We start from the raw sequence: 55,785 nt of genomic DNA, 5'->3' as shown, positions 1-55,785 counted from the left end.
CGGGGACCTTCATGCCGCCGGCGAAGCCGTCGTGGCGGTGCTCGTAATAGGCCATGGCCTCGCCGCGGGGATATCCGCTGTGGCCGAGGTACATGCCGAAGGCCATGCGTGGCGTGAGCAGATCGTTCGCCTCGACCCCGATGCCAGGGTAACGATGCGCGGCATACGCGAATCCGAGGCCGAGCTCCGCAAAGGAGCCGCGCAGCGTGGGGCCGACGCGGGCGAGATCGAGCCGGCCGAGGAGGTTCAGCTCGCCGGTCGTGACGGAAAAACCCTCGGTGCCGTAGCTGTGGTTCGTCAGGGCGAACTCGACGTCGAGGTACGAGCCGTCACGCGCGCGCTCGCTGGTGGAGGTGCGGGGGCCGAAGAAGCGGTAGGCGGCGGAGAGGCGGGTGCGGGCGTTCGTGTCGTCGAGCGCGAAGAAGCCGAGCGCCGAGAGGCGGACCGAGCCCGCGCGGAGATCGGCGCCAGGCGTGAGGAAGGCGTTGTAGGCGAAGTTCGGGTCGTGGACGAAGGTGAGGCCGAGCTGGGTCTCGACCGAGGGCAAAAAGACCGGGGGGCTGCCCGTGCCGCCCTCGGGGGCGAGGACGCCGTAGATGTCTGCGAGGGTCGAGAGGAAAAAAAACGCAGCGCCTGTGACGGTGCCGAGGATGATCGGGCCGATGAACCTGCGGGTCGCGCCGGTCACGGCCGCGCCGCCGAGCCCCGCGACGATGAGGCCGACGCCGACGCCCTCGGTGCCGAGGAGCACGAGGCCGGTGCGGGTATGGCCGAGGACGAGGTGCCCGGTGCCATGCACGAGCGCGCCGGGGACGAAGGAGCCCGCAACGGCGAGGGCCTTGCGGCCGCTGCTCGGAGGGGGATTCGGCGGGGCCTCGGGTTCGGCGGCGGGGGCATTCGTCGCCACGGGCGCGGCGCTTCGCGGGTCTTCGTCGGCGGCCGCAGGGAGCGCCGCGAGGAGGAGGAAGGCGGCGGTGGCGAGGGTCGGACCGGATATCGAAGGCCGCCTCGGAGGAGCGATGAACCCTGTCACGATCGCGGAGCTTAGCCGAAAATCGAACTTGTCTTTCCAGCCTGAACGGCTGTTTAATGCTTCCCGGAGGGCTACCTCCGCGAGGCCATCCATGAACCGGATGAAACACGGGTCTCTCTATCTCTCGGCGCTGCTCCTTTTGGGGATGGTCGCCGCGTGCGGCGACGAGGGGTCGTCCACCACGCCGCCCGGATCCACGGCCGGCACGGGCGGCGGCGGCGGCGCTGGCGGCGGCGACGGCGGCAGCGGCGGTACCGGCGGAAGGCCGCCCGTCCCGCCAGGGCCTCCTGGCATGGAGATCGTGAGCTCCGGCGACGTGATGAAGAGCCCGAGGTACAAGATGGTCTTCACGCTCGGGCAGCCCACGCAAAACCAGACGAAGACGACATCGCCCAGCTATCGGATGCAGGGCGGACTCATTGGAGCGAACGGGAGCTTGCCATGAGCAACGGGATGATCACGCGCCTGATCTCGGCTTCGGCCGTCGCTTTCGCGCTCTCGGCCGGCGCCGCCTCCGCAGAGGCCGCGGTGCCGCAGACCATCACCCACCAGGGCCGGCTCTACGACACCGAGAACGCCCCGGTGAATGGCACGCTCAAGGTGACGTTCTCCCTCTATGCCGACCCCGCGGCGGTCGATCCTATCTGGACCGAGTCGCACGACATCACGTTCGAGGAGGGGTACTTCTCGGCGAGCCTCGGGACGGTGACCGCGTTCGAAAAGAACGTTTTTGACGGCTCCGTGCGGTATCTCGGCGTCAAGGTCGGCGACGATCCCGAGATGACGCCGCGCGCCCCGGTGCAAAGCGTGCCCTACGCGATGGTCGCGGGCGACGCGATCGGCGACATCCACCCGACGTCGGTCTGGGTCGACGGGACCATCGTGATCGACGGCACGGGCAAGTGGGTCGGCGATCCGACGGGGCTCGTGGGGCCCGAGGGGCCGGTGGGTCCGACAGGCGCAACAGGCGCGACGGGCGCGACGGGCGCGACCGGTGCCAAGGGCGCGACGGGCGCGACGGGCGCGACGGGCGCGACGGGCGCGATCGGCCCCGAGGGGCCGAAGGGCGAGACGGGCGCGACCGGTGCCAAGGGCGCGACGGGCGCGACGGGCGCGACAGGTCCGACGGGGCCCACAGGTGCGACGGGCGCGACGGGCGCGACGGGCGCGACCGGTGCCAAGGGCGCGACGGGCGCGACGGGCATCGTGTCGACGGTGAGCCTCGACGGGCCGGGCATCACTGTGAACGGGAGCTCGCTCTCGTTCGTGTGGGCGGCGACGCCGGTCGCCGTGACCGTCGCCGCCGGGCAGCGAATCACGGGCTCGGCGGTGGCGATCCTCGGGACGAGCGCGGGCTCGGCCACGTCGGTCAGCTTCGGTCTTTGCTACCAGGCCGCAGGGGGCTCGATCGTCGCGTTTTACCCGGCCACGTACACGACCACCGCGAGCATCTCGGCGCGCGCGCCATTCGCCGCCGCCGGCACGGTCTCGGGCCTCGCGGCAGGGACGTACAACGTCGGGTTCTGCGTGCGAAACGTGTCGCCGACGGCGCTGAACTCGAACGACGCGATCAACGGCTGGGTCATGGTGACCAACTGAACGACGGGCGTCCTCGTTCGTCGTGGCCAGCCCCTCGCTCCTCGTAGACACCGTCACGCGCGCGGCGCACGCGTTCGCTCTGTCGATCGCGCCGCCGCTCTTCGCGCCCGAGCCCGGACCCGGCTCGATCGCAGGCGCCCTGGTCGCGGCCATCGTGCTCGCGGCCGTGGTGCTCGGCGCGATCCGCCTCGCCGCGCGCGTCCGCTCGCCCGAAGCGCGCTTCGCCGCCGCCGCGCTCGTCCTCTCGGTCGTCGCGTCCCTCGTCGTCGGCGCGTACTTCCGCGGCCCGCGCGCGCCGCTCGGCCGCGGCGTGCTCTTCGTCGCCGTGCCGCTGTGGACAGGCCTCGCCGCCTGCGCCGCGATCGTGGCCCCGCGAAGGAACGCGCGCCTCGTCGCGTCCGCCGTCGTGGCGCTCGGCCTCGTGCTGTTCGGCGCCTCGGCCGCGTGGCTCTTCTCGACGCCGCAGATGTGGTGGCAGACCGTGCTCCGCGACGGCGACGCGCGGCGCGCCCTCGACGTGATCACCGAGCCGCAGACGCGGGCGCGTGATCACGCAGCGGCGCTCGCCGTCGCCGATCGGTGCCTCACGCTGAAGCCCGCGAGCTGCGCCTGCGCCTCGCGCCGCGCGTTCGTCGTGCTGCACCTGCGAGATACGCCGCGCGCGCTCGACGCCGCGCACGCCGCCGTGGGCATGTGCTCCGCCGATCCGCTCGCGCAGGCCGCGCTCGCCGCCGCGCTCGCCGCGAACGGCGAGGGGAAGCGGGCCGAGGAGGTCGCGCGCGCGGCGCTCGTGGACGCGGACGAACCGCTGCTCGACTACGCGCTGGCGCTCGCGCTCGATCAGCAGGGTCGGACGACGGATGCGGCCGCGTCCGCTCGGCGAGCGTACGAGGGCGGGGCCGGTCGCGACGCGGCCGTGCTGCTTGGCGCGCTGCTCATCCGCGAGAACGACCTCGACGGCGCGGAGAAGGTCCTCGCGCCGATCGCCAAGGAAGCGCCGAACGACGCGGAGGCGCTCTTCGATCTCGGGATCATCGCGGACAAGAAGAACGACTACAACCACGCGCGGGAGCGCTACCTCGCCGCGCTGCGCGCCGATCCCAGCCTCACGGCCGCGCGCCGGAACGTCGCGCTTTTGACGCTGCGCTTCGGCGTCGTCGAGGAGGCGAAGCACCACGCGCGCAAGCTCGTCGAGGCCACGCCCGGGGATGCGCGGAGCGTGGAGCTCTTGCGGCGCATCGAGCTCGGCGCCCTCGAACGGTCCGCGCCGCCGCCCGCGCCCGCGCCCACGAAGTGACGCGTGGCCGCGCTCAGCGGTACGGCCCGAGGCTCGTCGCGCCCGCGAGCGTGGCGACCGCGGCGGCGAACGCGTCGGCCGTGGCGAGCAGCTCTTCGGGGTCCTGCACGAGGGGCAAACGAACGCCGAGGCGCGCCTCTTCGAGCAGGGTCTCGCGCCCCGTGGCCTTCGTGAGCGTCTCGCTCCACGAGGCCGGAAGCTCGCGCTCGGGCCGCGGCGACCAGAGCCGGCTCTCGGCCGGGCGCTCGTCCTCCCAGCGGTGATCGAGCGACAGCGGGATGCCCGCGCGGGAGAAGCCGTCGATCGCGAGATCACCGACCCGGAGGCGCGCGCCGCGCTGCTCGGCGAAGCGCTGGAAGGCAGGGAGGGCCTGCGCGAGCGCGGCGGGCGGGGGCACCGTGGAGATCGCCTTCGCCAGGCGATGCGCGAGCATCTGCGCACGCGCGAGGAACCGCTCGAGGCCCGAGACCTGGTAGACGCCGCCTTTCTGCACGACCACCACGTGCTCGTCGTCGAGCGCAGCCTCGTCGAAGACCTCGAGCGCGTCGCGCACCTCGGCGCCGAGCAGGCTCGTCGCCTGCATGGGCTCGCGCGCCCGCACCGTGAAGCGTTTGGCGAGGCGTTTGTCCAGGCCGGGCAGCTTCTCGCCGAAATCGGTCCAGCGTCGCTCGGCGAGGCGCACATCGAGGCCAAGCGCGGGGAACGCGAGCTCGGCGACGAGGCAGGGCCCCATGCCCTCGCGGTGCTCCTCGGTGACCTCGACGCGGATGCCCCGCACGTCGAGCGTGAGCATGGCTTGCTCGGGATCGAAGTCGACCACGGTGTATCCCGCGGCGCGGACCGCGTCTGCGCCTGCGCGCCAGACCGACAGGTGGCGCTGTTTGCCGACGAGCGGCAGACCCTTGACGGCCTTGCGCGCGCCGCGCTGGCGCTCGACGACGACGGGCACGCGCAGGGAGATGTCGCGGCCGAAGGCCACGACGGCGACGACCTCGAGCGCGTGGTCGACGCGGATGAAGGGCGACTGGAAGGTGGGCACGAGATCGGGCGGGATGCTGATCCGGAACGGGATCGATGCGCCCTCCTCGGGGGTGCCTTCGAAGAGCTGCCACGTGCGCCTGTCGACCTCGGCGGGGCCGGCGGTGCTGGGGACGAGCGCGGTCTCGACGTGGCTCGTCGACAGCTCGATGCGCCGGAGCCTGCGATCGCCGAGGCCCGTGAGCGCGATGGCGCCCGCGAGGGTGCCCGCGACGGGCAGGCGTTGGTCCTCGACGGAGAGCTCGATCACCGGGTCCTCGCCGCGGTGCTCGCCGGCCTGGTTCGTGAACACGCGCGGCTCCGGGGGCGTGGCGGGCGCGGTGGGGACGCGGATCGGCAGGACGTAGGTCTCGTGGCGATCGGGCCACCACGGGATGTTCACGTGGACGGAGAGCTCGTACGCGATCGAGCTGTATCCGCTGCGGTAGGTGGGCGGGAGGCCGTGCGGCAGCGGGAAATCGATCGCCTGCTCCCAGGTCCCGGGCTCGAGCACGCCCGCGGGAAAACGCTTCCCGAGCCGCAAGATCTCGCGGCGATGGTACTTGCGGGTGGAGGTCTTGCCGTTGGAGGACGTGCGCCGATAGCGCGACTCGCGACCCACGAGCTCGACGTCGATCGCGTCGAAGGGCGTTTGCGTCGTGGACTTCAGGTGGACATGAACGCGGACCCTGTCGCCGGGGCTCGGCTCGGCCGGGTCGAGATACACGGTGACGTCGGGGCGGCTGCGCATCGGGGCGAGCCATCATCCCCGAGGATACGGCCGGGGCACAAGCTCGAGGCGGCGGGACCGTGGAGACGAGCCTCAGTGCCCCGCGCCGGATCCGCCTTGCAAATCGAGCACGCCCATCATGCCGGCGTCGGCGTGATCGAGGATGTGGCAGTGGTACAAGCGAGGGGCCTTCGCCGGAGGGGTTCACGCCGGTTTCCACGGACATCGAGGCGAGCAACGTGCCGGCATCGACGACGAGCCCGCCACGCGCGGACGCTTCCGAGGCCCTGGCGGACGCTTCCGCGCCATCGACGAGCACGCCGACGAGCAACCACCGCGAGGCGCTCTTGCAGTCGTTGCTCGATGCCGCGCGCGCGGCCGTCGCAGCCGGAGACCTCGAGGCCGCGCGCATCGCGCACGAGGCCGCGGGGAAGCTCCTCGGCGAGGGGGAGGGGAAGGGCGCCGCGCCGGTAGTCGATCTCGGGCGGGAGCGCAAGAGGCGGAGGTGAGGCGCGACGGGCGCCCCCCTGTGATGGTATGAGCTTGAAGAAGAGCGGCCCCGGGGGCTGGCACCCCCGGGGCCGCGGACAGGAACGTGAGGGGTTCCCGTGACGAAAACGGTAAGACGCAAGCAAGGCGCTGGCAAGTCGGCTACTGCGACACCCGAGGCCGAACAACGAATAGCCCGCAGTGTGCTCGGTCGTGTTGAGGATGATCCTCCCTATCAGTACGGGGAGGATTGGACGGAAGACGCCAGGGCCGATGCCATGCGTCAATTTCGGCGGCTCGCTCACTGGTATACGCGATCCGTCCGGTCTTATGCCCAGGCGCCGCCAGAAGTGCGTCGGCACCGCGCCCGCATGATGACAATCGCACGCATTCTTAGCGCAACACTTGCCGCCCATGCGACCAATGATGAGACGTTGCTTCGCCAGCTAGAGCAGCTGTCACGCCCTTATCTCAGGCGCCTTGATTGCGATCCTGGTGCGAAGGGAGTTGCGGACACACTTGGGCACGATAATCCCAAGGACGCCCTTCTTGAATCCGTCTTGGTCAGTATGCACGCAATCCTTACGAGCGATGAGGTGATGGGGCGCAAGATTGAAGGAATTGCCGACGCAGTTGCCAACGACCTCATCGCTAACTTCTATGACGTCTTTATCGACGGTCTGAAGGACGACGCTCAACTACATGCATACGATGAGGCGCAGTGGAATGCGGTTGGTGACGCGATAAGGCGGACTCTGCAGCAACTACCTCTCGGCCAGTGGCCCAAAGACGGCGTCGAGATTGGGGAGCGGGTGATCCGCGCTGGGCTCCGCGCCCTCGGGCACGCTCGTGCTGACGACTTTTTCGACTACCGCCGCCATCGCTGCGAGGACGACTAGCACCGAGTCAAGCCTCTCCGGAGCCTGTAGGCAGGTTACGGATCGAGCCCTCCGGAACCTGGGGGACGGTTCCGGAGTTAGATGCCCATCGCCGTGCGTCGTGGTTGGTTCCGCGCACTGTGAGACGCGAACTATCAGCTGGACAGAAGGTGCTCATCATCGCGGGGCTCTCGGGCACGGATCCGCGAACGGTCGAGAAGTGCCTGTCGGGTAACCCCGTGCGCGGCGTGCTTGCACGAGAGCGGATCGAGACCGCGCTTCGCACGTGGGATGCGATGGTTGCCGCCTACGAACTCGCGCGGCGCGAGGCAGCGGCCTGAAAACGGTTGCGGCGCCGTGGGAGGGGTGCCCGCCGGCGCCGCGCTGGGAACGAAAAGACGAAGCATGCGGAACCTAACAGCATTGCCCAGCCTGGGCAAGGCCGGCGGCGTGGTCGAGGTGGTTTTGCCCATTCCCCTCGATCGCGTGACGGTGATCCAGCAGCAGCCGGCGCTCCTGCACCGGCGCAACTGCGAGCCCGTGACGGGCCTTCGGTGGCGCCGCCTCGCCGCCCTGCTCCACAAGCCCGGGTGCCCCGTGCGCGCCGTCGTGATCGGGGGCGAGGAGCACTTCGACACCGCGCTCGTGCTCGCGTACCTGCGCACGCTGGCGGCCCGGCCCGAGGGCGAGCCCAGCGAGGGGGAAGTGGGGGCCAGCCCTGCCGCCGAGAAGAGCACCGAGGAGCTCCAGGGCGAGATGCTCCGCGGCCTCGGCTACCAGACACCGCCGCAACCCCCTCCCTCGCCGAGGCCCCGTACGCGGAAGGCGGCACGATGAACCGCGCCGCACGGAGAGCTGCGCGCGCGAGCCAACGCCAGCGGACACGCGCGCGGCGAGGTGCTGAGGGCTCGATCGGCTACGTCATGCTCGACGCCGGCCGAAGCACGTTCGGGATGTCCCCGGGCGAGCTGACGGGGCCCATCGAGCGCTCGATCGACGCCGGGCAATTCGCTCGGTTCGGCACGGGGCGTCTCCTCTTGAAGGCCGTCCCGTTGTCCTGCCATCCGCCGCCCGCCGACTTCGCAGGCGATCCGCTCTACATGCAGACGATCGGCGTCTTCGTCTTCCGGCTCGAGGACGAGCTCGCGAGGCTTCGCACCGAGGGCGCGGGCGGCGAGGAGCTCGCGGCCCTCATCGAGAAGGAGACGATCGGGCGGCTCGTCGCCCTCGTGTACGAGGGACACCCGCAAGGCGGCTATGGGATCTTCGAGCGCTTCGACCTTTCGCCCGGGGGCGACGCGTGAACGAGGGCAGCGTGGCGACGCACGACAGCCCGGGCGACCCCGAGATCGCCGGGAGTGCCCCCGCAGGCGTCACCGGCAGTGCGCGCACCATGCGCGACCAGCGGTCGCCTCGGCGTGGCACGGGACGATCACCGGGCCGCCCCCGGACGCGCGTGCCGCCGCCGTCGCCTGGCGTCGCCGAGCTCTCTGGGGCAGGCGACGAGAGGCCGCGGGTCAAGATCTTCGCTGGGGAAGGCCCGCGCGTGATCGATCGCGTCGTGGAAGCCCTCGCCGCCGATCCGGACCTGTACCAGCGGTGTCCGCCTGGCGAATTGATCCGGGTCATCCGCGCCGCCGATAACGAGGCCCATTTCGACGGAGGCGGCGTCGAGCGCGAGGCTTCGCGGGTGCGTGCCCCGATGCGCGCGCGCCAGCCCTTTGTGCAGGTGCTTCCGCTGCCCGCGCTATGGGAGCACGTGTCCAACGCGGTGGTGCTCCTGAAGTATTCTAAGCAGGAAGCCGACTGGCTCCCGACGGATCCGCCAAAGGCCCACCTCGAGGCCATCATGTCGCGGCAGCGGTGGAATGGTATTCGGGACTTCGCCGGGATCGTCGAAACCCCGACGATGCGGCCGGACGGGAGCATCATCGACACGCCCGGTCACGACGCAAGAACGGGGTTTGTCTACATTCCAGCCGCGGACTATGCGCCGATTCCCGAGCGCCCCTCACGCGACGACGCCCGCGCCGCTCTCGCCGAGCTGCAGGACTACTTCTGCGATTTCCCCTTCGCCCGACCCGAGCACCTCTCCGTGGTGCTCGCCGCTGCGATGTCGATCATCGTGCGTCCAGCAATCGACGGGCCTGTCCCCGCGTTCGTCTTCGACGCGGCGACGCCAGGCACAGGAAAAACCCTGCTCCTCGATGCCGTGTCCGTCATTGCGTGCGGCAGGCCGGCGAGCCGTACGACCTTCCCGCGCGACGAGGAGGAGCTCGAGAAGGTGCTCGCGGGGTATGCGATCAAGGCGCCTCCCCTGGTGCCGTTCGATAACCTCGGCGTGCAGCCGGGTGGTCACCCGATCGCCTTCGGAGGCGGGCCGCTGGACAAGGTGCTGACCGCCCATGGCGCCGTGGATCTTCGAGTTCTGGGCAAGACGGGGCAGCCCACGCTGCAATGGTATTCCGTGATCATCGCTACCGGCAACAACGTCGATGTCCTCGGAGACACCGTGCGCCGGACGCTGATGGCGCGCGTCGAAGCCAAGGAGGAGCGGCCCGACGAGCGGGACCCCAGGGCGTTCAAGCATCACCCGTTGCTGGATATCCTGCGCACGCAACATCCACGGCTCGTGTGGTGCGTGCTCGTTATCGTGCGAGCGTACATCGCCGCCGAGCGGCCAGACATGAGCACGGGGACCATCGGCGGCTATGACAAGTGGGCCGAGCTCATCCCTCCGGCTCTCGTGCACGCGGGCGCGCCAAACCCGCTCCTTGCCCGCGCGGAACCAGATGACGGCGCTTCCGATGGGCGCGAGCACATGGGCGTCATTCTGCAGCAGTGGAAGGAGCTCGATCCGGAACACAAGGGCCTGCTTGCGCAGCAGGTGAAAGAGCTCCTCTGGCCCGCCGACCGCACGCCGAAAGAGTACGACAAGCGCTACGACGGGCTTCGCTCGGCTTTCGCCGCCCTCATCCCGCGCTTCCAGGCGGGCACGCCGCCGACAACAGACCAGGTAGGGAAGGTTTTTCGCCGGTGGAAAGGGCGCGTCGTGGGCGCGCTGAAGATCGCACAGGTGGGAGAGCAGCGTGGAGTGAAACTTTGGGCCCCCGTTGCCAAGGCTGCCAGACCGATCTCGGTCGACGCCGATGAAGACGTAGAGCGCGAGGCGATCCAGGCCGAAGCAAGCGGCGCGGGCTGAAAGTTCCGGGCCCTCGTTGGGCCATCGACCATTGACGCAGGAAGAGCCGGCCGAGGGCCGGACGGGAGAGGTGTATGCTTTCGGACGAACAAGAGCGATTCAAGCAGTCGATGATAATCGCGTTTGCCGTGCTGCTGATATTGCGCGGCGTCATTGGTGAGCGGCGCTCGTTTGCCGTGCGGTCACACGCGTGTGGCTTCTGCAAGCTGTGGCGCGATATGGTGCGGGCGCATGGGCTGAAGTGGGATGCCGAAGCGCCCTTGGCCATCGACACGCCTGCGCCGCACCCGATAAAGAGCACGCACGGGCCCCTGTGCGAGTCGTGCGTCGGCGAGATGCGCACGATCTCGGACGTCATCGACGAGGCGGATCTCGGCCCGCTGACGCTGCAGGCCTACACGTTCGCGCTCTCCCGAGCGCCTCTCAAGGAGATGATAGCGGTCGCGAGGACCCGAGGCCTGACCCCCGAGGCATACGCCGAAGAATTCGCGGCGGACACGCTCCGCCCTTTCGCGCACGTGCTCCACACCACCATGACGGAAGCGCCCAACGTATTGCATTGAACCGGCCACGAGCCGGAGAAGGAAGAGACGGACCATGGCCACGAAGACGAACGCCCGCACCACGAAGACCTCGAAGCTGTGCGCCATTCCAGCGAACGACACCGCACCCGAACGTGGAGCGGACGATTTCGAGTATCGGTTCTCGCGGCTCCTGGCGAACATGGGCAGCCGCTTTGGGCGGACGGCGAAGACCAGGGCGCCCCTGTTGAAGGAGGCGCGCGCCAGGGTGGCGGCCTGGCGCAAGTCCTTCGTCGTGCAGCTCGATCCGACGGTGCTCGCGATGATCGCCGCGCAGCTCGACAGAATCGACGGCATCCTGCTCGCTGCGCAGGCCCTCGACGAGCGATTCCCGGACACGTCGAATGGGACCATTCAGGTGCTCATGGGGGCCGCGTTTCATGCGTTCCACGCTCTGCCTGGCGAATGGCGCCTGGCCGCTGCCCGCGCCCCGAAAGCGGGTGCAGCGTGATGGCCGTCGAGCAGGCCCGGGAGGCGGTTGTCGCAATGACCCTCATTTCCAGAGGGCTCACAGGCGAGCGGATGCATTACGCCGTACGCTCGCACGCGTGCCATTTGTGTGCCTTGTGGGCGCTTGCTCTTGAGGAGAACGGGATCACGGGCGAGCGGGTTGCGCCGAACGCTGCCGAGGTCCCAGCGACCCATGAGGGCATGCTCTGCGAGGGATGCGCGTCGGAGCACCTTGCAAACGCGGAGATGATGCGGGCCCTCCAGCTCGCGCACGTGCCGCTTGGGGAATTCATCCACCACACCCATCCACGCTTCTTGCTGCCGCGTCTCGTTGAGGGGACGCGAGAGCTTGGCCGCTCCCTGGAAGAGCTCGCCAAGATCGTCTCGGCCCCAGGAGCTTCGCGGTATGCTCGCGTAGTGGTCGAGCCGAAGCTCGCCGCCCTCCTCGCCTCGTAGCCCCTCCGCTCACCACCCGCGGAACTCGCCTTGCGTCCAGTCAGGGACGGCCGTGGCGGACGGCTGGGGTGTCCTGCCGCGCCCAGGCGGGCCTCTCGCGGGCGCTCTGCTCCGCGAGACTCGCCGATCGCTTGGCGACGACGCCCGACGAGCTCCTCGCGTGGCCCTGGCATCAGCTCGTGATTCCCTGGCGGGACGAGCACGGCCGGATCACGACGATCCAGCGACGGGACATCCGCCGCGACGAGGCCCGAGGCGATCGGCCGAAATACGTGGGGACGCGAGGGAGACCGCCCGGCGCGCCATACGGCGTCGTCGATCGGCTCGCCGGACCTCCGCGTCCGCTGCTCTACGTGGAAGGCGCCGTCGATGTCCTCGCGGCTCGGGTGCTCGCCCGAGGCCCCGTCGACGTGCTGGGGATCCCTGGCGTCGGGACCTGGGAAGAGAAGCTCGCCGTGTATGGGGAAGGCCGGCGCGTGCTTGTCGGCTTCGACCGCGACGAGGCCAAGCGGCCCGGGGAGCTGCCCGCAGGCGAGGCCACCGCGAGGCTCGCGGCCGTGGCGCTCTCGGCGAGGGGCGCGAGCGTCGAGCGCGTGCTGCCGCCCCGCGGGGCGAAGGACTGGGGCGCCGCTCTCGAGGCGCAGCTCGCCAAGCGGCGGCGGTAGGTGGGCTCGACCTCGTGCCGATGACGTGCCATCGGACGGCTGCGGAGTTGTGCCTTACATCGCACAGGGTTTTCGCGGCGCATCTCGAGTGTCAAAAACCCTGTCGAATGTAAGCGTAAAATCTGTCGTGCGAGCACGTCGCCGGGCTGCTCGTGTGTGAGCTGTAATGCAGGAACGGAACGGCGAGAGCAAGGAACGCCAATGGTTCCGCTGTGCTGCAAGTTCTGTGAGTGTGCTTGCGCCTGCGGGGATGCGGGGATAGGCGGGGATAGTTGCAGCCCTACGCGAGCGAAACGTGAAAACCCCGTCTGCATAGTTTACGCGTTTTCGTATGAGACAGCCGGAAACATCCCCGCTCATCCCCGCATCCCCGCAGTGAGACCTCCCCCTCGCAGCCCCTCGTGTGCAATGGTGCTGTAAATCGTGGCGGTTCGAGGCCCCGAAAACAGTTCCAGGGGGTTGCCGGGCGCAAGGGAGGCGAAATTCCCGCGAAGCTCCTCACGCCGCGCAATCGTTGTTCACAAGGACACGAATTCACTCCGGCCGACCGACTCCCGCCACCTCGAGTGAACGGCGGCGGACACGGGTTACAAATGGCAGAATGAACACGGACAACCCCGGTGAACGCAGCGCGGACACGCATTGCAACGTGTGAAGCCCGAGCGAGCGTGTCCGCCGTGTAACCGCTGCTCGCTCGTGAACGTGAACGGAGGTCCGGCCCCATGGCCGACGTGATTCCCCTTCCATCGCCGCTCTCGCTGCTCGTCCCGTCGCCCGCGCCTCGCCGCCGGCCGCGAGGAGGGACGATTGAGGTCCCCTCCTGGCCGGGCCCGCTCCCAGCGGCGCCGGTGCTCGCGGCGTACCGCGGCACCTACAAGCCCGACCCGGGCGCGCGCTACCAGCTCGCGGCGGCTCGCCCCCGCGGGTGCGCCCCGCTGCCCCTCGGCGCGGTCATGCTCGACGCGAGCGCCGAGAAGGCCCGGATCGCCGAGCGGTGCCGCTGCGCGCCGGCCCTCGTGACCATGGTGGCCAAGGGCTCGCGGCCGGCCTCGCCCCGCATGCGGGAAGAGCTCGAGGAGCACGCAGGCATTCCAGCCCTGGCCTGGTTCCTCTGGGAGCGCCCCACGTGGCGCGCCGCGGCGGCTGGCTCGGCGGTGGATCGTCGGATCGCGAGGAGGCCGCTCGCGAGCGCCGCCCGACGCGCGGAGGTCCTCCTTCGTCGAGCTCTCGATGGGCGCTTCGCCGGTTCGGCGGCGGAGGTGACGGAGCTCTTGAAGGACGCCCGCGTCGCCGTCGCCGAGCTGCAGGCCGCGCTCGCCCACCTGGACGGCAAGCCCCCTCCTCGCTGGCCTGCCCCCGCTGCCCTGCGCCCGTAGCGTCGCATCAAGCGGCACGGTGCGCGCTTTGCGCATAATGCGCGCAATGCCCATTGCGATCATTTCGACGCCACCGCCGAAATGCCCTGTACGAATACGCCCGCCGCGCGTATCATAGCCTCCGACGCTATGAGCAAGGGACACGGCCGACCCGTGACGGTGTACCTCGACGAGGATACCGAGCAGCGGGTGAACCAGCACCGCATTCCCCAAACGCCCGGCGCGCGCATCCCCTCGTTTTCCGAGGTGCTCCGCGCGGCGGCCAATCGCGGGCTCGACGAATCGGAGCGGCAGCGCGCCTCGAGCGCAAGTGCCGCGTGATGATCGCGACCCCATAAGGACGGACGAACCTATGCAGAAAAACAGCACCCGCATCACGCCGAGCGGTAACTCGGCGACCATGCGGCTTTTCAAGCTCGCGCCGGGCGTGAAGCCGATCGACGGTGCGAGCGGTGGCGTGACGGCGGACGACCCGAGGAAGACGGGTCGGCTCGTCACGTTCTCGGTTGTGGACGCCTTCGACGAGATCCGCAAGTCGACCAATGAGCGTCGGGAAGCCGCGCAGAGGATTCGATGAAAACCACGAAGCACGACGACGAGGACAGCGTCTTCTACCCCTCGGGTAACAAGAGCACGCAGGCGGCCTTCCGCGTGATGGCGCGGAAGAAGGACGGCGTGTCGGCGCGTGGGGTCCACAAGTGCTCGCAGCAGGAGATGCGCGAGACGGGTTGCCTGATGCGCTTCTCGCTGACCGATGCGCTGCCCATGCTGCGCGAAGTCGCCGAGGAAAACGCCCGGCGTGATCGCAAGGCGGCCATGAACCGCATCGGGGGCGCGTGATGGCGCAAAAGCAAAACCCCTTGGCTCGTGCGATCGCCGAAGCGGAGAACGACCCCGTGTTCCGGCAGGCGCTCGGAATCGGCTCCGCGAAGCACGACGGGATCCACTACGACATCCCGGGCCACGTCGTTTACATCGACGGCTCCGAGCGTCTGCGGCATCAGCGCGAGACGTTCAGGAACAGGATGGCGGCGCAATGACGCAGCTCCTTGCGAAAAAGGCGGATCGCCTGCAGGTCGCGAAGGCGATGGGGCAACCGACGGAGGCGCCCCGCGGTCCGGCGATCACCAAGATTCCCGGCGCCAGCACGGTCTTCGACCTCGGCACCATGACCCCCAAGCAGTGGCGCGCCAAGCGCGCGGCCGGCTGGGATCCCACCAAGGAATTCCCCCTCGCAAGTGAGGCCTGAATCTCATGAAAAACCCTCTCGGACGTCTGTTCTCTGCCCTCGCGGGGGGCTCTTTCGCCGCCCCCACCGCTACCGACCAGCCGCCCACTTCCCCCTCGCCGCCCTCTGTCGAGGTCCAGCGCGCCGAGGAAGACGTCCGCGCGCGCGAAGCGGTCGCGCGAGAGGCGGCCGCTCGCGAGGCGGAAGCGCTCGCGGCCCTCGCCGCGCCGCGAAAGGCCTCCGAGGACGCCGCGCGCGCTCTCGAGGCAGCCGAGGACGCGGCGGCGGAAGCTCCCGACGACGAGGCAACGGCGGAACGGCTGGTCGCCGCTCAGCGCGCCGTGGGGCTCGCCTCGGGTGTCCTGCGGTCCGCGCAGCGGCGGCACGCGGCCACCCAAGCCGAGACGGCCAAGGCGAACGCAGCCATGCACGCCGCGCGCGTACGGCTCGACGCCGCGCGTGCGGACGTCGCGCGCGCCGAGGCCGACGCGTGGCTGCAAGGGACGGCCCGGGAGGCGGACGCGGCCCGGCGCGCCCTCGTCGCCGATCACCCGGCCGCGCAGATCGCCGCGGAGCTGCCCCGGATGCGGGATGGCGTGTCCGCCGCTCGCGCCGTGCTCGGCTCCCTCGTGACGGACGTGCTCGGCGCGCTCCAGGCCGGGGAGGATGCCGATCGGCGCGCGCTCGCCGCCGACCCGGGCCGACGTGCCGACATCGAGGCGGCCGCGGAAGCACGGCGCACGATGGCCCGGGAGACGCTCGAAGCAGCCGCCGACGTCGAGACGTGGAACGCTCTCCTCGCCGGCCCGCTCGCCATGTTCGAGCTCTGCGGCGAGCTCGCCCGGGAGGCGGAAGCGGAGATCCGTCTCCTCGCGGACGAAGCGCACGGCGCCGGAATCGAGGCCCGGAAGCTCGGGAGTTCGTACGAGCCGATTGCGCCGAAGCTCGTCGATGCGGCGATCATCTTCGGGCGCTTCCTCGGCAACGATCCCAAGACGCGCGAGAAAACGGACATCACGGCGACCATGAAGGCGGTCCTCGAGGGCGTACCCGTGTTCTCTGGGTATGGTCGCCAGGGAGTCATGAGTTACGAGGAAGTGGGTCGCCTGATTTTGCGTGATCCGCGCGGCCGTCTGACGCACGTGGAGACCGAGTTCCACCGGCGTCTGGTCGAGCGCGGCGAGCGCGGCGCCCTCGAGAATGAGGAAAAGGAAGGCCGAGGGACGGACCCCCGCCTCGTTGCAATGCGCGAGGCAAGCGCGCGGCGAACGGCCGAATGGCGCGACGAGCACGAGAAGCGGGCGCACTCGTGAGCCGGACGGCAAAGAGGTGAAACCATGACCTTCTGGAGCGAAGCAGAGCTCAAGGCGATGTCCGTCGTCGAATTCGAGACGACGGACGCGAAGGGCAAGAAGGTCACGTTCCGCACGCCTCCGTGCGCGAAAGTCTCCTGCCCCGATGGGACGCCGCTCGTGTGGAACACGCAGCAGGGCCTCGGCCTTTCGGGCGCGGTGTCGCGCTTCGGCGGTATCGGCCTCGCGAAGGGCTCGATCACCTTGCCGATGGGTACGGCCGCGCACCGGCAGCTCTTTGACGAGGGGTGTAGGAAGTACCTCGCGGCGCCCGCACAGGGCCAGCCAGCGAAGATCCTCACGGTGAAGCATCCGCGGCTCGCGCGCATTGGCGTGACGCAGATCAAGCTGATGGGCGAGCCCGCGGGTGATTGGGACGAGCAGAAGCAGATCGAAACGGTCGTCTACCAATGGGAGGCGTACCGCAAGCCACTCCCGACGCTCTCCAGCGCAACGACGGCGGGCCAGACCAAGGACGGCCCGAAGGCGAAGAATGACGTGAATGCGGGGTACCGGGCCGTGATCATCTCGGGAATGGAGACGCTAAACGACGATTATTTCCGCCTCACCGGCAAGCGGATCTTTACGCAACCGCCGGCCGTAGCGGAGGGCTCGGTGAGGCAATGACCGCCAATGCGACGAGCGCGGCGCCCCACCCGGACCCCGCCGAGGCCTGGCAAAGCATGGCGGACCTCCTCGGCGCATTCTTGAACCACACGCCCCGCGAGGACCTCGGGACGCTTCTCCTGTGCGCGTACACGGCCGAGCATGGTGTGCTGCCTGGGGCGCTCGCATCAATGGTGGCCGGTCAATGGGTCGTGCTGGCGTTCGACAAGGCTCCTTTTCTTCGAGACCTCCGAATGAGCAGGCGACCCGAGCGTGCCGCGGAAATCGAGGGCTGCGCCAAACCCGGCGAGGCGTCGGTCTACATCGTCGGCCTCAACTATCACGCAGTTGGCAGCATGGAATGGCAGTGGTTGCCGCCGCTCACGCCGGGCGGAAGCGCCTGAAAGGACAGGGGCCGTCATGAGCTACTGGACGGACGCCGAGCTCGAGCGCTTCGGGTTCTTCCTCCTCGATGGGGCGAAGAGCCCAGGCACGATCGTCGGCTTCAACATCAATGGCGTCGTGCTCAACTACGACAGCACGCAGGGATTCGGCCTCTCGGGCGAGTTCCTGCGCTTTACGGGCCTCGGGCTCGCCGAGATCGGCTTCATCGTGCGCCTCGTGGACGCCGAGGATCGAGCGGCGGAGGACCGCGCCGAATGGCAGCGCGCGACGGCGCCGCCGCCGCAGGGGCGGCCGGACCGAATTCGCACCGTACAACACCCCGTGATCGATCGGATACCCGCGACGACGAACCGGTGGTACCTGCAGGCTGTCCCGACTCCGATCCCGGCCACGAACGAGGGCGGCGGCGTGACGGTCGAATACAGCTTCAAGAACAACCGGAAGCCGATCCCGCAGGTCGGGAAGCCGGCTCCGCCGAAGAACGCGCAGAAGCCCAAGGAAATGAGCTGGGACGATCAGCTCCTTGAGGGCATGGGCATATTGTTGACGGGCGCGATCGCCGCAGACAAGAACGGCATCCCGCCGGCAATGACGGGGATCCGAAACGCATTCAACCGGGTGACGCGGCGATGAGCGAAACAAACGTGGACGTGACCGATCTTTATCGCGTGGCGTGGGAGTTGCTGGCGGTGATCATGCGGCAGAGGCCGCGCGACCTCGCGGAGCTCGCGGTCTTCGCGTGCCCGTCGGCGCCCCCCAAGGCCCCCACCGCGCTCGCGGCCGCGGATGTGCACGGGTGGTGGGTTGGCGTGTTCGAGGCCGACTTCCTCGTCGGCGTCATCCGGGACGGGCAGGAGGCGATACCTGGGTTCGTCGCGACGGTCGGTGACCTGGTCGCCACGCTCAACGACATGGCCGCGCCTGGACGCGCGAGGATCGTCGTGCTCGGGGGCAACGTCTGCGAAACGAGGTCCGTGAGCGTGGACGAACTGCGCGCCGTCGTGGCGTAGATCGTCGAGGTTGAGCTCGTGTTCGTCGTGAGAGCTCCCGGCCGGGCCCTGCTTTGCCGGCTTTCGGGGGATCACGCGGGCCGTGGCTCCTCCACCGTGGCGCGGGCGGGACGTGGATCGGCTCCGGTTGGTGGACGTCGCTCCCGCCGGGCGGGGAGCGCAGCCGGCCGACAAGCGAAGAGTGGACGCCTACACGAGCGAACCTGTACGCTGGCGCGCATGAGACACGTCCACCTCGTGATCCTCGCTCTCTCGCTTGCTGCCTGTTCGAAGCCGGATACGGCGCCGACGCCGACAACCACTTCGGCGGCCCCTGCCAACCCTGCTCCGCCGCCCGCGGCGGCTGCTGCTCCTGCCCCAGCCAAGAAGGTCACGGCGAAAGAGGTGGCCGATAAGCTCACCGCCGAGGGCATCCTTGCGAACTGCAAGGAGGGGGTCCCGAAGGGTGCGAATGCTCGGGCGTCCGAGTATTGGTCGTGCGATTTGCCAAGCGTCCCAGAAAAGGGCGCGGGCGTGATGGTGCACGACAGCGACGACGCGTACGCCGCCACCGTCAAGACCTACGAGGGATTTGCTCTTGTCGCTGGGTCACATCGTTACGGCAATCCCAAGACGCGCGTATTCGTCCAGTTGAACGAGGGAGCACCGCTCGACGTCGGCAAAAAGACCAAGGCCATCGTCGAAGCAATGTAGCGACCGTCATCCCCCACAGCTTCTGTACGCCCCCGCGCGCGCCGTGCTGGCGCCGGGGGGCTGCGGTGACGTCGTGGAGGCAGGGACGGTCACCGACGGCAAGGTCTGGCGCGTGGTGCAGCGTCGTGTCGAACGTTTGGACGCTGGATCGCAAGGTTGAGATCCCGTATCTGTGGATCGCATGGCGTGCTCGATCTGCGGTGGACACGGCCACAACCGTCGAACGTGCTTCACAGGGCCAGCGCGCCGACGAACTGGCTTTGCGCGGTTCGGTAGTTCCACGACATCGTCGACCGACGACGGCCAGACCCTCAAGGGCTGCGCGATCGCCTTCGCCGTCTGCGTGGCGATCGCCGGAGCCCTGGTGCTCGGCCTGATCGTCATCCTCGTCATCACCAATCCTACGCCTCTGCGCGGAGCGGTGCGTCCAGTAAAGTCCGCGTTCGACGTCGCGACCGAGGCGGTTCGAGCGCACGCCCCACGGCCCGTGGCGCCGCGTCCTGCTCCGCGGCGAGCCCCAGCCGCAACGACGGCGCCGAGTGCGAGCGTCGCACCTGTTCCGTCATCACTCCTTGCCGCGATCGCCGAAGCGGCATCGGTCTCGTCGGGGGAAGCTATCGCCCCTGCGCCGCCAGCGGCATCCGAGACTCCAACGCCTGCCGTGCCGCCCGCCGTTCCGGGTCAAACGCCTTGACGATCGCCCATACATCCGGCACGCGCGAACGCGATCCACGTGCCGGGGTTCGTCCGGGTTGATGCGTTGACCCGCGTTAACGCCCGTGCTGTGATACAGAACATGGTTGATGGTCTGGAGGTCGTAGCGGGGCGAGCGCAGCCAGGCTCAAACGCCCGTCTCGACCGGATCGCCGAGGGCTTGAAGCGCCGTCGCCCCGGCGAGCGCGTTGGACGCAGCGACGCGTTCCGCATCGCGCTCGAGCGTGGCATGGCGGCGCTCGAAGACGAGCTAGGCCTTGGGCCCATGCCATCTGAGGAGCCCAGGAAAACGCCCGCGAGGAGCGTGGCGAAGAAGGGAACGAAGGCCCCGGCCCGCAAGCCGGCGAAGTAGGTCTACGCGTGAAAAGAGACGGGCCCCCGCGGTGCGGCTAACACCACGGAGGGCCCTTGGCGAACGCTCGCGCACAACGAGGCAATCACCCAATGGCACTTTCACACGATTCGAAGTCCAAGGCCAAATCTACGACGTCGCGCCGCCGCAACCGCAACGCGACAACCGCGGCCGATGCGCCGCTTCCGCAAGGCGTGGCACAGGCCGCGGACACCTCCCCGACGACGATTCGCTCCCCGCGCGCACCGGGGCATGCGCTGCTCAACCTCGGCTTCCCCGGCCCCGAGGCGGCCGCGGCGGCCACCAAGAAGGCACGCCCTGCGGAGCCCGTGCGCGAGGCTGGGGCGCCGACGGGCGGCGGGCCGCCGAGCTCTTCCTCAATGCGCGGCGAGCTCGCCGCGCTGCGCGCCACCGTCGCGGAGCTCCGCGGCACGGTCGAGCACCTCCGCGAACACCTCGACGTCCTCGAAGAGCGCACGCGCCCCCACAAGGCCGCGGCGAAGACCTGCGCCCCCGTCCTCATCGCTGCCCGTGGGCGCGTCACGTCCCTCGGCGAGGGCCTCGGCGGCGTCGAGGAGAGGCTCGCACGAGCGGCAGAGCTTCGGCCCCGCAAGCGGCGGACAGTGGCGCCCGTGCCCGCCGAGGCGACTGAGCAGACCGCCGGACCGGAGGCCCGGCCCGAGGCTCCGTCAGCGGCGGCGCCGCCCGGTCCCTCAGCGGCCTTCCCGCCGGCCGCGCCCACCATGCAACCACCGTTTCGAAACCTGCCGCTCAATCCAGACATGTTCTCCCTCGACACGCTGGAGAACGCCCGCGAACTCATCCGCGACGTGCGGCCGATCGTGGATGACATGTGGGACGCCGCTCGGGACACGAGCGAGAAGAGCTACGGACACGAGGAGCGCCGCGCGAAGATTGATGAGACGGCATTCCGGATCATGCAATGCCTCTCGTGCGCGGAAAGCGAACTCTTGTCCTTGCGACAGGCCGCCACGGATACACCCATGCCACCAGCAGCCAAGGCGGCTCCCACGGCGGCCGCGGAGCTCCACGTCCCTGAGGGCGCTCGCGTCGCCGTCGAGCGCCGCGTCACCATGGGCGAGGCAACGCCGGTGGAGGTGATCCACCACCTCGTGGGCGCGGAGAGCGACCCGACCCTCGTCGGCATCACGTACACGCTGCGCGCGCAACTCGGCGCCCTCGATGCGCTCATCGAGGTGGAGGCGGACCCGTGGCACATCGGCCACGTGCGGCAGTTCTGCGAGCGCCTGGCCGACGTGCTCACGAGCGAGGTAGCGAAGCTCGACTTCGAGGGGCCCACGAAGAAGGGCGCGGCGTAGCCCCACGAGGAGGGAACGCTGAGGCGAGCAAACGGACCCGACGCCCCGATCACCGCGCCGGTCGTTCCCGGTCAAACCCCTTGACGATCGGCGCGGCGGCGGGACATAGCCGCCAGAAGCGGGGGATCATGGTACGAACTACCAAACCACAAGGGCCATCGCCGCATGATGCGGCGTCCCTCTTCAGACGAGCGGCAGAGCTGCACCGCGAGCAGGCGCAGATCGCGGAGCAAATCGCAGAGCTTTTTGCTGGCAGCACTGCCGATGGGATACCGGAGCCCAAACCCGCGCCACGGTACATGACATTCGCCGAATTTGCCGAGCGGATGGGTGTGGTCAGGGAGACGGTCTATGTGTGGAAGCGCGAAGGCTTGCCAGTGATCCAGGCAGGGCCGCGTTTGTTTCGCGTCAGGGTACAGGAGGCCGAGGTATGGCTCGCCGAGCGCCCGAAAAAGACCTGAACGAACTCGACGAACGAGGAGGCGGGTAGACCATGCCGAGGAAAGCTGAGGGCTCCGTCGACCTGTCCCGCGGGATTTGGCGGGCGCGCGTCACGTGCGGGAAGCGGCGCCCGTCGTTCGCGCTCCCATGGGCCACGGACAAGGCGCAAGCTCGGACACGTCTCCCCACGCTTGCCGGCCTCGCTGAGGAGCTCGGCAGGGCGAGGCCGGCGCCGTCCACTGAGACAGCCGACGCGATCCTTGGCCACGTCGCTGCGGCACCGCCCGAGCTGCTCGACGCGAGCGCTGACGTGGCGCGGAAGCTCGTGACCGCGGGGCGCGCAGAGGACGCTCCGCGGCTGCTCGATCGGCTCGTCGAGGGCGGCAGTGCGAAGCACGCCGAGGCCGCACGCGGTGCCGCCGAGCTGATCGCCCAAGGGGCCGCCATCCGCGCCGGGTCTGTCGGGGCGATCCGGACGTGGGGCGACCTCGCGTATGCGTGGCTCTCTGGCGAGCTCACGAAGGCCTTCCCGCTGCTCGTCAGGCCGAAACGCTCGACGAACGCTGAGCGCTCCCGCCTGAAGCGGATCTTGCCGATCATCGGGCATGTCCCGATCGTCGACTTCGAGCGGGAGCACGCGGATTTCGCCCTTGCGACGTTAGCCACGACGGTGCGCGCTCGATCGACGCTTTCGCGATTCGCAAGCCTCATCCAGCGCGTCGTTCACCTCGCGACGCTCACGTGCCTCCGGAGGACAAACCCGCTCCCGCGTGGATGGGTTCCGCGGGTGAAGGATCGGAAGCAGCGCCACCACTTGTACCCGGACGAACTCGCCCGCGTCTACCAGGCCGGCACCGTAGACGTGGACGCGCGGGTCCTCTACGCGTTCCTCGCGACTGAAGGTACGCGCGTCAGCGAGGCGGTCTCGCGGAACGTAACGCACGTGGACCTCGAGCGCGGGGCGCTCCGCGTGGACAGCAACAAGACCGACATGCCGCGGACGTGGCGCCTCCGGCCCGACGTCGTCGTGATGCTCCGCGCGTACCTTGAGCTGCGTCAGCGGCGAGGGGAGACGATCACGCCCTCCTCGCCGCTGTTCATCAACCCGCGAGGCCGGCGCCGCTCGGTCGCCCGGCCCGAGGACCGAGTGCGCTGGTCGCTGCGCATCATGGCCCGGCGCATGCGCGGGGATCTTGTGCGCGCGGGCATCGATCGGCCAGAGCTCTTCGAGACGACGGAGACGAACGACGACGTGGACGTGCACGGCCTCCGGCGCACGTTCGTGACGCTCTTCCTCGCCGCTGGCGCGCCGGACGAATACATCCGCCTCCGGACCGGGCACACCTCGAACGAGATCGAGCGCTACCGCATCGGGGCGCGCTCGGCGGCAGAACTGGACCTCGACGTCCCACCGGCCGTGGACGTGGGGATCCCCGAGGTCGCCGCCGTCGCCCAGGAGCTCGGCTTGCGCCGCCCGCCGCTCCCGCCTGGAGGCCGGACAGCGTTCGACCCGATGCCGCGCGAGGAGGAGCCCGCCTCGGGCTCGGCGCCATCGTCAAGATCGCCGTCGAACGGGCAGAGCGGGGGAAGGGAAGCGTTCGAATCGTCCGCGGAAACGTCCACGAGCGCGGCCAGGAGGGCCCTCGGCGGCCGGTCCGTCAGTGCGAAGAAGAGCCGGATCCGCCTTGCAGATCGAGCACGCCCATCATGCCGGCGTCGGCGTGATCGAGGATGTGGCAGTGGAACATCCACATCCCGGGCCGATCGTCGTACCGCACGGCGAAGCGGCCCGTGCCGTCGACGGGGACGTTGACCGTGTCCTTCCATTCCATCGGGTGGATCGGGGCGAGCGATGCGTCGAGCGGCTGGAAGAAGAAGCCGTGCAAATGGAACGGGTGGGCGAAGTCCATCGTGTTTTTCACGGTCCACACCTGGGTCTCACCCACCGTCGCCGGCACCGGGACGGCTTCCCACGAGGGCACGCCGTTGATGCCCATCACCATCTTGCCGTCGATCTCGCCCTGCGTGAGCTCCAGCGCGACCTGCGTGGCGCCGGCGAGATCCAGCGGCGTGATCACGCGATCCGTCGTCGGCCGCGGCGTCTCCGTTGCCGCCTCCTCGTTCGTGAGGCGCACGCGAAAGACCTCTTCCTCGGGCCGGTTGAACGTCGTGCCGTAGCCGCGATCGTAGGGCACCCAGCGCACGGGCAGCGTCGATCCGGGCGCGCCGTGGGGCACGACCAGCACGTCGGCGCGCTCGCCCGGCGTGAGCACGAGGGCCGCGGACTCGACGGGTTTTTCCATGAAGCCGCCGTCGCCGCCGATGCGCGTGAACGTATGGTCCTTCATGGCGAGCTGGAAATACCGGCTCTTCGCGGCGTTCACGATGCGCCACCGCTGCCGCCGGCCCGCGCGCGCCTGGATCTCCGGGTTCTTCCGGCCATTGACGAGCAAGAGATCCCCCTCGCGCCCGAAGAGCGTGCCGAATTCGAGCCCCGTCTCGGGATCCTGGAGCGATCCGTCGTCGCGGATCGCCATGTCCGAGAGCACGAGGACGAGCTCGTCGCCGAGATCCGCGGGCTCGGTCGGGTCGTCGACGAGCAGCGCGCCGTAGAGGCCGAAGCCGAGCTGCGCGGCCGAATGAACGTGCGGGTGGTACCAGTAGAGCCCCGCGTCCGGGAGCACGAAATCGTACGTGAACGTCTCTCCCGGCTGGATCTCCGGCTGGCTGTGCCCCGCCGCCCCGTCCATCGCCGCGGGGATTCGCAGCCCGTGCCAGTGGATCGTCGTCGGCTCGGGCAGCGCGTTGCGGAAATGGACGATCAGCCGATCGCCCACGTTCGCCCGCACGAACGGCCCGGGGATGCTGCCGCCGTAGGTCCACGCGGGCGTCTTCAGACCGGCGCGCAGCTCGAGCTCCTCGATGCGAGCTTCGAGGTCCATCTCCAGGGTCTTCGGGTCGGGGTTTTTGTCTTCCGGCGGGCGCATGGCGACCGCGGAATCCCAGCCCTCCGGCTGCGCGCCCGGGTCTGGGCCGCCACACCCTGCGCCGAGGAGCGCGAGGAGCACGAGCGGCGCCGTGCGGCGCGGGAGAGGCGTGTTCCGGGGCGCGGCGAGGGGGAGCTTCGACATCGCAGGAGCGAGCATCCGCCGAGCCCCTCGCGAATGCAAGCCGCGGCGCCACGGCGCGTCTTGCGAGCGAAAGGCATCTGCTCGTAGGATGCCCAGGATGTCCGTCCTCGCCTCCGGCTCGACTCCCGGGCCTCGCCCCCAGCGCACTTCGCCCATCGCGCGTCGTGGGCGGGCGTGGACATTTCTGCTCGTTTCACTGTCGATCCTTTTGCTCTCGTACGGGTGCGTCTCGCCGGATCGGCCCTACGGCAAAGGTCCTCCCGACGGGGGCATGGGCGGCGCGGCGGGGCAAGGCGGCGCGGGCGGCATCGGCGGCGCGGGCGGGCAGGGCGGCGGCGCGATCGGCGAGCCGTGCAGCGACGGGCTCGCGTGCGGATCCGGCTTCTGCGTGGACGGCGTCTGCTGCGACACCGCGTGCACCGGGACGTGCGAGGCTTGCAGCGCGGCGCATACGGGGCAGTCGAACGGCGCCTGCGCGGCCGTGATCGAAGGCATCGATCCCGAGGGTGAGTGCGAGGACGAGGGCGCGGGGTCGTGCGGGCGCAATGGCTCGTGCGACGGAAAGCGCGCGTGCGCGCTCTACCCGAGCGGGACCGAGTGCGCGCCGCAGAGCTGCGTCGGACAAACCAAAACGCTCCCGAAGACCTGCGACGGCGCCGGCACCTGCGTGGACGCGGGCACGGTCGATTGCGCGCCGAACGCGTGCGTGGGCAACGTCTGCGCGACGGACTGCGGCAACGACGGCGACTGCGCGTCCGGGAAATATTGCGACGTCGTCTCGGGTGAATGCGTCGACAAGAAGGCTGTCGGCGAGGCGTGCCTGGCGAGCAAGCCGAACCAGTGCGAGAGCGGCTTCTGCGCGGACGGCATCTGCTGCAACGAGGCCTGCGAGGGCACGTGCCAGGCTTGCAGCGCGGCGCTCACGGGCGGCACGAACGGCACGTGCGCGGCTTCGCTCGAAGGCACCGATCCCGACGGAGATTGCCCCGATCAGGGCGCGGGCTCGTGCGGGACCGACGGCACGTGCAACGGGCAGGGCGCCTGCCGCAACTACATGGCGGGCACGGTCTGCGCGCCGGGCGGCTGCGCGGCCGGCGTGCAGACGAATCCCGACACCTGCGACGGCCAAGGCAGCTGCGTCGACAAGGGCACGGCGAGCTGCGCGCCGTACGCGTGCAGCGGCGACGTCTGCGCCTCGATGTGCGCCGTCGACCTGCAGTGCGCGTCGGGCCAGTACTGCGCGGCGGGCGCGTGCGTGCCGGCGAAGATGCCGGGCGCGAGCTGCGGCGGCGCGAACGAGTGCGCGAGCGGCTTCTGCGTCGACGGCGTCTGTTGCAATACGGCCTGCGGCGGCGCCTGCCAGGCGTGCTCGACCTTGAAAAAGGGCGCGGGCGCGAACGGCGTTTGCGGCTCGATCGTGGTCGGGACCGATCCGGACAGCGAGTGCCTCGATGCAGGCGCACCCTCGTGCGGGACGAACGGCGTCTGCAACGGCGCGGGCGCGTGCCAGCTCTACGCCGCGGGCACGGTTTGCGTCGCGTCGAGCTGCACCGGATCGACCCAGACGAACGCCGACACGTGCAACGGCATGGGCACGTGCGTCGACGGCGGCACGAAGACGTGCGCGCCGTACGCCTGCGGCGTGGGGACGTGCAAGCAGGTGTGCGGGAGCGACGCCGACTGCACGTCGGGCAACGCGTGCGTGAACGGCGTCTGCGGCACGAAGAAGCCGCTCGGCACGGCCTGCGTGGCGGCGAACGAGTGCGCGAGCGGCTTCTGCGTCGACGGCGTCTGCTGCGACACCACGTGCTCGGGCCTCTGCCAGGCCTGCTCGGCGGCGAAGAAGGGCGGCGGCACGACCAACGGCACGTGCGGCGTGATCCTGGTCGGGACCGATCCGGATAACGAGTGCACCGATCAGGGCGTGCTGACGTGCGGCACGAACGGCTTCTGCAGCGGCATGGGGAGCTGCCAGCTCTACCCCTCGGGCACCACGTGCACGCCGGCGTCGTGCGCGGGCACGACGCTCACGAAGCCCGATACGTGCAACGGCCTGGGCGCGTGCATCGACGGGGGCACGCAGGCCTGCAGCCCCTACGCCTGCAGCATGAACGCTTGCAAGAGCACGTGCGCCTCCGACGTCGACTGCGCCTCGACGTTCTACTGCGCGACCCAGACCTGCGTCTCGAAGAAGGCCACGGGCGTGGCGTGCACCGCCGCGAACGAGTGCTCGAGCGGTTTCTGCGTCGACGGCTTCTGCTGCAGCACCGCGTGCACGGGCCTTTGCCAGGCTTGCTCGGCCGCGAAGAAGGGCGGCGTGAGCGGCGTCTGCGGCAACATCACGACCGGCACCGATCCGGACAACGAGTGCACCGCCGCCGCGGCCTCGACCTGCGGCACGACGGGCTTCTGCGCCGCCGGCGTATGCCAGCTCTACACCTCGGGCACGGTGTGCGTCGCGGGGAGCTGCACGAACGGCGTCGAGAGCACGGCCGACACCTGCAACGGGTCTGGCACGTGCGTCGACAGCGGCACGAAGTCTTGCAGCCCCTACGTCTGCGGCACGACGTCGTGCAAGACGACGTGCGCGGTGAACGCGGATTGCGCCGCGGGCTACACCTGCTCGGGCGGCACGTGCACGGCGGGCGGGCTCGCGATCGGCTCGGCTTGCTCGACCGCGGCCCAATGCACAACCGGCTTCTGTGTCGAGGGCTTCTGCTGTGACTCGGCTTGCTCCGGCGCGTGCAAATCCTGCAGTGCCGCCAAGAACGGGTTCATCAACGGTGCGTGCCTGAACATCGTCGAGTACACCGATCCTGACAACGAGTGCGCCGATCCGCTCATCTGCTGCGGCGGCACGTGCATGAGCCCGCTAACCTGCCCCATCTAGCGGATCCCGATGAAGCTCGCAGAAGGCACGATCATCGACGACAAATACCGCATCGTCCGCATGCTCGGACGCGGCGGGATGGGCGTCGTGTACGTCGCCGAGAACCTCCGGGTGAAGCGGCAGGTCGCGATCAAGGTGCTCTCGCGGGCCGCGACGGAGCTGCACGGCGACGCGCTCGTGCGCTTCGAACGCGAGGCGCAGGCGGCCGGGCAGATCGGCTCCGATCACATCGTCGAGGTCCTCGACATGGGCACCACCGAGGCGGGCGATCGCTTCATGGTGATGGAGCTGCTCGAGGGCGAGACGCTGAAGGAGCGCGCCAGGCGCGGGCGGATCTCGATCGACAAGATCGTCGAGCTTTTCCGGCAACTCCTCGACGGCCTGGAGGCCGCGCACGCCGCGGGCATCATCCACCGCGACCTCAAGCCCGACAACGTCTTCCTCCAGAAGAAGAAGGCCGGGCACGAGGACTGGGTGAAGATCCTCGACTTCGGCATCTCGAAGTTCTCGGGCATGTCCGGCGAGGCCGCGCAGCACACGCGCACGGGCGTCGTGATGGGCACGCCGTTCTACATGAGCCCCGAGCAGGCGCGCGCCGCGAGCTCCGTCGACGCGCGCAGCGATCTCTACACCGTGGGCGTGATGCTCTACGAGATGCTCACGGGCCAGGTGCCGTTCGCCGGCGAGACGTTCGCCGAGCTGATGTTCAAGATCGTCTTCGAGCCGCAGCCGCACCCGAAATCCGTGAGCCCGATGCTCGACGACGAGATCTGCGGCATCGTGGTGAAGGGCATGCACCGCGACCCGGTCGCGCGCTTCCAGAGCGCCGACGAGTTCCGCGCCGCGCTCGTCGCCTGGGAGGACAAACGAGCGAGTGGGCAGCTCACGCGATCGCCGCTCGCCTCGGTCTCCGAGCTCGCCATGCCGCCGCCCTCCAGCGTGGCCACGCCCGAGCCTCCGCCGGTGTCGACGCCGCTCGGCGCGGGCGCCCTCGGCGGTCCGCCGCGTAGCTCCTCCGACCCGGGTTCGTCGCCGACCAGCGCTTCGCAGACGCGGCAGACCTGGGCGCAGAGCGAGCGCGCCTCGGTGCCCGCGGGCAAACGCAAGGGAGGGCTCGTCGCGGTGGGGCTCGCGGCCGTGGTCGCCGTGTCGGCCGTGGGAGGGTACATGCTGCTCCGCGGTCGCGCGGCGACGCCCGACCTCCCGCCGAGCGTCGCCGCTCCGCCGGTCTCCCCGCCCGAGCCGGACAAGACCACGATGGCGCCCTCGGCCTCGGTCGCCGCGCCTGCGCCTTCGCCAAGCGCCTCCGCCGCGGTCAAGCCCGCCTCGACGTCGAGCGCCGCGCCCGCCGCGCCCACGCAAGGGCTGCCCACGAAGAAGAGCGTGACGAAGAAGGTCGTCACGGACTACGGATACTGAGGGTGTTCCACCGGCGCCTGTGCATCGACCGCATCGCGGTCGATGCACCAAAGGTCCAGGGCTGGCCCTGGTCCGGGTCGAGGGGCGGACAGCCCCTCGTCGGGTCCGGGGTGAAACCCCGGCGCTACAGTTTGCCCCGTAAAACCTAAAACCGACCGGCGAGCCCGCCGCCTTGGGGCCCGATCCACGGGGTCACGAAGGCCTTGGCCGGCGCCTTCCCGGGCGAGCGCTTCGACACGACGAACAGCACCACGCCGGTGACCGTCAATGCGCCGCCTGCGGCGAGGCCGATCACGCCGATCGTCCCTTTCTTGTTCGCGTCCTCGTCGAGCGCGCGCACCTCGTCGGCTGGCGGACCCCAGCAGTTGACGCCGCACGCGTCGAACGCCTCGTCCGCCTCCGCGCGCTTCGCGAGCGACAGGCCTCCGAACACGCCGCCGACCCCGAGCCCCGCCACGCCGAGCCCCATCAGCACGACCCCCGCGATTCGACCCGGGCTCGTCTTTCCCGCGGACTGCTCGCGCCCGACGTCGGGCACCGGCGGCCCCACGGGCGTCCGCACCGGCGTGATCGGCCCGGCGTTCGCCACGGGCGCGAGCTCCAGCACCACGGCCGTTTTCTCGCCTTCCTTCAGGGTCACGCTCTTCTCGGGCGCCGCGAGGCCCTCGGCCGTGGCGCGCAGCACGTGCGTGCCCGGATCGATCGGGCTCGGGATGCCGAGGAGCGCGGCGGGGAGCAGTTTGTCGTCGACCGTGACGACGACATTTTTCGCCTCGGGCGTGGTGCTCACCTGGAGGGAGGGGATGCGCGGCGAGAGGTCGGCGAGCTCTTTCTCCGCGTCGACCTTGGCGCGCTTGAACGCGGGGGGGGCCTTCGGGCCGAGCTCCTCGCGGACGATGGAGAGGTAGGCTTCCTTCGCGAGGACGAGCTTTCCGAGGGCCACGTAGGAGCGCGCGAGCATGAGCACGTGGGTCGGCGCGTGGAAGAGCGACTCGGCGCGCAGGAACATGTCGACGGCTTCGGCGTAACGCGACTCTTTGAACGCGTTCGTGCCGTTCTCGGCGGCGGCGCGGGCGCCCGCTTTCGCCTCGGCGCTCGCGGCGGGCTCCTCGGCGCGGACGGGCGTGGGCACGAGCGTGGCGCACGCGAGGAGGCCTGCTGCGAGGAGGGAGCGGGCGCCGAGCTTCATGGGGGGCCGCATGGGGGGAGCCGGGGAGTCTACGTGATGGGGCGCGGAGCTGGCAAATTGTCCTTTACGAGGCGCGGTGGCAGTGCGAAAACATGCAATTGCAGAGGAGCCGCGTATGGCGATGGCAAGCCGGTGGGGCACGAGCAAGGCAATCTTCGTGGCCGGATCCCTCGGGATCCTGGCCGGTTGCGGCAGCTACACGTCCGACTACGTGCCGCCGCAGGACGGGCGCGCCCGTGTCGTCTGGGACGACGATCGCGCCGTCGCCTTCCTGCCGAGCGAGGCCTCGGCGCGCGACTGCAGCGAGGCGGTCCGGAACCTGCCGGCGGACCCGGGGCAGTATTCGACGTATTACGGCGGCTCGACCGGCGTCGTGTATTATCGCCCCTGGATCATCGTGCGCCCGGCGCCCGTGGTGATCGTGGGCTCGAGCGGCGCCTCGAACGCGCCCCGGGCCATCCACCGGACGCCGGCCTCCGCCACGGCCTCCAGCTCTTCGGGCGGCGGAGGCGGCAGCATCAGCGGGCCGAGCGGCAGCGGCGGCAGCAAGAGCGGCGGGGGAGGTGGCGGCGGGGGAGGCGGCGGCGACCTGGGCAAGGCGGCGGTCGTGGTGGCAGTCGTGGCGCTCGTGGCGCTCCCGATCATCACGTTGAGCCTCGGCCTCACCCGTCCGGAGCCCGAAAAGGAGGTCGCGGACGCGATCGACGACGTCAATGCGTACAACGACCTCGCGCGCCTGCCCGGCTCGCCTTGCGCGGTCGATCCCGCGGGAGCGGCCCAATGAGCGCGCGGCATGCCCTGGTGGTCCTCGGTCTCTCGGCGGCCGCGCTCGCGGGCTGCGGATCCGGCTTCACGACGGTCGAGCCCCGCGTGCTCGCCCCGCACGAGCTCACGCTCCGCTACGAGAACGAATTTCAGGTGCATTCGCCCGACGGCCTCGTCGCGACGGGCGTGCGTTATCGCGGCCTCTCCGAATACGTGGCCTGCGTGCCCGACGCCGAGCGGCACGCGCTCGCGGCCGAGACCGCGGGCGACACGTCCGTGGGGCTCACGGTCGCGGGCATCGCCCTCGGCGTGGGCGGCATGGGCGGCCTCGCGGGGCTCGCCTACCAGCGCGATCCCGATCTCATGTGGGGGCTTTTGCTCGGCGGCATTGGCGTCGAGGTCATCGGTCTCGTGATGACGGCGGTCGGCCGCGCCACGAGGATCGACGCGCACGGCCACGCCGTCGACGCGGTCAACTATTACAACGACGCCGTGGGCAGCCGCGGCGGCCGTTGTGGCCCGCGCGGCACCGAAATGCCGCAGCCGCAATATGTCGATCCGCCGGCCGCGCCGGCTGCACCTGCGCCGATCTATCCGGTCCCCGTGCAGCCCGACGTGCCCATGCTCCCGCCCGCATTGCCGGAGCCCGAGGGGACCACGCCGCCGCAGCCCGCGGATCTGCCGCCCGAACGGATCATCCTCGACGATCCGTGAATGCTCGACCAACGGCGCCGCGCCGGGGCGCTGCCCCGGGCCCCGCGGGGGCTGTTCGCCCCTCGACCCGAACCAGGGCCAGCCCTGGACCTCAGGGGGAAGAACTGCGCGATGCGCAGTTCTTCCCACAGGCCGGTGGTACCGCGTTGCCAGCTGAAGCGTCAGCGCTGCTGTCTTGGTTGGCAGGGTCGCTCATGGTCTTGAATCGGCCCGTTCGATGAACTGCGCGGAGCGCAGTTCATCGACCCCGAGTCCAGCGCTTGCGCTGGTCCGGGTCGAGGGGCGGACAGCCCCTCGTCGGGTCCGGGGTGAAACCCCGGCGCTACGCCATCACAGCACCCTCTAGAGATCCATCGTGAGCAGCCGGCCCTCCGGCTTCGAGGCGTCGAGCAGCGGCTCCAGGAGGTAGGGCGCCTTCTGCATCTCCTTCGGCGGAGGCGCCGTCGTCGTCACGACGTACTGGAACGCGGGCGACCCGTTTGCGCTCTCCTCCAGGTGCCGCGCGTACAGGAACAGCCGCTCGTAGATGCGCCCGTCCATGTCCGCCTCGCGCGGCCCGTCGTGCACGAGCAGCCCCGGGAGCTGGCCGTATCCATCCATCGAGAGCTTCATCGCTGCGAGGTCGAACGCGAGCAGCTTGATCGTTTGCATCGCCGCGCCGTCCCGCTCGCCGCGGTCCTCGACGCGCAGCTCCAGCCGCCGGCCCTTCACCTCGACGCGCGCTTCCACGTGATCGCCGAGCAGCGCGCGCACGACGTCGCGGAACCGCTCCGAGATCCGCGCCTCGGCCTCCTCCTGCTCGCGCCGCAGCGCCGCTTGCCGCTCCGATGAGGCTTTGACCTCGTCCGTCACGACCGCGAGACGATCGGTGTTCGCGTCTGCCTCGCGCTCGGCCGTCGTCATGTAGCCGAAGAGCCGCTCGACCTCCTCGATCGCCGCTCGCTCCCGCGCGATGCGCTTCTCCTCGGCCGACTGCGCGCTCCGCCGCCGCGCATGCTCCGCCGCCGCCTCTTTCTGCGCGGCCCGCGCCTCCGCGAGCGTGCGCTTCGCGTCCATCACCGCCTCGGCGAGCGCCTTCTTCCCCTCGCGCGTGAGCGGCGTGGCCGCCGGATGCGACGCCGCGAGCGGACACCCCTTCGCGTGCGCCACCTCGAGCGGAACGCTGCAAAGCCCGCGCACCGGCAGCGCCACGGGCGCTTCCTCCGCGTCCCGCTTCTTCTCGCTCCCCCGCTTTGCCTCCTCGCGACGCGCCTCCGCCTCGCGCAGCGCCTCGACGCGCACGCCGCACGCCTCGGCCGCTTGCCGCGCGGCTTCCTCGGCCTGCTCCACCGCGAGCGCCTGCGCCGCCAGCGCCTCCTCTGCAGCTGCGACGCTCGCCTTCCGCCTCGCCACGGTCTCGCGGAAGCGCGCGGCGAACAGCGGTCCTGCGTCGCTCGTGTCGTCCTCCACGCCGAGCAGCCGCGCGAGCCTGCGCCGATCCTCTGCGGCCCGATCCGCGAGCCGCGGCGCCCTCTCTTCGAGGCCCTGCTTCTCCAGCACGAGATCCTCGTAGCGACGTTGCGCCTCGCTCTCCTCGTCCGACATGAGCGCGCAGAGCGCCCGCAGCACCACGTGCCGATCGTCGAGCACGAGCCGCGGGCTCTCCGACTCGCTCGACGGATCGCGCCACTCGACGAGCCCCGCGAACCGCGACTCCTGATCACGCGTCAGCCATGGCAGCACGTGCTCCCACGCGATCGGCTCCCGCTGGTGCGGCAGCTCCTTCACCGGCACGGGCTCCATCACCACGCGCCGGATGTCCGCGAGGAAATCCTGGTACCCGCCGCGCCCGCGCTCGGCGAGCGCCTCGGCGAGCGACATCCCGCGCGCCGCGAACGGATGCAACCCGAGGCCGAATGGCCGCCCCACGATCCAGCGCGTGTCTCCCACGACGATCGTCGCCACGACCCAGCCGTCGGGCAGCGCCTCGCGGATCTTCTCCTGCGCGCGCGGCGTGCCGAACCGCTGCTCGCCGAGCAGGTAGCGCAGCATGCGGCAGAACGTGGTCTTGCCGGCCGTGTGCCCCGTGATCTGACCGTCGCCGAGCCGGTTCTCCACGTCCTCGGGCGTGGGCGGCGCCCAGAGCACGTTCAGGCCTTTGCGCAGCGTGATGTGCCGGAGAAGCGAGGCCTCGGACGCGTCGTAGTCGCGGAGCAGCCAGATGTCGGCGATCCAGAAGAGCGGCTCTTCTCGGCCCTTCTTGATCGGCGCGGAAGGCGGCGGCGGGTCGGGGGGCTCGAACCCTCCGAAGAGGTCGAGCTGTTGCATGCGGCGCTTGGTCATGACTTCGAGGGCGGGTGCGCGACGCTACCCCACGTTTTCGCGACTGTCTCTCCGGAAAGATGTGCTCGTGCCGTGACCGCGCGCTGGTTACTCCTTCAGCGCGAGCAGCGTCCGATCGAGCTCATCGGCCATCTTGGTAAGCTCCTCCACGGTCACGCCGAGCTCCTTGCTCGCCTTGATGTCGGACACGGCGCCGTCTTCCACGAGCAAGGCCGCGTACCGCTGCGCGAGCTTCGACGACCGCTGGAGCGTCCCGCGCAGGTCGAGGGCGAGCTCCGGGTCGTTCATGAGCCCTTCGAGCGAAGCGAGCACCCGGAGCGCGCGCACCTGGTCCGGCGCGTCCTTCGTCTTGCCCTTCGTGGCCAGGTGCATCGGGGTGTCGTCGTCGTCGTCGTCCTCGTCGCCGTCGAACCCTGGCAGGCCGCGTTTGTTCTCGATTCGGGCGAGCATCTCTTCCACGGGCACGAGCGGCACGTCGTTCGGGAAGACGAGCGCGCCTTCGCCCACGCGCGGCAGGAGGTAGCGCAAGGTCGAGACGAGGCCGCGGCACGGGCCGACCTCGAGATCGGAGGCCTGGTCGAGCGTGATGACGGACTTGCAGGCGCGGTAGCGCGCGAGGATGGGCTTGGGGAGCGGGCGCTTGGCGAGCGCGTAGGCGGCCTGGAGCTCGGAGACGGGCGGGACTTCGCCGCCGGCCGCGACCTCCGGGACGGTCTCGTCCTCGTCGATCCGATCGACGTGCTCGTCGATGTAGGCCTCGAGGTGACGTTCGTACTCGTCGGCGAGCGCGGAGATCGCGCGGGGCGAGAGGGGGCTGTAGAGGAACCAGGTGGCGCTCACGAAGCCGTCCCATACCACGGGACGGGCTCCGCGCGAGCGGAAGCGGGCGTGGAAGCGCAGCCATGACAGACGGGCCCTTCCTCAGCGGGGGGTTCGAGGCGGATCGCGAGGCGGCTGGGAGCGCCGGGGCGGGCTGGTTCGTCTGAGCAGGGGGAAGGCCATGGGCGGGTGTCGGCGGTCAAACGCGGCGGCGCGCCACGCTCCGACGAGGCCTCCTGGGCCGCCCGCATGCGGGCCGGGTGTTGCGAGGCCTTCGCGTCACGGGTAGCGTGCGCGCGGTGAGCGAGGCGATGGCGACCATGAACAGGTTTTGCTGGTACGAGCTCCGGACCACCGACACGGGCGCGGCGCAGGCATTTTACGCGGACGTGGTCGGATTCCAGATTCGAGACACCCCGGGTGGCAGTCTGTTTTTCCGCGGCGATCGGCCCGTCGCCGGATGTTCGCCATTGCCCGAGCGCGCCGCGGCCCGGGGCGCTCCGGCGCATTGGCTCGGGCATATCGGCGTGCGCGACGTCGAGGGCCTTTCTCGTCGTATCCTCGCGCAGGGCGGCGAGCAGCTCGGGCCCACGCGCACGCTGGAGGGCGGCGCGACGCGCATGATCCTGCGGGACCCGTTCGGCTCGGTCCTCGCGCTCGTCTCCCCGAACCACGAGGTCAGCACCGGCGTGGTCGTTTGGCATGACCTCAATACGCGAGATCAGGCCCATGCATGGGCTCTCTATTCGGATCTGTTCGGCTGGAAGGCGACCGAGACGGTGGACCTCGGTCCGGAGCTCGGCACTTATGCGAAATTCGCGTGGGACGAGACCGGCGCGAGCGTAGGCGGCATCGTCGGCAGCGCTCGGCTGCCGCACGTCCACCCGCACTGGCTCTTTTATTTCCACGTCGAGGATCTCGACGAGGCGCTCGCCAAGGTGCGCTCGCGCGGGGGCAAGGTGCTCGCGCCGAGGCAACTCCCGAGCGGCGATCGGGTCGCCGTCTGCGACGATCCGCAGGGGGCTGCGTTTGCCCTGCATGCGTCCGCGATGCGCGCCTAGGTTCGTCCGGCCCAGAAGGCGCGCCTGCGTCCGCCTTCGCTTCCGCTCCCGTTTTTGCCTCCTCGGTGGTACAGCATCCGCATGCGCGTGATTTCCATTCATCGAACGAGCCCTGCGGTCCTGGCGACCGTCGCGGCGATGCTGCTCGCGGCCGCGCCTGCCTGTTCGCGCTCGCAGGAGCCTTCCGGCGGCGGGACCGCCCCGAGCGCCGCCCCGAGCGCGACGTACACGACGCGCGGCAAGGTGCGCGCGATCGGCGAGAAGAAGGACAACATCACGATCGCCCACGAGGACATCCCTAACTACATGAAGGCGATGACGATGATGTTCGAGGTCGCGAAGCCCGAACTCCTGCGCGACGTGAAGGTCGGCGACGAGGTGTCGTTCACGTTCTCGGATCGGGACGGGCGCCTCTTCGTCGAGTCGATCTCGCCCGCGGCTCCGAAGTAGCCGACGCTGTCTCGACGGGCCCGTTTGTCCCCGCCTTTTTCGACCCTCGACATCACAAAAACAGCCTGTTCCCCGCTCTTCTTCATGGTATCGTCTTCAACGTGACGATGCACCCGACGAAGCTCTTCGCGCCCGGCCCGTTTCAGGCCCATCAGCTGCGCTCGGGGGATCCGTACGAGCTTTCGAACGGTCATCCCGTGCTGTGTCTGCCGACCGGCGGGCGCGGCGCGCGGGCGAACCTGCTCGGCGGCACGGTGCTGGAGACGGATCCCGCGGTCGAGCAGGCGGGCGTGGATGCCGGATTTTCGCCGGAGCCGGGGATCATGCGCGCGCCGGACGTGGCCGTAGGCAACGTGCCGGACGTGGCCGGCTGGGTGCAGGGCGCGCCCCCGCTCGCAGTGGAATACGCGGATCGCGGGCAGGACGAGGAGGAGCTGCAGTCGAAGATCGCCGAGCTCCTCGCGGCAGGCACGCAGCACGTGTGGGTCGTGCGGTTGACGGGGCCGCGCAGGGTCGAGGTGTACGCGCCGGGGCAGAAGCTTCGGGCCGTGGGCCCGGGCGAATCGCTCGTGGCGCCGGGCATCCTGAAGAACCCGGTCCCGGTCGAAGCCCTGTACGACCGCGAAGCCGCGCACGAGGTCACGCTGCGCAACCTCTTGCAGCGCCGAGGCTACGAGAGCCTTGAGGCCGTGCGGGAGGTGGGGCGCGAGGAGGGAGAGCTCGCCCACGCGCGCGCCGTCCTCCGCCGGCAGCTCGGCAAGCGCAGGATCACGCTCGACGCGGCCCAGGAAGCGCGCATCGACCGGACGACGGACCTCGAAACCCTCGACCGCTGGCTCGATCAGACGCTCGTCGCGAAATCCGCCGACGAAGCCCTGCGCTGACCCGTCACGGGAACGTCCCGCAAGGCGTCGTCGACTTCCCCTCGGACCACTCCGCCGGGAGCGGCCCGGCCACCTTCACAGTGAACGTCGCATTCCCCTCGTTGTTGCGAGGCTCCGCATCGTTCAGCCCCACCCAGACGAGCCCGGGCGTACGGGCCACGAACCGCGCGCACGGCGCCACAATCGCCCCCATTCGCGCGTCGCCACCCCCCACGACAGCGATGCCCGCCCCGTGCGGCGCCGACCGGAAAGGCTCATTCTCGAAGTTCGGATCGTGCGGCTCCTTCTCGAAATACCCGCGCGGATCGATCCACGCGCCGCGCCCCGTGCCAATCCGATACTGCCCACGCGCCGAGATCTCGACCACCTCACCCGCGCGAATTGGCCGCATGGACACCAGCGCGCCGCCCGCTTGCGCCGTCACCGCCGCCTCGGTCGACTCCATCGGATTCGTATAAGCCATCACGGCAAGATCCATCCGCAGGACGCCGCCGCCGCGCATCGAAAACACAGGCCGCGTCGCCTGCGCCGCGAGCAGCTCCTGCCGGCCGAGCTTCACCCCGCCGATGACCTCCGCCCCCGTCCCGTCCCGATCCACCACCACCAGCGTGATCCCCTCCGGCGGAATCGAATTCGTCGGGATCACGAATTCTCCATTGAACGTGGATTGCATCGTATCGTGCGCCGTCGGCGTCTGGTAATGGGCCGCGCTGCCCACGCCGAGCAGCACCACGAGATCAGGCAGCCGCGCATCGGCATTCGGAGGTCTCGGGCGCGGATCGATGGCGCAGAGGGCCTCGGCCCCCTTGCCCGTGATCGGATCGGTCGTGGCCATCGCGCGGCCGAGCATGCCGCAGGCCGTGCCATCCGTCGGCTGAGGCTCGATGTCGTCCCAAGGCACCTGCGTGCCCGGCCGGAGCGGCGTGACCTCCACCGCATCGACGCGAACGACGAGCCAGGGCGGCTCCTTCCAAGCACTCGGGGACTCAGGCTCCCCCATCGGCTCGGCGCAAGCCGCGGCGAGGAGCACGAGCGAAACGAATCCGATCCGGCGCATGCTCCACCGTACGCCAGAACGAGCGAAAAGGGTAGGGGACGAGGACACGCGCCAGCTGCGAAGGCGTTTCGCTGGGGCTTTGCCCCAGGCCCCACCGGGGCTATCCGCCCCTGGACCCGGACCAGCGCCCGCGCTGGACCGAGGGTCGATGAACTGCGCAATGCGCAGTTCATCGAACGGGCCGAGGTAAGACCGAAAACGAACCTGCCAACCAAGACAGCAGCGCTGATGGTTCAGCCGGCGACGCGGTCCCACCGGCCTGTGGGAAGAACTGCGCATCGCGCAGTTCTTCCCCAAATGGTCCAGGGCTGGCCCTGGTTCGGGTCGAGGGGCGAACAGCCCCCGCGGGGACCGGGGCAGAGCCCCGGCGCGGCGCCTCCCAATCACGGACCGCAGAGCGCCGGATTCGGCGCGGGCGGGAGCGGGTAGGCGTCTGTTGCTTCCTTGGCGAACTGGCACTGCAGGTCCTCGGCCTTGCAGCCGGCCTGGCTGATGCAATTGCCGGCGGCGTCCGTGCCTTGGCAGAGACAGTTTGTATCGCCTTCGGGGCAGATCTCGACGAGCTCCATCATGCCCATGTCCTCGTGGTTCAGCTTGTGGCAATGGAGCACGAATTGACCTGAGAACTTGCGGAAGTTCGTCACGATTTGCCGCGGCCCGTCCTCTGCTTGCACCCAGAAGGTGTCACGCCAGTGCGGGAAATTTGGCTCCTTGTTCGAATCGTTCGCGCATACGAGGTACGGGTTGATGTGGATGTGGAATGGGTGCCCGTCGAATGCGCGGATTTCCCATTTTTCCGTCGTGCCTACCTCCATCACTCGGTCGCTGCGGTATCCCCAGGCGCGCCGGTCGTCGAAGCGGCGGCAGCTGATGTTCGGGGCGGGGCACATGCACGTTGGCGCGTCGGGGTCGATGCCGTGGCTGTGATCGCCCGGGTTGCACGAGCCGAGCTCGGCGGGTTTTTCCGGGTCGGGTTTTTCCCCTGGCGTGGGGACGAGCAGCGCGATCTTCTGGTGGACTTTTTCGATGGATTCGCAGCTCGCTTCCATCGTCTGGCCGTCGACCTTGCCCGTGAACTTCGTGGGCGGCGCGATGGCCGCGAGGGCTGAGGCCTCTGGCATGTTCGTCTCCGTCGGCGCGCCGTTCTCCGGATCCACGTCGAAGATTGCCACCAGGCTCCCGGGCAGATCGGACGGGCGCCGCCCCACGAGGCAAAGCGTTGTCTTCTCGGCGGGCATTTTCACGACGGCTTCGATGCGATATCCAGGCGACACCCACATCGTATCGCTCACGTAAAACTGCGGCAGCGTGATGCCGTCGCGGGCGATCTGCGTGATCTCGAGCGGGTGCAGGACATCGAACGAGCCGCAGGTCGGATCGTCCGACGGGTGGAGCTTCATTCCGAGCTCGTTTGGCGTGCCGGCGTGCACGATTCGCAGGCGCTCGACCTGGTTCGGCGACGTCTTGATGTGCGGCAGCAGCTTGCCGTTCACGAGCGTCGGCTTCGAATCATCCTCCGCGGCCTCGAAATCGTTTGCCGAGAGCGTGTCCTCGGAGCATGCCTCTCCGTCTGCGAGTGGCCGCGTCGACTCGACGTTGATGGGCACGGCGCCGAGGACCATGATTCGCTCTTTTGCCTTGGCGATGCCCGGCACCTCGTCGATGTCCCCCTCGATGACGAGCGCGCCTGCGGCGCCGTTCGTCACCTGGATGGCCGTCGAACCGTGGATGTGCGGGTGATACCAGTTGAAGCCTGCGTGGTGCGTCCCGTCCTCGTCGAGATCCCAGCGATATTGCGCCATCTCGCCGGGCGGCACCTCGTGCAGCACGTCGTCGGCGTGGTAACGCGCGTCCGGGCCGCAGCCCGATCCCTCGCAGGGGTCCCCTGCCGCGGGCGTCGCGTAGTTCGGCTGGATGTGCGTGCCGTGTGCGTGCAGGTTCGTCAGGTTGAAATCGTGGCACGTGACGGCCGACGTGTTCCCGGCTCCGGCCACGAGGCGGTAATCGGATCGCTTGAAATCGTTGTGGAGATTGACTCGCACCTTGCGATCGGTCCCCGCCGGCACGCGGATCGTCGGTCCCGGAATCGAACCATTGTAGGTCCGCAGGCAATACCGTTTCCCGCCGATCTTCACCTCGCTCGGCGCGAGGCGCAGCTCGTGGACCCCTGACGCATCGGGCGCGAGCTCCGGCGGATTTTCAAAAATCTCCGGCGGGCCCGCCGGCGTCTCTGCCTCGTCCGAGCAGCCGCCGAGCGCCGCGCTCACCAAGAGGAACGCGCATCGACCTGCGCGCGAAATCGGTAAGCCAAGGCTCCATCGCTTCATGTATTCCCTCCGCTCCCGGCTTCGCGCCGGTGGTTCGTTGCTTTCGGGCCGAACGAGGGTGAGTGTAGAAGATCGAGCGTCCTCTCCGATGGCCGGAGGTGGCCAGCGGATGGACAGGATCCGGCCATCGCCGTGACGCTCGCTGTAGCTTCTCCGCCCTTTCTGGCATAGTCGTGGCCACGAATGGATCCTCATCGCCTCGTCGCATCCTGGCTCGACGGCCGCGCCCGCGTCGAAAAGGACGGCGCGCTCGTGCTCGGGCCGCGCAGGAGCGCGGGCCTCTCGGGCAAGCTCCGCCGCGCTTATACGTGGATCGTCGAGCAAGCCCTCGTGTGCCCGTACCTCGACATGGAGCTCGGCGAATCGACGACGCTCGGCAAGGGCGAGGCGCGCGTCGATCTCGGCCGCGCGGCGCACGCCTCGTACGTCCTCTTGCCGCTCCTTTGCCTCGTCACCTCGCAGCGCCTGCTCTTCGTCGGCGCCCCGGGCCGCGGCAAGACCACCATGGCCACGATCATGGCCGCGCTCGCGGGCATCCCGCTCGACGAGATCCGCCGCATCGTCCAGCACGGCCATCCCCAGCTCACCACGGCCGATCTGCTCGGCAGCCCCTTGCCGGCGAGCCTCGTCAAGGCCGAGGAGTCCCGCGAGATCCGCGTCGAGTGGCGCCGCTGGATCGGCAAGCGCGTCAAGATCATCGACGAGTACAACCGCATCCCCACGAAGACCCAGTCCGCGCTGCTCTCGCTCCTCGCCGAGGGCTACGCCGAGAGTTTCGAGCAGGTCGCGCTCGCCGGCAAATCCGCCTGGTATCTCACGGCGAACGAGGACGCAGGCGGCGGCACGTTCCAGGTCATCGAGGCCCTCAAAGATCGCATCGACGTCGTCGTCCGCGCGCCGCCGTTCCATGCCCGCTCGCTCGACGCCCTTGCCGAGCGTGTCGCCACGGCGCGCCCGCCCGAGACCCGCATCCCCGCGGACGTCGTCTTCTCTGCCGACGAGCTCGATCAGGCCGAGGCCGAGATCCGCGCCGTCCCGGTCCCCGACAGCGTGCTCGACGTGCTCGGCTTCTTCGCCGGCCAGCTCGATTTTTGCCGCAGGGCCTCGGACGTCCTCGAATACCGCAACAAGGACACGCTCCACCTCGCGGGCAAGAAGGTCGCGCACGTGTGCAACGAGGATTGCCCGCTCGACAAGAACGTCCACGTCTGCACGCAGACCGAAAATGGCGTCTCGGCCCGCGCGCTTCAGGCCATCCTGCTCTTCGCCAAGGCCCTCGCGTATTTCCGCGGCAAGAGCGAGGTCACCGTGACCGACGTGCGCCTCGTCCTGCCCTTCACGCTCTTCGACAAGCTCCGCCCGAACCCGCAGAGCGCGTTTTTCCAGAAGGCCGAAGCCCGCGTCCTCTTGCTCGATCGGGCCACGTGGATCACGCGCCTCTTCGATCAGGCGGCCGTCCAGCACGCGGCCTACGCGCCGCTCCGCGCGGGCGTGCGCGAGCTCCAGGTCGAGGCCGAGGCGAGCGCGCTCGGGGTCACCACGGCCGAGCTCAAGCGCCGCGTGGGCAAGGTGCAGCGGGCGATGGAGGAGCTTCTGAAGCGCGCCGATCTGTCGGGGCCGATCTACGAAGATCTCGTCCTCCTGAAGAGCATCCACGAGAGCTACCAGCGCAGGCTCGCGGCCGCCGAGCGCCTCGAAGGAGGCGCCTCGTGACGGATCTCGAAGCGCTGGCGACGCATCATCTACGCGAGGGAGAACGCCGTTTTTCGCGGTGGGACGGCGCGCTCTTCGAATCGGTCGTCGTCGGCCCGGGCAAGCGGCTCGCGGCGGCCCTCGACGGGTCCGAGAGCTCGCTTCGCGTGTTCGAGGCCTGGCTCGGGCTCGTGGTCGAGGCGATCGGGCTCGGATACATCCGGCCCGGCGTCGTCGGCGAAGGCGATACGCCGCGCGCGCGCAGGCCCGAAAACCTCGTGGAGCTCCTCTTCGTGGATTGGCTCCCTTCCATTCTCGCGGGCCTCCCGGTCGATGCGCGGATGGGCCTCGTCGCGAAGGCGTGGAACCTTGGCGAGGGCCTGTTCGGCGAGCCGCCATGGCTCAACCTGTGCGTCGCCTCGGCGATGGCCGCGCCGAGCGCCTCCTCGAACCCGGGCGCGCTCCTCGATCTCGAAGGCCGGCTCCTCCGGATCCTCGACGCCGCCCTCGCGCCGCGCGCGCGCTCGACGTGGAAAGGCCCGTTCGCGGTGCGGACGATCGATCTGCGCGAAGTCGAGTCCGCGTTCTTGCCGGGCCGCGTGCATTTCGGCGCGCCCACGCTCGTCTGCGTCCACGATCGCAAGCGGCCCGATCTCTCCGCCGGCGTGCTGCTCGGCGCGCGCGGAGCGCCGAACCTCGCGTTCCGCTCGCCGTGCCTCGCCGACAAGATCGAGCCGGATCCGAGCCTGCCCACGGTCACGCTCGGGCCGGGCGTCGTGTACGTGAACGACGCAAAGGTACCGCTTCCGCACTGGAAACGCGGGCACAGCGTGGCCGCCTCGCGCGCGGGCCTCGTCGTCGCGACCGCGCTCGACTCGCAGCGCCTCTGGCTCGTGGAGAGCCCTTGAACGCGCCGGAGCGCATCGCCTCCCTCGCGGCGCGCGCCTTCCCCCGCGCGCTCGCCCGATACTCGCCGTACCTGCTCATCGGCGAGCCCGTGGTGGACCCCGAGGGCGAGACGTTCGCCCGCATCGACCTCGCCTCGCGCACGATCCGCCTCGGCGCCCGCCCGATCACCGAGGCCTCGCTCGAAGACGCACTCGAAGCGCTGATCGCCCACGAGATCGGCCACCACGTCGCGTTCCCCGGCAGCCCTGTCGAGCACGCGCGCCTCCTCCTGCTCGAACGCACCTTCCTCCCGCGCCTGCCGCGCTCGCTCACCGGGCCGTTTTACGATTTGCTCGTCGACGAGCGGCTCGGGCAAGGTTTGCCCTCGATCGAGGACGACCTCTGCCGCGTCCTCGTGGCGCGCGGCGCGCGTGCTCCGGACGACGTGCTCTTCACGTTCCAGCGCGCCGTCCTCGAAGAGCTCTGGCAACGAAGGGAAGGGGAGCTGCTCGGGAAAAACGCCGCGGCATTCGAGCGCGCCTTCCCCGACCATCGCCTCGACGCGAAGCTCGTCGCGCAAAACCTCTTCGCATTCGCGCCCGACGTGACGCTCCAGTTCCTTTATTTCGCCTCGATCGCCTGGCGTTACGCCATGGCGAGCCCCGCGCAAAGCCACGCGGGCGAAGGCGACTGCGCCGAAGGCGAGCCGTCCGCGGAGGATCTCGCCGCAGCGCTCGTGCCGAAGAAAGGCGAAAAAGCGGCGATCGAGCGGGCGATCCGCGAAGGTTTTTTCCCGAAGGACCTCGTGGAAAAGCTCGCCGATCAGAGCCTCGAACGCCGCGCGGGCGCGATGCCGGGCGACGGCGCGGGCAAAACCGAGCTCCTCACCGCGGCGATGGCGGCCCATTACCGGCGCGAGGCCGAAAAGTATCTTTTCCGGCCGCCGCCCGCGCGCGTCTTTGCCGACGCGCTCGTGCCCACCACGCACCTCGAATGGGAGCCCGGCGATCCGGTCGCCGACATCGACTGGGTCGCCACGCTCCTCCGCCGCGGCGAGACGCTCGGCGTCGCGATGCCGTTGCTCCGCGAGCGCATCGCCGACGAGGAAGGTCAGAGCACGCCATCGTTCCTCGGCCGCACCGAGATCTACCTCGACGTCAGCGGCTCCATGCCCGACCCGAAGCGCGCCCTCAACGCGATGACCCTCGCCGCGCAGATCCTCGCGACCGGCACGATCCGCGCGGGCGGCGCGGCGCGCGCGCTCGTGTATTCGGTGGGCCACGAAAAAGCGTGGTCCTTCTGCCGCTCCGAGCGCGTGCTTTCAAAATTCTTGATGCGCTACATCGGCGGCGGCACGCAGTTCCCGTTCGATGTCCTCGCCGCGTCGGTCGACGAGGCCCGCGACGAGCAGCCAATCCGCGTGATCATCACGGACAGCGACTTCGACGCGAATTACGACGCGCACCGGCAAAACGCGTCGATCTTCGCCCACGCGGCCGAGCGCTCGCCCGCGCTCGTGCTCCTCCTGCACGCGCCGAACCGCGAAAAAGCGCGCCGCTACGAGCAAGCCGGTGCGCGCGTCGTCGCCGTGCGCGCGCTCGGCGATTTTCCGCGCGTCGCAGCCGAGCTCGCGTTCTCCCTGTTCGACCCCGGCCCGAGCGCCGGGGCCCACGACGGAAACCCCTCGCCGACGAACCCGAGCGGATGACGCCATGTCTTTCCTGAAAAACTGGACCGCAAAGGCGCCCGCCGCGCCGTCCGCGCAAGACGCGCACCTCCTGCCGGAAAGCGTACCTCTCGACCTCGCGCCCATCCTCGCCGCACTCGGCCAGGTCCTCGCGGAGCTCGAGCCTGCCGCGCTGGACGTCGACGTCGCGCGGGCCAAGCTCGCAGACCTCTGTCGCGACCTCGCGATCGAGCCCGCCGATCCGCTGGAGCTCGACCCCATGGCCACGGGCCTCGATCGCGGCGGGATCGAGCGTGTCGCGCTGCTCGTGCTCGTGCTCGAACGACGCGCGATCCCCGAGCCCACGCTGAAGCGCCTCTTCGAGAACCGCGCCCGCACCGCGGCGCGGGAAGGTTTGTTCGAGGTCGCGCGGTCCTCCGGCCTCGTGACGCTCGACCTCCTGCGTGGCAGCCCGCTGCGCCGCGAGGAGCTCGCGCGCAGGCTCGTCCTCGGGCTCGGCGCGTCGGTCGCGGGCGAGAGCCTGGCCGAGGCGCGCGCGGCGCTCGAACGGCTCGATTATGGGCGGCTGATGGCGGAGGCAGAGCGGGCGCGGCGGGCAGCGGGGAAGGGGTGAGGCTTCCGCCCCGTTGTGATAGAGGTGGTTTGTCGGCGGGCGGGGCGGAGAAGGCAGGTCGATGAAGGAATGGCTGCTTTGATGCAAAGTTGTTTTGCAGCGTGTGCCGGATTCAAGGACGTCGAGGAAGACCTCGATATGTACGCGTTGACGGAGGTATAACGGCGTCGCGTGAGCGGAGCTGCCTCGATTGCGAGGCTTTGCAAGGGCTCGGCTCCGGGACACGTGGAATATATCGTGCACCGTTGCAAGGAGAGTGCGGAGGAGGCCCGGAAATGAACGCCGGTGGTCACATCGTCATTTTTCGTGGCGGAACGGCGTCCTAAACCCCGTCGAGCTGTCGAGGCTTTACTCCGTCGCCACCGGTTGACAGCAGAAGACTTTCGGCTTGGCGGGTATGGCTTCGCCGTACGGCTGGCCTCCGCTTGGAGCGCAGGCCCCGGGCTCGTTGACGCCCCAGGAGGCCGAGAACGCCCCAAGCGACGAACCTCCCATGGCGGCGATGCACGAGACGCCGTCTCCCAGCCCGATCGCATAGTTCTCGAAGAGCGGCATCGGCTGCCCTCCGCAGGTAGGGTCTTGGAAGACCGACACCCGCGCGATGCATGCGTTGCCGAGCGGTTCGTCGCACTCGCACGGCGTGCATTTCCGTTGGTCGTCCACGTCCGCGTAGAATACGAGCTGCTCCGGGTAGGCCTCGGGGCACGTCGGGAGCGCGACCTCGTCGACCGGGTCCGTGTACGCGATGCACTGCTGGAAGCCCGGAGGCGGGGGCTTGGCGGTCGGACTGCACATGAGGTCTGACGCGTCACATCGCCCCTGCACGAGCCCATCGCAGGCCCGCGCTCGCGTCGTCCACGAGAAGTCTCCGCCTGCCTTTGGGGGAGGCGGCACCTCGACGACCTCGCACGCACTCGCCATCGGCGGAGGGATCACGACGGAGCCGAACGTCCCCGGGTCGACCGTCATGGGCGACGTACACGAGCCGTCCCACGGCTCCGGTGCCAGCAGGTCCGTGAAAGGCCCTCCGCAGACCTGCCCGGGGGAAGCCGCGATGCCGACCGGCAGCACGCATTCCGAGGGCCCGCACGTGCAGAGGGGGCAATCCGGCGACGCGACGAGTCCCGTGTTCCCGGTCCAGTACTCGCCCTTCGCGTGATCGGGACAGCCCGGGTCCACGGAGGAAGCGTCTCCGGTCCAGAGGAGCAGCGGCTCTCGACGAAACCCAGCCGGTCCGATCGGAAGGCAATCGCCTGGGCACGGTTCGGGTTCAGGAGCCGGAGGTTTCACGACATGGCAGGGATCGGAATGCCCCTCGTGATCGACGTGAGCCCAATCCGGATGAGGACACGAGTAAGCGCTTGCGACTTTGCGTTCGCACCCCATCGAGAGCATCGCGAACGCCGCCAAGACGCCAACCGATAAGGTTCTCATTGCGGCTTCTCCCCGGGTTTGAGCATCGTCGGTAGCGTGATGGCGAAATTGATCGACAGCGTGCCGAACAGCGGGAACGGTTCGTAGACCCGTTCCGGTTGATTATCGACCATCGTGACGGGCACTCCGATCATCGGCCCGCCCTCCATCATGGGCTTGATGGCGAACCAATCGTTGAGCCGCAACTCGGCTCCGATTCCGAGCATCGGGAGGAAGTGGACGTCGTTCGGGAAACCGCCGCTGGCGATGTTGTTGGCACTCACGACGGTCATGCCTGCCATCGCTCCAGCGAGGCAGAAGAACATCATCTTGGCGTGAGTGCAGACGCGAGCCCCGATGCGGAAATGGGAACCGCCAACCGGCGCTCCGAATACCTCCGCCTTCCGGACCGTCTGGACGAAGGTGACGTCTCCGCCCAGCGAGAAGTACCGATGGATCCTGCCGTGCATCCCGACGCGCCCGCCTACGCTGATCGGGTACGGGTGAGGTCCGCCGATCTGCACGGCTGGACCGACCTCGAACGCGATGGGCGTCGGATAGAAGATCTGGTCGCCTGGATCGCGGTCCTTCGTTGGGTCTGCTGCGAGAGCCTGGGAGACGGCGAACAGTACGAGACCCGATGCGCCGACGGACAGGAACTGTACTGCCTTCATGAGAGCGAGCCTACGCGCCCGCTCGCCGGCCGGTCAAGACGAATCGTTTGCCCACGGCTACACGGGCAAACCTACGGTTCGTCCAGGACCAACGGCCTAGGACGAACCGTCTTCAGGTGGACGAGGGAGGCTTTTCCTCACCCGTTGGCTCGGAAGGAGGAAGGTTTTCAACCACCTCTACAGTGTACCCTCTAGCCCTGGCGGACTCACATACTGCTTGAACGAAAGCCTCATTTGCAGGAGGTAAGTCAAGATTGGCCAATTCGATGCCGGTTCTGGTGAGTCGATACGTGACGGTGCTCCACAAGTTCGCGGGGTTCGTCGGAATCTTGAATAAAACGGTGATGTGAATTATTTTGTTGCGGTACGAAAGTTTTATGTTCTTGTTGTCGATGCCGTATAGAGACTCTTTGGCTGTATGTAATAGCCCACATTCGACCAAGCCGTCCAATCGTCCTCGATATAGGGAGAACTCATTGGATGGGGGCAGCTCTGGAATGACGATGTCGGCCTGATTCGTGCAAAATTGCAGATAGTGATGGTAACGTTGTGCCTCGGCCGAAGTTAGATTCTTGAGCACGTCAAGCGTACGAAGAGAGAATCTTCCAGGGTTTGCGATCTCTCCCGCGAGAAGTTTCCCCCAAAGCTTTTGCATGTCCGCGTTCGAGACGTCCTTCACCGAATCAAAGAATCTCGCGGTCCAGTCTGGATCGACGGGCTCTTCGGAGACTTCCTGGTGAGGTGGGAGCCCTTTGAGAGCATCCACCGCCTGAGTCGTCACCTGTTTGATATTGTTGAGCCGCTTGTGCTCGACGTACTGGAGCGGGCTCCGATGCTCGGCCACCACGATCTCCGGCTCGGGGACCCAGACGATCGGCACGTCGTCGAGGATCTCCCCTTCGACCACCGGAGGCAGTTCCTTGGCGCGGAACTGCTCCTCGAACTGTTGGAAGTCGCGCTCGGCAAGCAGGCGGGCCTTCTTCTCCTCGTACTCGGCCGAGACGCCGAGCTTCCGCACCTCGATGTCCGTCCTTGCAGCGGAGAGCCTGGCCGCGTTTTCCGCTTCGGATTTCCGACGGATAACGCCGGGCCCAAAGTAGCTCTGGATCATCTCGAAAAGCTTGTCGAAGCCGAGATTGATATTGAACTGGGACGTCATGGCACCATCATCGTACCTCACGGAGAAGGGGACCGCGCTCATGTCGATCTGACCGCGGTCCCGTAAGTCTCCGGCAAGGGCGTATAGGATTCGTTCTAGCGTGCCGTCCGTCGACCACTGCTTGATTGGCGGTGGCAGGTCGGATACGGCGGGTACCTCGCCGGGCGGTCAGCCCAGCGAGCGCGGGTCCTCAAGATCCAACGCATTCCAGGGTGAGCGCCGCCACGAGAGCGGCGCTCACCCTCCTCGTCGGTCGAACCACGTGCCCGACGCACCGGCGTATTTTCAGCCTCTCCCCTCGTTCCCCTTGACTTCCTCGGCCTCCTCGTCCTCGTTCCCCTCGTCCTCCACCGCCGCCGCGCCCTTCGACCGATACAACTTGTCGAGCTTGAACGCCTCGGCCATCGCCGGGTTCCCGAGCCGCTTCGACGCAGCCAACGCCGCGCGCCGCGCCCTTCGCACGAGCTCGACGATGATCCCGTCGAGGAGATCGAGCGTCTCCGTCTCCACCGGCGTCCCGCGCACGCCGACGTCCTCCTGGTCGGCCTTTCGGAGCGTCGGGATCGATGCCTGAAGGTCCGAAAGAGCCTCAGGCCCGCCCTGCTCCGCAGCCACAGCGGCGACCTCCAGGTGCTTCAGCGTGTCCACCAGGAGCGCGAGCTGTTGCGCCAACGGCTCCGCTTTTTTTGCCGCAGACCGCGTCTGCCGCAATGCAGCCGTGACCGTCGCCAGCGCCTCAGCGATTGCAGGCTCCTCGCTCGCCTCCAGGTCCTCCTTGACCCCTGCGAGCACCGCGCGCGCGGAAAGCCGCGCCGTCGTCGCCTGGCTGTACGCCTTGACGTACGCCTCCCCGGTCACCTTCTTCTTGCCCTTCGCCGCCTCGCGCCCCACACCCGCGGAGAGGAGCCCATCGCGCGCATCGGCGAGCCCCGACGCGTGCTTGGATCCAAAACCCGACGTCTTGACCTGCGCCCCATGCTTCTCGTACGCCGCGAGCGTCTGATTCGCCTGATCCAGCGTGTCCTGCGATCCGAATTGCTCGCCCAATGCAATGAGCTTCAGCCGCCTCGCCTTCGGAATCTTGTCGAGATCGATTGTCATGCGGCGCAGCGTAACGGACCTGCGGACGACCGGGAACCACCTGCGCTCGTCCGCTCGGCACCTCGTCCTGCCCCGCAGCCACCCCTGCGCGTCGGAGCGCCGCCTGCTCCCATCACGGCATCACGGCTGTAGCTCGCGGAGCGACCGCTGTAACTCGCGGAGCGACCGCTGTAGCTCGCGGAGCGACCGCTGTAGCTCGCGATGCGACCGCTGTAGCTCGTGAGCCGAGCATGGGTCTCATGTCGATGCCGCTGCGCTGGGGCGTTGCCCCAGGCCCCACCCGGGGCTGTCCGCCCCGGGACCCGGACCAGGGCCAGCCCTGGACTCGTGGTCGATGAACTGCGCTCCGCGCAGTTCATCGAACGGGCCGATTCAAGACCACGGGCGACCCTGCCAACCAAGACAGCCGCGCTGACGTTTCAACGGGCGACGCGGTGCAGCGGCGGCCTGTGGGAAGAACTGCGCGTTGCGCAGTTCTTCCCCCTGAGGTCCAGGGCTTGCCCTGCAACGAGGGGGGCGGACAGCTTAAAAACTCTCCCCGCATCGACTGCGCTTCGCGCAGTCGATGCCCAGAGGTCCAGGGCTTGCCCTGGTTCGGGTCGAGGGGCGAACAGCCCCCGCGGGGCCCGGGGCAGCGCCCCGGCGCGACGCTCCCCGACGCGACCGCTACCGCGAAAGCAACCCCTGACTCTCCAGCGCCGTCCGCACCGCCCCTGCCAGCTCCACGGCGAGTGGCCCCTCGCCGCGCACGCCGATCGCGTCGAAGCGGCTCGTCCTCGCCAGCCGCAGCGCGTTCTCCGCGGCTGCTGCCGCATTGTCGACCCACGCGCCTGGCTCGCCCTCCGGGATCAACGTCCCATCCGCGCGGTAGCCGCGATCCGCGTACGCCTCTCGCAGATAATCGAGCCCGCCTGTGCGCACGTAGTCGAGCATCGTGCCCTCGAACGGGCCGATCACCGGCACGTCCATCGACAGGCCTTCGAACGCGCCGTCGAGGATCGCGTCGGCCACGTGTCGGTTCGCCGTCGCCACGAGCAGCAGCGGATCCGTCGCCTTCACCGCGAAGATCCGCGCGCCTTGCCACTCGGCCACGCGCAGCATCGCCGTACACTGATCCCGCACGGCGCTTCGCACCTCCTCCGGTTCCACCGAAGGCGAGATCGCGCCGCCGTGCGTGGGGAACGAGACGAGTGCGACGATCTTCGCCCACGACTCCTTCGCCTGCTGGATTGCGCGCTTGATCGACCGCTCGTCGACGCCGGGGCCTCCGCAGGCGATGCTCGCCATCGTGGCGAACTTGTAGAGCTCCCGGGGCTCGTCCTGCCGATGACCCACGGTGATGTTGAGGCTGACCGCGCGCATGAGGGGGACCATCGTAACGCACGGCGCTGCCACGTGGGTAGTCTCATCGCAGCGTCCTCCGCGCCGAACGCGGGGTGCTTGACGCCGCCGGGCCGGCGTGGTTTCCGCGGTCGATGCAACCGAGCGGCGAACGCCCCCGTGCCCTCGTCCTCGGCGCCACCGGGCACATCGGCCAGGCGATGGCGCGCGACCTCCTCGCCCACGGCTACCACGTGACCGCGGCGACACGCCGAGCAAACCCCGCGAGCCTCGCCGGCCTCGACGTCGAGCTCGCCATCGGCGACGCGGACGCGCCGGGCCAGCTCGACGCGTGGGCCCGCGGCCACGACGTGCTCGTCGACGCCGCGGCGCCCTATCCGATCCACCGGTTCGCCCCGCAGTCGCCGGCCGAACGAGACCCGCTCCGGTATGCCGCGACGCGCATGCGCGCCGTCCTCGACGCGGCCTTCCGGAGCGGCGCGCGCCTCGTGTACATCGGCTCGTTCACGACCTTGCCCCGCGCGGAATCGAGCCTCGCCGCGCTCGAGACGAGCTTCCGCAGGCAGAGTCATCCTTACTTCGCCGTCAAGGCGCACATGGAGGGGATGGTCCTCGACGCCGTGCGCCACGGCTTGCCCGCCGTCCTCGCCAATCCCACGGCCTTCCTCGGCCCCTGGGACGACAAACCCGAAGAGCTCGCGCTCGTCCCCCAGCTCCTCGCAGCCCGCGTCCTCGCCACGGTGCGGCGGGTCGTCAACGTCATCGACATCCGCGACGCCGCCGCGGCGATCCGCGGCGCCCTCGAAGCCGAGGCATTCGGCACGCCCATCCCAATCACGGGCCACGACGTCCCCGCCGACGCCCTCGCCGCGCGCATCTGCCAGCTCGCAGGCGTCAGGCCTCCGCCCTTGCGCGCCTCGGCCCGGCTCTCCGCCGCAAGCGCCTTCTGGATGGAAGCCGCGCTCTCGCTCGGCGGCCGGCCCTCGCCGCTCCCATCGCTCTCGCTGCTGCTCGTGCTCGACGCCTACGCGATGGGCCCCCCGATCGCCACGACGCGCTTCGGAGAAGGTGTCCGCCCGCTTGACGAAACGTTGCGGGATGCGATTGCGTGGTACCGCTCGCAGAGGCGCGCCTGATCGATCGCGCGCCGTCGTCCCGCTGTTTCCAAAACGCGGCAGATGGGCATAGACTCGGGCAAACGCGGTTTTTCCGGGTGGATCCGCAAACGAAGGAGGTCGTCCCCATGGGTCGAATCGAGGGCAAGGTGGCGCTCGTCACGGGAGCTACGGGCGGGATCGGGAAAGCAACGATCGACAAGTTCGTTCGGGAAGGCGCGCGCGTATTCGCGTTCGCCCGCCAGGAAGCGCCGCTGCGAGACGCCGTGGCGCAGCACGGCGCGTCGGTCGCCACAGCGACAGGCGACATCACCGAGGAGGCGGACGTGGCGCGCGCGGTCGCGTCGTGTCTCGACGCATTCGGCCGTCTCGACATCGTCTTCGCCAATGCCGGCGTCGAAGGCGTCGTCAAGCCGATCACCGACGTCACAGCAGAGGAGCTCGACGAGATCTATCGCGTGAACGTGCGCGGGACGTTCTTCACCCTGAAGCACGGCGCCCCGCCGATGGTGAAGCAAGGCAAAGGCAGCATCATCGTGAACTCGTCGGTCCTCGGCCTCTCAGGCATGGCCGGCCTCAGCGCCTACGCGATGAGCAAGCACGCAGTGACCGGCCTCATGCGCTCAGCCGCCCTCGAGCTCTCGCCCAGCGGCGTGCGCGTGAACTCGATCCACCCCGCCGCCGTCGACAACCGCATGATGCGCTCGATCGAGCGACTGGCAGCCCCCGACGCACCCCACTCCGTGAAGGACAAGTTCACGAGCATGATCCCCCTCGGTCGTTATGGCACGAACGAGGAGATCGCCGACCTCGTGCTCTTCCTCGGCAGCGACGAGTCCTCGTTCTGCAGCGGCTCCACGTTCACAGCCGATGGAGCCTTCGGCGCCTTGTGAAGAGGGTGCTGGAGGGAGCGTAGCGCCGGGGTTTCACCCCGGGCCCGACCAGGGGTTGTCCACCCCTGGACCCGGACCAGCGCAAGCGCTGGACCCGGGGTCGATGAACTGCGCAATGCGCAGTTCATCGAACGGACCGAGTCAAGACCAGCGGCGACCCTGCCAGCCAAGACTGCAGCGCTGACGGTTCAACCGCACCAACGGCCTGTGGGAAGAACTGCGCATCGCGCAGTTCTTCCCCAAAAGGTCCAGGGCTTGTCCTGCAAAGAGGGGGGCGGACAGCTTTAAAAATGTTCCCCGCATCGACTGCGCTTCGCGCAGTCGATGCCCAGAGGTCCAGGGCTGGCCCTGGTCCGGGTCGAGGGGCGGACAGCCCCCGCGGGGCCCGGGGCAGCGCCCCGGCGCGGCGGCTCCTGGCGAGCTCAGGGTGCGATGAAATCGGGCTGTTGCCAGGCCTTTGCCAGGATCAGGATCACCCGCTCGCGCGCCTCGGTGTAGGCTGGCGTCGTCGCGGACGAGCCTGGCGAGAAGAACGCGAGTGTTGGTTCGAGGGAGAAATCTTTGCTCGTGGCGCCTGCGGAAGGTGCTGCGGCTGCGATGCGCTGCAGCGCCTCCTCCGCGTGCAGGCGGAGACGGCTCTCCTTGGGGATGCGCCGATCTACCTCGTTGCTGAGGTAGGCGATCTCTGCGGAGCGCGCGGCCTCCTCGTCTGTGCCCGTCATCGCGCGGATTGCGATGAGGGACCGGATGATCTCCTTTTTGCCGTCCTCCCAGAGCGTCGCCCCCTGATCCTCCCATTCGCCGCTCAGCATCGTCTCGAGGATCATTTGCGGATCGATCGCTGCAAGCGCCTGCGCCTTGTTGACCAGCGAAAGAGCGCCGACCATCGATGTGGAGATGTCGCGCGCGCGCGACGCGATTTGCCGCGGCTCGCCCGTGTCCACGTCGGCGAGCATCTCCATGCCGAGGCTCGGCTGCGCGAGGAGTGAGCCGAGCAGCTTCTCTTGAGGCTGAATGATCCAGCGTGTGCTGCCTGCGCGCATCGCGAGGTTCTGGCCGAGGTGCTGCCGCATCGCGACGCGAGCCCAGAAAGGGCGCACGGGCTCGATGACGTACACCTCGGCTGGGCCACTCACGTCCACGGCCTTCCAGTGCAGGCCTAGCGTCTTCACGATGGGCTGGCTCGGATACTCGTGCAGCCGGACCTCCAGGCGCCGCTCGATCTCGTCGACTTCGAAGACGTGCTCGAGCACGCGCTCGATGAGGACCACGCTCTGGTAGCAGGCGGCGATCGGATCCTGCGCGTCGCGGAATTGCTTCAACGTGAGGATGTCGAGCGATCCCTTCAGCGCCAGAGGCCCGAGCGCCAGCGCGCGAGCCATTTCGAGCTCCACGCGGCTCGCCTTGGCCGTCGTAACCTTTCGCTCGTACTCCTGCTGCATGAGATCCGAAAAACTCTCATTCAGGAGGAACTTGTTCGTCGGGGTGAGCGGCGTCGTGGACCCCTGGATGATCTCAATGACCGGGTGCCGCTCGGCCTTCTGACCGTACCCGACCGCTGGCAGCACCTCCGCGAGCACGGTGAGCAAGGGCTGCGGCGTCTTCGGCGAGGGCCCGGCGTGATCCATCCATCGATCGGCCGGGCTCGCGAGCACGGCGGGCAAGGTGGGGATGCCGCTGACCTCCGAGGCCGAGACCGCAGCCGCGGACCGGTTCGCGTATGAGAACACCGGAATCATCGCGGCGCCGCGCAGCTCGCCTTCGAAGTACCACAGCACCGGCAGGAGGATCTCGATGTCGCGGTCCGTCCAGACGCCGACATTGTTCGTCGCGGATCCGACCTCGTCGACGCTCGACGCCATCATGTACACGTACGTGCCCCAGGCATCGATTTGATACCCCGTGCCCTCGAGCATATGGTTGAGGTAGGCGTCGCAGAACGCCTGGAGCTTCGCCTTGTCGGCGAGCATCGGCAGCACGCGGACCGTGGCGTCCGGGAAATAAAACGGCCCCGTGACGGGATCGAGCGGGACGCCGCGCGAGGTGTTGAAGAGCGGAATGGGCTCGGGCTCCGGCGCCGTGAGCGACGTCGGCACCCAGTCGTCGCACTTCCATCCGCAGGAGAAAGGCGTGCGCCACGCGAGCACCTCGCCCCACGGGTATTTCATGTCGAAATCGAGCCAGAACGGGAACACGGGTTCGAGCGTATCCACCGGCTCGCCGTGCGGCCCGCGCGTGGGCTCGCCCGCGACCTTGAGCCCGAGCGT

The 55,785-nt window shown here is 69.1% G+C and carries 55 protein-coding genes and 1 pseudogene (2 of these 56 running past the window's edge); 42 read left to right on the top strand and 14 right to left on the bottom strand.

Translation table 11 applies throughout. From position 1 onward, the window contains the following. Positions 1–1,033: the 5' portion of a hypothetical protein gene (locus tag QHF85_RS09295; RefSeq protein WP_281326740.1), read on the bottom strand. The gene continues 146 nt to the left of window position 1, outside the view; only the first 1,033 of its 1,179 coding nucleotides appear in the window; it begins with the start codon at positions 1,031–1,033; the stop codon falls past the left edge of the window. 91 nt (positions 1,034–1,124) lie between these two features. Here QHF85_RS09295 and QHF85_RS09290 point away from each other — a divergent pair, with 91 nt between their 5' ends. Genes QHF85_RS09290 through QHF85_RS09280 form a run of 3 tightly spaced genes read left to right on the top strand, consistent with a single transcriptional unit; the run spans position 1,125 to position 3,929 of the window. Next, entirely contained in the window at positions 1,125–1,478 is a 354-nt protein-coding gene (locus QHF85_RS09290; RefSeq protein ID WP_281326739.1) for a hypothetical protein, read from the top strand. Then, positions 1,475–2,632: a collagen-like protein gene (locus tag QHF85_RS09285; protein WP_281326738.1), complete on the top strand. Its 1,158-nt coding sequence runs from the start codon at positions 1,475–1,477 to the stop codon at positions 2,630–2,632. Before QHF85_RS09290 ends, QHF85_RS09285 begins: the two co-directional genes overlap by 4 nt. Positions 2,633–2,654: 22 nt before the next feature. Beyond that, positions 2,655–3,929 (top strand): tetratricopeptide repeat protein, encoded by a 1,275-nt coding sequence (locus QHF85_RS09280; RefSeq protein ID WP_281326737.1) that lies wholly within the window; start codon positions 2,655–2,657, stop codon positions 3,927–3,929. 13 nt (positions 3,930–3,942) lie between these two features. On the opposite strand, the gene QHF85_RS09275 is transcribed toward QHF85_RS09280, so the two are convergent. Further along, the gene (locus tag QHF85_RS09275; RefSeq protein ID WP_281326736.1) at positions 3,943–5,697 is read right to left on the bottom strand and encodes a hypothetical protein; all 1,755 of its coding nucleotides are present in this window, start codon (positions 5,695–5,697) and stop codon (positions 3,943–3,945) included. Positions 5,698–5,915: 218 nt separating this feature from the next. Here QHF85_RS09275 and QHF85_RS09270 point away from each other — a divergent pair, with 218 nt between their 5' ends. The 26 genes and pseudogenes from QHF85_RS09270 to QHF85_RS09145 form a co-directional block, all read left to right on the top strand. Next, positions 5,916–6,185, top strand: a complete 270-nt coding sequence (locus QHF85_RS09270) for a hypothetical protein (protein ID WP_281326735.1) — start codon at positions 5,916–5,918, stop codon at positions 6,183–6,185. Positions 6,186–6,284: 99 nt separating this feature from the next. Then, positions 6,285–7,064 (top strand): hypothetical protein, encoded by a 780-nt coding sequence (locus QHF85_RS09265; protein ID WP_281326734.1) that lies wholly within the window; start codon positions 6,285–6,287, stop codon positions 7,062–7,064. A 149-nt stretch (positions 7,065–7,213) separates the two neighbouring features. Continuing rightward, the gene (locus tag QHF85_RS09260) at positions 7,214–7,384 is read left to right on the top strand and encodes a hypothetical protein (protein ID WP_281326733.1); all 171 of its coding nucleotides are present in this window, start codon (positions 7,214–7,216) and stop codon (positions 7,382–7,384) included. A gap of 64 nt (positions 7,385–7,448) precedes the next feature. Further along, a complete protein-coding gene (locus QHF85_RS09255) occupies positions 7,449–7,880 on the top strand; it encodes a hypothetical protein (protein WP_281326732.1) in 432 nt (143 codons plus the stop codon). Next, a complete protein-coding gene (locus tag QHF85_RS09250) occupies positions 7,877–8,347 on the top strand; it encodes a hypothetical protein (protein ID WP_281326731.1) in 471 nt (156 codons plus the stop codon). Before QHF85_RS09255 ends, QHF85_RS09250 begins: the two co-directional genes overlap by 4 nt. Positions 8,348–8,589: 242 nt before the next feature. Then, entirely contained in the window at positions 8,590–10,245 is a 1,656-nt protein-coding gene (locus QHF85_RS09245) for a hypothetical protein (RefSeq protein WP_281326730.1), read from the top strand. A 74-nt stretch (positions 10,246–10,319) separates the two neighbouring features. Further along, complete coding sequence (locus QHF85_RS09240; protein WP_281326729.1) at positions 10,320–10,808, top strand: hypothetical protein; 489 nt, start codon at positions 10,320–10,322, stop codon at positions 10,806–10,808. A gap of 34 nt (positions 10,809–10,842) precedes the next feature. Next, positions 10,843–11,277 carry a hypothetical protein gene (locus tag QHF85_RS09235; RefSeq protein ID WP_281326728.1) on the top strand — a complete coding sequence of 145 codons (435 nt, stop codon included), beginning with the start codon at positions 10,843–10,845 and terminating at the stop codon, positions 11,275–11,277. Continuing rightward, the gene (locus QHF85_RS09230) at positions 11,277–11,732 is read left to right on the top strand and encodes a hypothetical protein (protein ID WP_281326727.1); all 456 of its coding nucleotides are present in this window, start codon (positions 11,277–11,279) and stop codon (positions 11,730–11,732) included. Before QHF85_RS09235 ends, QHF85_RS09230 begins: the two co-directional genes overlap by 1 nt. Positions 11,733–11,863: 131 nt before the next feature. Next, positions 11,864–12,397 carry a hypothetical protein gene (locus QHF85_RS09225; RefSeq protein WP_281326726.1) on the top strand — a complete coding sequence of 178 codons (534 nt, stop codon included), beginning with the start codon at positions 11,864–11,866 and terminating at the stop codon, positions 12,395–12,397. Between the two features lie 722 nt (positions 12,398–13,119). Next, entirely contained in the window at positions 13,120–13,773 is a 654-nt protein-coding gene (locus tag QHF85_RS09220; protein WP_281326725.1) for a hypothetical protein, read from the top strand. 129 nt (positions 13,774–13,902) lie between these two features. After that, a complete protein-coding gene (locus QHF85_RS09215; RefSeq protein WP_281326724.1) occupies positions 13,903–14,094 on the top strand; it encodes a hypothetical protein in 192 nt (63 codons plus the stop codon). Between the two features lie 31 nt (positions 14,095–14,125). Next, entirely contained in the window at positions 14,126–14,350 is a 225-nt protein-coding gene (locus tag QHF85_RS09210) for a hypothetical protein (protein ID WP_281326723.1), read from the top strand. Further along, positions 14,347–14,613, top strand: coding sequence for a hypothetical protein (locus QHF85_RS09205; protein ID WP_281326722.1), 267 nt, complete (start codon positions 14,347–14,349; stop codon positions 14,611–14,613). The genes QHF85_RS09210 and QHF85_RS09205 overlap by 4 nt, the downstream gene beginning before the upstream one ends. Positions 14,614–14,633: 20 nt before the next feature. Beyond that, the gene (locus QHF85_RS09200; protein WP_281326721.1) at positions 14,634–14,813 is read left to right on the top strand and encodes a hypothetical protein; all 180 of its coding nucleotides are present in this window, start codon (positions 14,634–14,636) and stop codon (positions 14,811–14,813) included. Then, on the top strand, positions 14,810–15,022 hold the full coding sequence (locus QHF85_RS09195; RefSeq protein ID WP_281326720.1) for a hypothetical protein: 213 nt from the start codon (positions 14,810–14,812) through the stop codon (positions 15,020–15,022). The genes QHF85_RS09200 and QHF85_RS09195 overlap by 4 nt, the downstream gene beginning before the upstream one ends. 5 nt (positions 15,023–15,027) lie before the next feature. Continuing rightward, positions 15,028–16,314, top strand: a complete 1,287-nt coding sequence (locus tag QHF85_RS09190; protein WP_281326719.1) for a hypothetical protein — start codon at positions 15,028–15,030, stop codon at positions 16,312–16,314. Between the two features lie 24 nt (positions 16,315–16,338). Beyond that, complete coding sequence (locus tag QHF85_RS09185) at positions 16,339–16,980, top strand: hypothetical protein (protein WP_281326718.1); 642 nt, start codon at positions 16,339–16,341, stop codon at positions 16,978–16,980. Beyond that, complete coding sequence (locus tag QHF85_RS09180) at positions 16,977–17,363, top strand: hypothetical protein (RefSeq protein ID WP_281326717.1); 387 nt, start codon at positions 16,977–16,979, stop codon at positions 17,361–17,363. Before QHF85_RS09185 ends, QHF85_RS09180 begins: the two co-directional genes overlap by 4 nt. Positions 17,364–17,379: 16 nt before the next feature. Further along, a complete protein-coding gene (locus tag QHF85_RS09175) occupies positions 17,380–17,997 on the top strand; it encodes a hypothetical protein (protein WP_281326716.1) in 618 nt (205 codons plus the stop codon). Further along, complete coding sequence (locus tag QHF85_RS09170) at positions 17,994–18,374, top strand: hypothetical protein (protein WP_281326715.1); 381 nt, start codon at positions 17,994–17,996, stop codon at positions 18,372–18,374. Before QHF85_RS09175 ends, QHF85_RS09170 begins: the two co-directional genes overlap by 4 nt. Before the next feature lie 237 nt (positions 18,375–18,611). Continuing rightward, complete coding sequence (locus tag QHF85_RS09165) at positions 18,612–19,067, top strand: hypothetical protein (RefSeq protein ID WP_281326714.1); 456 nt, start codon at positions 18,612–18,614, stop codon at positions 19,065–19,067. A gap of 733 nt (positions 19,068–19,800) precedes the next feature. Then, the gene (locus QHF85_RS09160; protein WP_281326713.1) at positions 19,801–20,133 is read left to right on the top strand and encodes a hypothetical protein; all 333 of its coding nucleotides are present in this window, start codon (positions 19,801–19,803) and stop codon (positions 20,131–20,133) included. 92 nt (positions 20,134–20,225) lie between these two features. Then, positions 20,226–21,473: a hypothetical protein gene (locus QHF85_RS09155; RefSeq protein WP_281326712.1), complete on the top strand. Its 1,248-nt coding sequence runs from the start codon at positions 20,226–20,228 to the stop codon at positions 21,471–21,473. Between the two features lie 80 nt (positions 21,474–21,553). Further along, the gene (locus QHF85_RS09150; RefSeq protein ID WP_281326711.1) at positions 21,554–21,934 is read left to right on the top strand and encodes a hypothetical protein; all 381 of its coding nucleotides are present in this window, start codon (positions 21,554–21,556) and stop codon (positions 21,932–21,934) included. Positions 21,935–21,966: 32 nt separating this feature from the next. Continuing rightward, positions 21,967–23,259, top strand: a pseudogene (locus QHF85_RS09145) (tyrosine-type recombinase/integrase); the annotation flags it as partial. Between the two features lie 313 nt (positions 23,260–23,572). On the opposite strand, the gene QHF85_RS09140 reads toward QHF85_RS09145, so the two are convergent. Then, positions 23,573–25,045 carry a multicopper oxidase family protein gene (locus QHF85_RS09140; protein ID WP_281326710.1) on the bottom strand — a complete coding sequence of 491 codons (1,473 nt, stop codon included), beginning with the start codon at positions 25,043–25,045 and terminating at the stop codon, positions 23,573–23,575. Positions 25,046–25,142: 97 nt separating this feature from the next. Here QHF85_RS09140 and QHF85_RS09135 point away from each other — a divergent pair, with 97 nt between their 5' ends. Both QHF85_RS09135 and QHF85_RS09130 read left to right on the top strand, forming a co-directional pair. After that, entirely contained in the window at positions 25,143–27,935 is a 2,793-nt protein-coding gene (locus tag QHF85_RS09135) for a hypothetical protein (protein WP_281326709.1), read from the top strand. A 9-nt stretch (positions 27,936–27,944) separates the two neighbouring features. Then, on the top strand, positions 27,945–29,354 hold the full coding sequence (locus QHF85_RS09130; protein ID WP_281326708.1) for a serine/threonine-protein kinase: 1,410 nt from the start codon (positions 27,945–27,947) through the stop codon (positions 29,352–29,354). A 145-nt stretch (positions 29,355–29,499) separates the two neighbouring features. On the opposite strand, the gene QHF85_RS09125 is transcribed toward QHF85_RS09130, so the two are convergent. Next, positions 29,500–30,543: a hypothetical protein gene (locus QHF85_RS09125; RefSeq protein ID WP_281326707.1), complete on the bottom strand. Its 1,044-nt coding sequence runs from the start codon at positions 30,541–30,543 to the stop codon at positions 29,500–29,502. Between the two features lie 121 nt (positions 30,544–30,664). Between QHF85_RS09125 and QHF85_RS09120 the strand changes: the two genes are divergently transcribed. Together QHF85_RS09120 and QHF85_RS09115 are read left to right on the top strand one after the other, a co-directional pair. Further along, positions 30,665–31,327: a hypothetical protein gene (locus tag QHF85_RS09120; RefSeq protein WP_281326706.1), complete on the top strand. Its 663-nt coding sequence runs from the start codon at positions 30,665–30,667 to the stop codon at positions 31,325–31,327. Continuing rightward, positions 31,324–32,022: a hypothetical protein gene (locus QHF85_RS09115; protein ID WP_281326705.1), complete on the top strand. Its 699-nt coding sequence runs from the start codon at positions 31,324–31,326 to the stop codon at positions 32,020–32,022. The genes QHF85_RS09120 and QHF85_RS09115 overlap by 4 nt, the downstream gene beginning before the upstream one ends. Positions 32,023–32,364: 342 nt before the next feature. Here the strand turns inward: QHF85_RS09115 and QHF85_RS09110 are convergent, their stop codons facing one another. Continuing rightward, the gene (locus QHF85_RS09110) at positions 32,365–34,344 is read right to left on the bottom strand and encodes a hypothetical protein (protein ID WP_281326704.1); all 1,980 of its coding nucleotides are present in this window, start codon (positions 34,342–34,344) and stop codon (positions 32,365–32,367) included. A gap of 87 nt (positions 34,345–34,431) precedes the next feature. Next, positions 34,432–35,184 carry a hypothetical protein gene (locus QHF85_RS09105; protein WP_281326703.1) on the bottom strand — a complete coding sequence of 251 codons (753 nt, stop codon included), beginning with the start codon at positions 35,182–35,184 and terminating at the stop codon, positions 34,432–34,434. Positions 35,185–35,462: 278 nt separating this feature from the next. On the opposite strand from QHF85_RS09105, the gene QHF85_RS09100 reads away from it, so the two are divergent. The 3 genes from QHF85_RS09100 to QHF85_RS09090 all read left to right on the top strand — a co-directional run bounded on the left by QHF85_RS09100 (position 35,463) and on the right by QHF85_RS09090 (position 37,558). Further along, the gene (locus tag QHF85_RS09100) at positions 35,463–36,224 is read left to right on the top strand and encodes a VOC family protein (protein WP_281326702.1); all 762 of its coding nucleotides are present in this window, start codon (positions 35,463–35,465) and stop codon (positions 36,222–36,224) included. Between the two features lie 81 nt (positions 36,225–36,305). Further along, positions 36,306–36,674, top strand: coding sequence for a copper-binding protein (locus QHF85_RS09095; protein WP_281326701.1), 369 nt, complete (start codon positions 36,306–36,308; stop codon positions 36,672–36,674). Between the two features lie 107 nt (positions 36,675–36,781). After that, a complete protein-coding gene (locus QHF85_RS09090; RefSeq protein WP_281326795.1) occupies positions 36,782–37,558 on the top strand; it encodes a Uma2 family endonuclease in 777 nt (258 codons plus the stop codon). 4 nt (positions 37,559–37,562) lie between these two features. Here the strand turns inward: QHF85_RS09090 and QHF85_RS09085 are convergent, their stop codons facing one another. Continuing rightward, complete coding sequence (locus QHF85_RS09085) at positions 37,563–38,615, bottom strand: C2 domain-containing protein (RefSeq protein WP_281326700.1); 1,053 nt, start codon at positions 38,613–38,615, stop codon at positions 37,563–37,565. 383 nt (positions 38,616–38,998) lie between these two features. Beyond that, a complete protein-coding gene (locus QHF85_RS09080) occupies positions 38,999–40,942 on the bottom strand; it encodes a multicopper oxidase domain-containing protein (RefSeq protein ID WP_281326699.1) in 1,944 nt (647 codons plus the stop codon). 183 nt (positions 40,943–41,125) lie between these two features. On the opposite strand from QHF85_RS09080, the gene QHF85_RS09075 reads away from it, so the two are divergent. The 4 genes from QHF85_RS09075 to QHF85_RS09060 are packed head-to-tail and all read left to right on the top strand — an operon-like array spanning position 41,126 to position 45,822. Then, positions 41,126–42,655 carry a MoxR family ATPase gene (locus QHF85_RS09075; protein WP_281326698.1) on the top strand — a complete coding sequence of 510 codons (1,530 nt, stop codon included), beginning with the start codon at positions 41,126–41,128 and terminating at the stop codon, positions 42,653–42,655. Further along, positions 42,652–43,542 (top strand): hypothetical protein, encoded by an 891-nt coding sequence (locus QHF85_RS09070; protein ID WP_281326697.1) that lies wholly within the window; start codon positions 42,652–42,654, stop codon positions 43,540–43,542. The genes QHF85_RS09075 and QHF85_RS09070 overlap by 4 nt, the downstream gene beginning before the upstream one ends. Beyond that, positions 43,539–45,230 carry a hypothetical protein gene (locus QHF85_RS09065; protein WP_281326696.1) on the top strand — a complete coding sequence of 564 codons (1,692 nt, stop codon included), beginning with the start codon at positions 43,539–43,541 and terminating at the stop codon, positions 45,228–45,230. The genes QHF85_RS09070 and QHF85_RS09065 overlap by 4 nt, the downstream gene beginning before the upstream one ends. Positions 45,231–45,234: 4 nt before the next feature. After that, positions 45,235–45,822 carry a hypothetical protein gene (locus tag QHF85_RS09060; RefSeq protein WP_281326695.1) on the top strand — a complete coding sequence of 196 codons (588 nt, stop codon included), beginning with the start codon at positions 45,235–45,237 and terminating at the stop codon, positions 45,820–45,822. A 348-nt stretch (positions 45,823–46,170) separates the two neighbouring features. Here QHF85_RS09060 and QHF85_RS09055 read toward each other — a convergent pair whose 3' ends face one another. The 5 genes from QHF85_RS09055 to QHF85_RS09035 form a co-directional block, all read right to left on the bottom strand. Further along, complete coding sequence (locus tag QHF85_RS09055) at positions 46,171–47,001, bottom strand: hypothetical protein (protein ID WP_281326694.1); 831 nt, start codon at positions 46,999–47,001, stop codon at positions 46,171–46,173. A 251-nt stretch (positions 47,002–47,252) separates the two neighbouring features. Beyond that, complete coding sequence (locus QHF85_RS09050; protein ID WP_281326693.1) at positions 47,253–47,909, bottom strand: hypothetical protein; 657 nt, start codon at positions 47,907–47,909, stop codon at positions 47,253–47,255. 112 nt (positions 47,910–48,021) lie between these two features. Further along, positions 48,022–49,068 (bottom strand): DUF2806 domain-containing protein, encoded by a 1,047-nt coding sequence (locus tag QHF85_RS09045; protein ID WP_281326692.1) that lies wholly within the window; start codon positions 49,066–49,068, stop codon positions 48,022–48,024. Between the two features lie 285 nt (positions 49,069–49,353). Then, positions 49,354–50,169 carry a hypothetical protein gene (locus tag QHF85_RS09040; RefSeq protein ID WP_281326691.1) on the bottom strand — a complete coding sequence of 272 codons (816 nt, stop codon included), beginning with the start codon at positions 50,167–50,169 and terminating at the stop codon, positions 49,354–49,356. Between the two features lie 666 nt (positions 50,170–50,835). Continuing rightward, entirely contained in the window at positions 50,836–51,531 is a 696-nt protein-coding gene (locus tag QHF85_RS09035) for a LamB/YcsF family protein (RefSeq protein WP_281326690.1), read from the bottom strand. Positions 51,532–51,644: 113 nt separating this feature from the next. Between QHF85_RS09035 and QHF85_RS09030 the strand changes: the two genes are divergently transcribed. Both QHF85_RS09030 and QHF85_RS09025 read left to right on the top strand, forming a co-directional pair. Continuing rightward, positions 51,645–52,646: an NAD-dependent epimerase/dehydratase family protein gene (locus QHF85_RS09030; protein WP_281326689.1), complete on the top strand. Its 1,002-nt coding sequence runs from the start codon at positions 51,645–51,647 to the stop codon at positions 52,644–52,646. A gap of 107 nt (positions 52,647–52,753) precedes the next feature. Further along, complete coding sequence (locus QHF85_RS09025) at positions 52,754–53,518, top strand: glucose 1-dehydrogenase (RefSeq protein WP_281326688.1); 765 nt, start codon at positions 52,754–52,756, stop codon at positions 53,516–53,518. A gap of 422 nt (positions 53,519–53,940) precedes the next feature. On the opposite strand, the gene QHF85_RS09020 is transcribed toward QHF85_RS09025, so the two are convergent. Then, on the bottom strand, positions 53,941–55,785 hold the 3' portion of the coding sequence (locus QHF85_RS09020; protein ID WP_281326687.1) for a hypothetical protein. The gene runs 999 nt beyond the window's last position; only the last 1,845 of its 2,844 coding nucleotides appear in the window; its start codon lies beyond the right edge, outside the window — the gene reads right to left on this strand; the stop codon is at positions 53,941–53,943.

The sequence above is a fragment of the Polyangium sp. 6x1 genome, assembly GCF_029946515.1.
Taxonomy (GTDB): Bacteria; Myxococcota_A; Polyangia; order Polyangiales; family Polyangiaceae; genus Polyangium.
Note: the sequence above shows the minus strand (reverse complement) of the source record. Positions and strands in the feature narration are given on the sequence as shown.

Excerpts from the sequence above, each read along its gene's own strand:
- QHF85_RS09155 (WP_281326712.1), top strand. The coding sequence starts at position 20,226 with ATGGCACTTTCACACGATTCGAAGTCCAAGGCCAAATCTACGACGTCG.
- QHF85_RS09125 (WP_281326707.1), bottom strand. The coding sequence starts at position 30,543 with ATGAAGCTCGGCGCCCGCTCCCTCCTCGCAGCAGGCCTCCTCGCGTGC.
- QHF85_RS09130 (WP_281326708.1), top strand. The coding sequence starts at position 27,945 with ATGAAGCTCGCAGAAGGCACGATCATCGACGACAAATACCGCATCGTC.
- QHF85_RS09120 (WP_281326706.1), top strand. The coding sequence starts at position 30,665 with ATGGCAAGCCGGTGGGGCACGAGCAAGGCAATCTTCGTGGCCGGATCC.
- QHF85_RS09180 (WP_281326717.1), top strand. The coding sequence starts at position 16,977 with ATGACCGCCAATGCGACGAGCGCGGCGCCCCACCCGGACCCCGCCGAG.
- QHF85_RS09255 (WP_281326732.1), top strand. The coding sequence starts at position 7,449 with ATGCGGAACCTAACAGCATTGCCCAGCCTGGGCAAGGCCGGCGGCGTG.
- QHF85_RS09170 (WP_281326715.1), top strand. The coding sequence starts at position 17,994 with ATGAGCGAAACAAACGTGGACGTGACCGATCTTTATCGCGTGGCGTGG.
- QHF85_RS09210 (WP_281326723.1), top strand. The coding sequence starts at position 14,126 with ATGCAGAAAAACAGCACCCGCATCACGCCGAGCGGTAACTCGGCGACC.
- QHF85_RS09110 (WP_281326704.1), bottom strand. The coding sequence starts at position 34,344 with ATGACCAAGCGCCGCATGCAACAGCTCGACCTCTTCGGAGGGTTCGAG.
- QHF85_RS09135 (WP_281326709.1), top strand. The coding sequence starts at position 25,143 with ATGTCCGTCCTCGCCTCCGGCTCGACTCCCGGGCCTCGCCCCCAGCGC.
- QHF85_RS09040 (WP_281326691.1), bottom strand. The coding sequence starts at position 50,169 with ATGACAATCGATCTCGACAAGATTCCGAAGGCGAGGCGGCTGAAGCTC.
- QHF85_RS09090 (WP_281326795.1), top strand. The coding sequence starts at position 36,782 with ATGCACCCGACGAAGCTCTTCGCGCCCGGCCCGTTTCAGGCCCATCAG.
- QHF85_RS09075 (WP_281326698.1), top strand. The coding sequence starts at position 41,126 with ATGGATCCTCATCGCCTCGTCGCATCCTGGCTCGACGGCCGCGCCCGC.
- QHF85_RS09215 (WP_281326724.1), top strand. The coding sequence starts at position 13,903 with ATGAGCAAGGGACACGGCCGACCCGTGACGGTGTACCTCGACGAGGAT.
- QHF85_RS09275 (WP_281326736.1), bottom strand. The coding sequence starts at position 5,697 with ATGCGCAGCCGCCCCGACGTCACCGTGTATCTCGACCCGGCCGAGCCG.
- QHF85_RS09290 (WP_281326739.1), top strand. The coding sequence starts at position 1,125 with ATGAACCGGATGAAACACGGGTCTCTCTATCTCTCGGCGCTGCTCCTT.
- QHF85_RS09025 (WP_281326688.1), top strand. The coding sequence starts at position 52,754 with ATGGGTCGAATCGAGGGCAAGGTGGCGCTCGTCACGGGAGCTACGGGC.
- QHF85_RS09080 (WP_281326699.1), bottom strand. The coding sequence starts at position 40,942 with ATGAAGCGATGGAGCCTTGGCTTACCGATTTCGCGCGCAGGTCGATGC.
- QHF85_RS09230 (WP_281326727.1), top strand. The coding sequence starts at position 11,277 with ATGGCCGTCGAGCAGGCCCGGGAGGCGGTTGTCGCAATGACCCTCATT.
- QHF85_RS09085 (WP_281326700.1), bottom strand. The coding sequence starts at position 38,615 with ATGCGCCGGATCGGATTCGTTTCGCTCGTGCTCCTCGCCGCGGCTTGC.
- QHF85_RS09285 (WP_281326738.1), top strand. The coding sequence starts at position 1,475 with ATGAGCAACGGGATGATCACGCGCCTGATCTCGGCTTCGGCCGTCGCT.
- QHF85_RS09240 (WP_281326729.1), top strand. The coding sequence starts at position 10,320 with ATGCTTTCGGACGAACAAGAGCGATTCAAGCAGTCGATGATAATCGCG.
- QHF85_RS09185 (WP_281326718.1), top strand. The coding sequence starts at position 16,339 with ATGACCTTCTGGAGCGAAGCAGAGCTCAAGGCGATGTCCGTCGTCGAA.
- QHF85_RS09195 (WP_281326720.1), top strand. The coding sequence starts at position 14,810 with ATGACGCAGCTCCTTGCGAAAAAGGCGGATCGCCTGCAGGTCGCGAAG.
- QHF85_RS09175 (WP_281326716.1), top strand. The coding sequence starts at position 17,380 with ATGAGCTACTGGACGGACGCCGAGCTCGAGCGCTTCGGGTTCTTCCTC.
- QHF85_RS09030 (WP_281326689.1), top strand. The coding sequence starts at position 51,645 with ATGCAACCGAGCGGCGAACGCCCCCGTGCCCTCGTCCTCGGCGCCACC.
- QHF85_RS09250 (WP_281326731.1), top strand. The coding sequence starts at position 7,877 with ATGAACCGCGCCGCACGGAGAGCTGCGCGCGCGAGCCAACGCCAGCGG.
- QHF85_RS09115 (WP_281326705.1), top strand. The coding sequence starts at position 31,324 with ATGAGCGCGCGGCATGCCCTGGTGGTCCTCGGTCTCTCGGCGGCCGCG.
- QHF85_RS09235 (WP_281326728.1), top strand. The coding sequence starts at position 10,843 with ATGGCCACGAAGACGAACGCCCGCACCACGAAGACCTCGAAGCTGTGC.
- QHF85_RS09095 (WP_281326701.1), top strand. The coding sequence starts at position 36,306 with ATGCGCGTGATTTCCATTCATCGAACGAGCCCTGCGGTCCTGGCGACC.
- QHF85_RS09190 (WP_281326719.1), top strand. The coding sequence starts at position 15,028 with ATGAAAAACCCTCTCGGACGTCTGTTCTCTGCCCTCGCGGGGGGCTCT.
- QHF85_RS09220 (WP_281326725.1), top strand. The coding sequence starts at position 13,120 with ATGGCCGACGTGATTCCCCTTCCATCGCCGCTCTCGCTGCTCGTCCCG.
- QHF85_RS09050 (WP_281326693.1), bottom strand. The coding sequence starts at position 47,909 with ATGAAGGCAGTACAGTTCCTGTCCGTCGGCGCATCGGGTCTCGTACTG.
- QHF85_RS09205 (WP_281326722.1), top strand. The coding sequence starts at position 14,347 with ATGAAAACCACGAAGCACGACGACGAGGACAGCGTCTTCTACCCCTCG.
- QHF85_RS09060 (WP_281326695.1), top strand. The coding sequence starts at position 45,235 with ATGTCTTTCCTGAAAAACTGGACCGCAAAGGCGCCCGCCGCGCCGTCC.
- QHF85_RS09045 (WP_281326692.1), bottom strand. The coding sequence starts at position 49,068 with ATGACGTCCCAGTTCAATATCAATCTCGGCTTCGACAAGCTTTTCGAG.
- QHF85_RS09035 (WP_281326690.1), bottom strand. The coding sequence starts at position 51,531 with ATGCGCGCGGTCAGCCTCAACATCACCGTGGGTCATCGGCAGGACGAG.
- QHF85_RS09140 (WP_281326710.1), bottom strand. The coding sequence starts at position 25,045 with ATGTCGAAGCTCCCCCTCGCCGCGCCCCGGAACACGCCTCTCCCGCGC.